Below are 40,776 nucleotides of genomic sequence, written 5' to 3' on the forward strand. Positions count from 1 at the left end.
GCGCGGAGAGGTGTATACGAGCCCGGGACCGGGCAGGGGAACGGAGGGGACGGGGGCCGCGGCCTGCCGCGCCGGCTCCGACACCGGCACGTTGTCCGGGAACCGATGGCCGCAGCCGCGGCAGAACCTGGCTTCCACGGGATTCTGCTGCCCGCACCGATCGCAAATCTTCATGAGCGTTCTCCTTCTCTGTTTCCCCACCATTGTAAAGGGCATGATTCGCGAAATTCCGACGTTCCATCCACGAAACCCCCTGAAGCTATCCCCTGGTTAGCAGGGTGCGGGGCACGCCCGTGTTCCGTCTGCCCGGTAGGATGCGAAGCAGGAAACCGGGCGTCCGAAGTCGGACGGGACGGTTCCGGACGAGTCGTCATCGATCAAGGGGGCCGGTCATGGGCGTGAAGGTGGAACCACCGCTGCTGGAGGGGTATGACTTCATACGCCGGCTGGGCGCGGGCGGCACGGCAGCCGTGTTCCTCTACCACCAGCGGGTGCCGAACCGTCTGGTCGCCGTGAAGATCAACGAGGCGCCGCTCGCCGACCGCAACAGCCGCAACCGCTTCCGTTCCGAGGCCAACTTCATGGCGCAGCTCTCCGAGCATCCGTACATCCTGTCGATATACGACGCCGGCATCACGCCCGGCGGGCGCGGCTACATGGTGCTCGAATACGCGCGCGGCGGCAGCTACAAGGATCTTTCACGCTCGAACCAGCTTCCCGTGGACCAGGTGCTGACCGTGGGCATCGACCTGGCGAGCGCCCTGTTCACCGCGCACAAGCGTGGCATCATCCACCGCGACATCAAGCCCAGCAACGTGCTGATCTCCACGCAGGGCCTGCCGGTGATCGCCGATTTCGGCATCTCCTCGACGATCTACACGACGCGCGGCGCGAAGGGGTTCTCGATCCCATGGGCGCCGCCCGAGGTGCTCACCGGGCGTTCCGGCGGCTCCGAGGCCACCGACATCTATTCCCTTGGCGCCACGCTGTATGCGATGCTGGTGGGCCATTCCCCGTTCGAATACGGGTACAAGGTGAAGGACAACCACGAACTCGCCCAGGTGATAGTGGACGAGGACCTTCCCCGCATCCGCAGGGCGGACGTGCCCAAGGAGTTCGAGAAGGTGCTGCGGCGGGCAATGAACAAGAACCCGGACGCTCGGTATTATTCCATGCTTGAATTCGCGCGCGATATGCAGAGGGTGCAGCAGCAGTGCTACGGACATCAGACCCCGGTGACGGTGGAGGAGATACCGCCGTATCTGCCGCAGGAGCGTCGCCGGGGACGCCAGGCCGCGACCGGGGACGGCGGGGCGCGTCCGCAGGCCCAGGCCACTTGGGCGAGACCGGCCGCCGTCGGTGTCGCGATCGCGGCCGCGGTGGCTGCCGTGGCCGCGCTGATGGCGTTCGTGGTCATGCCGCGCATGGACACCGCGCACGACGGCGGCGGATCGCAGGTGGTGGGCGACGATGCGAGAGGGCTGGACTCGCACGACGACCCGTCCTCCGGTCTGGGGGCGACCTCGAACGGCGATGTGCCGTCCCCGACCGGCCTGACCGGCACATTGCAGGGCGACACCGCCACGTTCACATGGACGAATCCCGACCCCCGGGACGGCGACCGGTACGCATGGAACAAGGTTGGGGCGGACTCCGCGTCGTCGCTGGTGGACAAGCCGACGGTGAACATCGGAGGCGTCACCGACGAACAGGTGTGCATCCAGGTGAGCATCGTGCGCGCCGACCGGCAGATGTCCACCACCCCCGCCACCGCCTGCGCGGTGCGCAAATAGCTTTTACGACGCGCGTCGTACCATGGAAGGCGTACCCATAGGAGAGCACAGGCAGGGGGAGGCCGTGAACGGCAGCGAAGAGAGGCATCCGGGCATTCGCGCCCGTCTGGCACGTCTGCGCGGCGTCATGCCCACCAGACGCAGCCGTTGGATCATGCCGGTCATCGCCCTCGTGCTGATGCTCGGCGTGGTCGTGGGCGCCGTCATCATCAGCTCCATCACCCGTCAGCATGTGCAGCTGGACAACGGCACCGTATGGATCACCTCGCTACGGAACCAGAAGGCCGCACGGTTCAACGTGAAGCTGCAGGAGGCCGATGCGGCGGTGTCGTCGTCCGCCCAACGGTTCGACGTCGACCAATCCGGCGACAGCACGGTGCTCAACGAAGGCGGTCGCGCCCTGGGCATCAAGGCGTCCACCGTCGGCGTGGACGGGCAGACCGACCTCAAGGGCGAGACGACATCGGCGATCGGCGGAGGCACCATCGCGTTCCTCAACACGAAAAGCGGCGACGTATGGGTAGGCGAGGCGGATGCGGTCGACGGCGTCTCCCCCACCACGGCCAAACCGGTCATGAGTCTGGGGCAGGGCGGCAAAATCGCCGTGGACAAGGACGGCGTCGTCTACGGATACCGCCCGTCGGACGCCATGGTGCTGACGTTGTCCAATCCGCGGGGCTCGAACCCCCGCGAATACGGGTCGCTCAACAACGGCGGCGAGCTCGCCGCCGACGACTTCACCGTGGTCGGAGGCCGGCCCATGGTCGTATCCGACGCCACGCTGTCGTTCAAGGGCGGCTCCGTGACCCTGCCGACCACCGGCAGGGTCACGCTGCAGCGGCCGCCGGTGGACGGCCGCCAGGACGGCTCCTGGGTGGCGGCCGCGACGACCGCGGGACTGGTCGTCGTCGACCTCGACCATGGGAACGCCCGCCCCGTCACGCTCAAATCCGGAGGAAACGGCGACCCGGCACGGCCGGTGTCGTCGTCGGGATGCATCTACGCGGCATGGAGCCAGAGCGCCAACAACTTCATCAAGGCATGCGGAGCCCCGAAGGACGGCCGCCTCGCCGACCAGCCGGACTTCGCGACGCTGAAGGAGGTCTCCGAGACCTCTCAGCTCACGTTCCGCACCAACCACCGTCTGGTCGTGCTCAACGACGTGGCGAACGGCAACGTCTGGAACCCGGACGATTCCACCGACGTCATCAAACTGCAGTGGAACCAAATCCAGACCGAGAAGACGACGACCACGGAGGAAAGCCAGAACACCGCCGACACCCATGAGAACTTCGCCGAGAAATGCTCGGCGACGTCCGGCTCCATCAAGGCGGTGGACGACACGTTCGGCGTACGCGCCGGCGGCGAGGAGATCCTCGACGTGCTGCGCAACGACGAGCAGACCGACTGCTCCGTGCTGCACATCGACAAGGTGGAGGCCCCCGGGGGCGACGCCTCCGTGGCACCCGTCTACGACGGCAGGTATCTGCAGCTCGACGCGACGAACGCCCACGCGGGCACGATCCGGTTCTCATACTCCATATCCGACGGCCGCGAACAGACATCCTCGGCCACGGTGACGCTGAATGTCACCGGAAGCAACGACGACAAGGCCCCCAGACAGAACGACGTCCCGCCCGAATACCAGGTGGAGCAGGGCGCCTCCTACACGGCGAACGCGCTGGCGAGCTTCACCGACGCCGACGGCGACCCCATGACGCTGGTCTCGGCCACACCCACGAACTCGGACCAGGTCATGGTCTCCACGCGGGCCGACGGCCAGCTCGTGTTCAACACCGGATCGCAGGCATCCGGCCGCGTGGGCGTGCAGGTGATGGTGTCCGACGGCGAAAAGACCGGCAAGGGCATGGTGTATTTCTCGGTGAGGCCGGCGAACACGCTCACCGCCGTCATCGACCCCATCGTGAAACAGGCGCAGCCGAACAAAAGCACCACCGTGTCGCTCAAACCGTACGTGCACGGCACCTCGGCGCAGCCGGCGCAGCTTTCGGCAGTCACCCAGCCGGCGAACGCCTCCACCGCAGCGAACAACGAGGACATGTCGTTCACGTTCAAGGCGGCCAACCCCGGCACCTACTACGTGCCGTACACCATCACGCAGGGCACGCAGCCGACCACCGGCCTGGCCCGCATCGAGGTGAGGGGCGCCGACGGCAAGGACGCCAAGCCGGTGGCCGCCAACGACGTGGCGCTGCTCGGCGCCGACAACACCGCCATCGTGGAGCCCTTGGCCAACGACGTCGACCCGCTGGGGGGCGTGCTGGCCATCAACTCGGTGAGCGCCCCCGGGGACTCGGGCATCAAGACCGGCATCGTGGGCCACAAACGCGTATACCTCACCGCACGGCAGGTGCCGACCAAGCCGGTGTCCGTAAGCTACACCGTGGCCAACGCGCAGGGCCAGAGCCAGGGACGCATCGTGCTGCAGCCCCCCGCTCTCGCCACGCAGAACAACGCCCCGAAGGCGGGCAACATCAACGTCCAGGTGCGTGCCGGCGGCATCGTCACCGTGCCGGTGCTCGACCACGTCACCTACGCCGACGGCACGACCGTGAAGCTCAGGACCGGGTTGCAGTACGACAGGAAGACGTTCCGGGGGCTGGTGTTCGTCTCCGAGAACAACGTGCGCTACCAGGCGGCCGACACGCAGGGCGTCTATCCGGTGACGTACACGGTGCAGGACAATCTCGGCAACACCGCGTCCGGCACCATCACCATCACCGTGCACAAGAAGGACGCGGCGAGCAAGCCCGCCCCCACACCGGCCGACGTGGAGGCCCAGGTCGCCGCCGGGCAGAAGGTGAGGATACCCATCACGCTCACCGGCATCGACGTGGACGGCGACGGCGACACCCTGAACGGTCTGGGCAACACGGCGCCGAAACTGGGACGCATCACCGAGACCGGCGCCGACTATCTGGTCTACGAGGCGTATGCGGACTCCGCCGGCACCGACACGTTCAGCTACGCCGTTGAGGACTGGACCGGCCAGCGCGCGCAGGCGCAGATCCGCGTGGGCGTGTTCAGGTCCAGCTCCGACTCGGGCGTGTACGCACGTGACGACACCCTGTCCATCCGCCCGAACACCAAGGTGGACGTTCCCGTGCTCATCAACGACATCTCCGGCGACTCCGACAGCCTGGAACTCGACGGGAAACTCGACATGCAGGGCGTCAAGGACGCCAGGGTGCGCAACAACATGATCGAACTCACCGCGCCGTCGAACGCGGGCACGGCCTACGTGATGTACACGGCGAAGACGAAGGCGGGGCTGTCCGACACCGGCACGCTGACGGTCAACGTCTCCGACAAGGCCCCCATCTCGCCTCCTACGGCATACGACTACAAGGTGCCCGCGGCGGCCACCATCGACAAGAAGACCGTCGACGTGGACGTGAGGGACTGGATGGCGAACCCGTCCGGAACGTTCGACGACCTCAGGGTGGACGTGCATCCCAGCGCGGGCGACCATGCGCACCGCAAGGGCGGGGCCGGTTCCACCGTCATCGCCGTGGACCTGACCGACGAGGCCCGCGCCGTGCCGTACACGGTGACGAACACGAAATACGACATCACCTCCACGGCGTTCATCCAGGTGCCCGCCTACGGCGTGTTCCCGCCGACGCTTCGCCCCAAGGCGCCGAAGCTGCAGGTGCACGCCCGGGAGACCATCGAGATCGACATCGCCGACTACGTGCGCGTGGGCGCGGGCAAGACCGCAAGCGTGGAATCCAAGGAGTCGGTGAGCGCCACCAAGTCCGACGGCGGCGACCTCTACATCAGCGACACGAAGCTGAAGTTCACCGCGGCCAAGGACTACGCGGGTCCGGCCTCCATCACGTTCACCGCGGTGGACGGCAAAAAGGGCAAGGACCGCAACGCCATCATCAATTCGGCGGTGCTCACGCTTCCCATCACGGTGATAGGCCGCCAGGTGCCGCCGCCCACGTTCTCCGCGCCGACCATCGACGTGGTGCCCGGCGACGCGAAGAAGACCATCTCGCTGCGCGAGCTCACCCACGCCCCCGACGGCGCATACGAGGACGAGAAGACGTACACGTACTCGACCGGCGGCAGCGCAAGCCCCGTGGAGGCGTCGCTCTCGTCCGACGGCGCCCTCACCGTCAGTGCGCCGAAGGACGCCAGGCCCGGCACCACGGTGACCCTGCCCATCACCATCACATACGCGAACGGCAAGGTGAACGCGGGCGTCACGCTGCGCGTCACCCGGACCAACCAGCCGCTCGCCCGGGTGGCGGGGCAGGCGATCCGCGCGAAGGCCGGCACGCCCGAACACGTGAACGTCCTCGACGGCGCATACAACCCGTTCCCCGACACGCCGCTGACGGTCATCGGCGCGACGACCGACGACGCATCCAGAATCGCCGTAAGCTACACGGCGGGCGGCGACCTGACCATCACCCCCGCCTCCAACATCGGCGCCTCCACGAACAAGGTGGTCGTCACCGTACAGGACGGCACGAAGGACGCCTCGCGCAACGTCACCGCCATCGTCACGGTGTCCATCGTCGACAAGCCGAACCCGCCACTGCTCTCCCCCGTGGCGGGCACGCCGGCCGACGGCTCGGTGAACCTGGCATGGACGCCCGGCGCTGCCAACGGCGCACCGATCACCGAATACGAGGTCGACTACGACGACCGCAGGGTCGCCTGCGGCGCGAACACCACCTGCCAGATCACCGGACTGACCAACGGCCGGGAGTACGCGTTCACCGTACGCGCCATGAACGAGGTCGGCTGGTCCGATCCCTCGAACACCGTCAAGGGCATGCCCGACAAGGTCCCCGACGCCCCCGCCGAAATCGGCGTGAAGGGCGACTACAAGAAGGTGCTGGTCGGGTGGACGACGCCTGACTATGTGGGGTCCGCACCGGACAAGTACACGGTGACCATCACCGGCGCGGGCGGCTCGCAGACCCAGACCGTCACCGGACAGACGGCCACGTTCACCGTGGACAACTCCGCCGGAGGCAAGGCGTTCACCGCACGCGTGCGCGCACACAACCGCGCCGGCGACGGCATCGAAGGCACCAGCATCAACAACGACGCACCATGGGGAGACATCGACGCACCATCGGTGACCATCAGGCAGACGGACCCCACGACCGTCGCCGGCACCGTGACGCTGGGCGACCTGCACGGCGCGGGCTGCTCCAGCATCACCCTGAGCACCGGCGGAAGCGTGCCATGCTCGTCCGACGGATCATTCACCGTCTCCATAGACCGGAACGACTACTTCAAGCCGATGAGCGTCACCGCCACCGTCGAACCGGAGAAGACCGGAGGTGGCCCCGCCAAGGCCACGTCGAACGAAATCAAACCCACCTACGACATCCGAAGGCCCGACCTGAGCGTCTCCGGCAGCGGCAACGGCGACTGCAAAGCCATCTGGCACGGCACCGGGACGTATGACGACATCGTCGTCACATTCGGAGGTGAACGCGTCAGCGGCGGCTCCGCCACCAAACATGTGGGGGAATGGCAGAGATGCCCATCCGCCACCGCATACCAGACGCTGAACGGCGCCAAAGGACCGTCCGTCACGGCCGAGGACCGCAACTACGTCTACAAGGTTCCTCCCAGGATCGGTGAATCGTTCTCGCTGTCATGGAACGCCAAGGACCGCAACACCATTGACGTGAACCACGCGAGCGACATCCAACGATGGGGGCAGAACGCCACCTACGTGCTCACGGTCAACGACCACGTCGTGGAGGGATGGACCCCCGATGTGAGGTCCATCAAGGCCTCGGTCGTCGGCATGGAGTCGGCCACGAAGCCGGAACCGCCGTCGGGCGGCGACTCCGAAAGCGGGAACGGATCCGAAGGCGGCGAATCCGAAGGAAGCGAATCCGAAGGAAGCGACGAGTCCGGAAGCGTCGGCGAGACGACGCCGGACGTCCGTTGGTCGCTGAAGGTCACACTGAACAACGACGCCAACTACACGGACGACGCCGACGGCATCCTGACGGGCGACGGCCGCGCACTGCCGACGAAGACGACATCGATGCAGTCGGCGTATATGGAACGCAACCAGTCATCACCGGACGTCATCATGCAGGCCGCCTCGCGGCGACTGTACTGAACGGGCGACCGCACCGGACACAGGACGACACACGGACAACCAAAGGAGCGATATGAGCCAGAACACCAACGGCAGGAAGCCGGCGCCGAACGGCGGCAAGGGACCGGAAAAGCACGACGACTCCACCGTCTTGTCGGACTCCACCGTCTTGTCGGACTCGACGGTGCTGTCCGACAAGACACGACTGTCGGATTCCACGGTGTTGTCCGACTCGACCGTGTTGTCCGAATCAAAGCGCCCGGGCGGCACGGCCCACGCGACGCCGAAGAAGAAAGGCACCGCCGCGCAATCCCCGGCCAAGCCGTCCCTTCCCCGCCGTCCGGGCACGGCGGACGGCGGCAAGAAGCAGGCACCGGCCACGAACAAGCCCAGACTGCCGAAGAAGACCACGGAGGCGAAACCGGCCCCGCATGCGACCGCCCCCGGACCGAACCCGGACCGGCGTCCCAAGACCCGGCCCGCATCTGGCCGATCCGACAACTCGATGCTGCCGAAGCCCGAACCCGACATCGCGCGCTTCACCACGGTGTTCGGCGCCATCGTCGGCAACATCGCACAGGTGATCCTCGGCAAGGAGACCACGATCCGACAGTGCGTCGCAGCGCTGATCGCCGGGGGGCACGTGCTGCTGGAGGACAATCCCGGCACCGGCAAGACGCAGCTGGCGAGAGGCCTCGCCAATTCCATAGACGCGCCGTTCAAACGCATCCAGTTCACGCCGGACCTGCTGCCGAGCGACGTGGTCGGCGTGACGTTCTACGACCAGAAGACCGGCGAGTTCACGTTCCGCAACGGACCCGTCTTCGCGTCGACCGTATTGGCCGACGAGATCAACCGTGCCTCGCCGAAGACGCAGTCCGCACTGCTGGAGGTCATGGAGGAGCAGAAGGTCACAGTGGACGGCGTCACCTATCCGGTGCCGCAGCCGTTCATCGTCATCGCCACGCAGAACCCCATCGAGCAGCTCGGCACCTACAAGCTGCCGGAGGCGCAGCTCGACCGCTTCCTCATCAAGACGTCGTTGGGCGACCCCGGCCACGAGGCCAGTCTGCGCATCCTTCACGAGGCCAACGTGCGCGACCGCGCGCAGACGGTGAGTCCCGTGACCGACGCCGGGGAGATCCTCGAACTGCGCGGCCTCGCCGAGAACGTGCACGTCGACGAAGCCATCGAGGAGTACATCGTGCGCCTTATGGAGGCCACCCGCCACAACGACAGGGTGCTGGTGGGCGCCTCCATGCGCGGCGCGCTGGCGCTGATCCGTCTGGCCCGTGTATGGGCCGCCGCGGACGGCCGCGGATACGTGGTGCCCGACGACGTGAAGGACCTGACCTCCGTCGTGCTGGCCCACCGCATCATCCTCACCCCCGAGGCCACCTTCGCGGGCGCGACCGCCGACGGCGTCATCACCGACATCCTCGCCGACGTGGTGGCCCCCACCATCGGCGCCTGACGCCGCACTCGCATTCCAAGGAACGTGGACTCATGGCTCGACAAACGGCATTGCATCAGCGGACTGGCGCGCCCCGTCGCCGCCCCCCGGCAGGACGCTCCCGGAGACGCGGCGGCGGTCGACTACTCCGGGACGGCTCCGCCCGAGGACCGCTCCGCTTCCTCATGTCATACGTCTCCCCGTTGGGATGGACGGTGCTGGGGCTCACCATCGTCTGCGCTGCGGCCTTCGCGTTCGTGCGCTGGCACGAACTGCTGGTCATGGCGGTGACGGGAGCGGTGATGCTGGCCGCCGCAGTCACGATGTCGTTGGGCAACACCGGGTTCTCGGCGGCGCTGTCGGTACCGAGCCGTCATCTGACCGTCGGCGACGTCGTGCCGGTGGACGTCGCCATCACGAACCCCGGCAGGACGCCGACCGTGCACGCGCGCGGCGATCTGTCGCTAGGCTCCATGCACGAGGGCTTTTCCATCCCCGCGCTGGCACCGAAACAGGAGAAGCACACGAGCGTGGAGTTCGCCACGATATCCCGCGCCGTGCTGCCGGTCGGCCCCCTGCGCATCCGCAAGGGCGACCCGTTCGGCCTGATTCGCCATGAGAAGACGCTCGCCAGCCGCATCAACGTGTTCATCCATCCGAAGATCACACGGCTCAAGACGTTGAACGCCGGCGTCCAACGCGACCTCGAAGGCCAGCCGAGCGGCGACATCGTCGACGACGACCTCGATTTCTACGGTCTGCGCGAATACCAGCCGGGCGACGACATGCGCAACGTGCATTGGCTGTCGACCGCAAAATCGGGCGGGCTCATGATCCGCCAGTACGAAGCCACCCGCAAGACCACCACGGCATTGGGAATCGGCGTCAATCCCAACGACTACATCAACGCCGAGGAGTTCGAGCTCGCCGTCTCCATCCACGCATCGATCGGCGTGCAGTGCACGCTGCAGGGACGCCGGATGCGCGTGCTCGTCGGCGACGACGCCACCGACCCGGCGCGGTCCATGGAATTCCTTGACGAATGCAGCGGCATACTGCCGGACGAGGAGGAGAATCCGAATCTCGCCGTACCGGCGCTCACCCACTGCCCGGACGCCTCGCTCTACTGCTTCACCGTGGGCAGCATGAAAAGCCCGGAGGTAATCAAGCGCATGGTGCTGCCGTTGCCGAAAAGCGCGACCTGCCTGGTGCTGGTCGCCGATCTGGGGGCGCAACGCGCCATCCAACGGTTCGAGGACTTCACGATGGCCACCATCGGCGAACTCGATGACCTTCCTTTGGTGATGGGGGCATTGGCATGACGGATTCACAGTTCGAATCGTTGCACACCGCATCCGGGATCTCCGACCTCACCGGAACAGGAACAGGCACCGGAACAGGCACCTGGGCGAAATCCACGCACTCGGCCATCTGGATCACCCGCGGCCTCAAGGGCGGCGAGCGCAACGCCCTGATGGACGCGCATTCGCTCGCGTCGCACGCCGTGAGCCTGACGGTCATGCTGGCCGCGAACCTGCTGGCGTCAGCGAACCTCATCGACGTCTACGGCTCGCCGATGGCATGGGCCGCGACCGCCGTGCCGGCCGCCGTCCTGGGAGCGCTCATCGCGTTCGCCGGCGTGCGGACCATGCTGCGCCTGTGGTGGCAGCTGGTGTTCCTGCTTGCCGCGCAGTTCATCATCGGCCCGGTGATCGCCTTGCCTAGAACCACGATCGCGCATGTCATTCCCGGTCCGGATACCCTTGCCGAAGGCGTCTCCGCCACGTTCGGCTCATTCAAGTACCTGATCTCCATCGACCCCGCCGTGGGAACCGGTGGAGGCGACCTGATGGCGTTGTGGACGATAGTGCTGTGGTCGGGCTTCCTTTCCGGCGTGTTCGCCATCGCCCGCAAGCCGCTGTCATCCGTGCTTTCGACGGTGGCGGTCGGCGCGAGCTTCGCCGTCTGTGCTGCGCTCGGCACGCACACCGGCGTGCAGCCGGTGGCCGTTGGCATCGCCCTGTTCCTGCTGCTGGTCGTCTGGCTGAGCTGGCGTCTGGGGATGCTGGAGCTGAATCGCTTCATCTCCGCGGGAGTCATCATCGTATTGGCAGCGGCGTTGGCGTTCGGCTCCTCGCTGGTCGTGGCCCAGCATCGCGAGGTGCTGCGCGACAGGTACGAGCCGCCATTGAGCCCCTACAACTATTCGAGTCCGTTAAGCGGCCTGCGCGCCTATGTGAAGGACCATAAGAAGGACACGCTGCTGAGCGTGAAGGACCTTCCCGCCGCCACTCCGGTGCGGCTGGCCGTCATGGACAGGTTCGACGGCGCGGTATGGAACCTGTCCGATTCGTCGCAGGCCGCGGGATCGTCCGATTACCGTCGTGTGGGCCGGACGATCGGCGACGAGGCCCGTGCAAGGACATCCGGCGACAGGTTCACGGCCACGTTCACCGTGCATAAGGGGCTCGCGGACGTGTGGCTTCCCACGGCCGGCGTCGCCACGTCCGTGGGATTGTCCGGCGAGGACGCCCAGTCGTTCTATTACAACACCGACACGAACTCCGGCATGCTGACCACGCGCACTCGCGCCGGCATGACGTATACGGAGCATGGCATCGCGCCGCGCACACCCTCGACCGGGCAGATCGATGATTCCCGGGCGGCCGTCGTGGAGCAGCCCCAGGCCGAGGACGTGCCCGATTCGGTGGGCAAGCTCGCCACGTCGTTCGCCGGCGGCAGCACCGACGGCGGCGCCGCGGCCCGTCGCCTTGCCGACAGGCTCAGGGAGAATGGCTGGTTCTCGCATGGCCTCAAGGGCGACTACCCGTCCCTTCCCGGGCACGGCTCGTACCGCGTGGACAAGCTGCTCGCCGGAAAATCCATGGTGGGCGACAGCGAACAGTACGCCTCGGCCATGGCGTTGATGGCCCGCGATCTAGGCCTGCCGTCGCGCGTGGTGCTCGGATTCATCCCCAAGGACAAGGACGGCGAGATCTCCGAAGACCGTACGAAGACGGCCAAGGACGGCACGACGACCATCGACTTCACCGGCAACGACATCGAGGCCTGGGTGGAGGTCAAGCTCGACGGTTACGGATGGGTCGCATTCCATCCGACGCCGAAGGAGACGAAGGTCCCCAACAAGAACCAGAACCTCACGCCGCCGAACCCGCAGAAGCTGGTCCGACAGCCCCCCGTGCCCCTGCAGGACCCGTTGCGCGACGAGAACCAGACCAAGGGCCAATCGAAGCTGGACGGCAGCGAAGCGGACGACTCCTCCTCGTCGCTGCTGCTGGGCAGGGTGTTGGCGACCATCGGCAAGGTGGCGTTGTACGGAAGCCCCGTCTGGGCGCTGGCGATCATCGTCGGCGCGATCCTCGCCATCAAGGCCGCCGCATTGTCCCGGGCGCGGAGGAACGGCAGCCCGGCCATGCGCATCGCCCAGGGATGGCGGCAGATCTGCGTATTGGCCGAACAGAGCGGTGCCACCGTCTCGGGCACGCGCCGCGACCAGAGCCGCATGATGGCCCGGCAGCTCGCCCTGCCGCAGTCCACGCTGGAGGCGTTGGGCAAGCAGGCCGATTACGCGGCGTTCTCGGGAACGACGATCGACGAGGCATCCGCGGCCGCATACTGGAATACGGTCGATCAGGTACGACGGGCGATCATGCGCGGATTGCCGCGAAATCGTGCCATCCGCACTAGACTTTCATTGCGGGGCGTGTTCTCCGACCCGGTGAGCGCCAGACCGTCCTCGGCAACCTCATCGTCCTCGGCGAAGTCCTCGTCGGCGGCGATGTCCGCCGGCAACGTTGTGAGCGCTTCCGCTAACCGAATATTGCTATGGTTGAATGCGGTCAAGGAACGACTGCGTTCCCGCACATCGTCGCGGACGACCGACCGCAGCACGAAAGGATGACATGACCGACATGCATATCAGTGCCGCCCTACGCACCGACATAGGGCGCAAACGCCGCATCAATCAGGATTGCGGCCTGGCCGGTCATGGCCTGTTCCTCGTCTGCGACGGCATGGGCGGCGGCGTGGCCGGGCAGGAGGCCAGCCGACGCACACTGACCCGTTTCTCCGCGCTCGCCGACCAGGTGGGCCGCAACCGGAAAACCATCGACGCCACGTTCGAAACGGCCCAGCAGGACGCCCTCGCCCTTGGCGAGGAGTACGGCGGTATCGCCGGCACCACCGCCACCGGCCTGATCCTGGCCGACACCATGGCGCTGCTCCCCCATTACGACGATCTTGCCGGCGACGAGGACCAGTCGCAGACGCTGTGGCACACCGATGACGACGGCAACGCCTGGTACGTGGTCAACGTGGGCGACTCCCGCACCTATCATCTCGACCGCCGCGGCGACAACCACGGCTGGGAGGCCGGCTCGCTCGTACAGATCACGCGCGACCATTCCCGACGCCAGGAGATCATCGACGTCGGCGCCATGCTGCCCGAACTCGCCGAACAGATGGTGCCGCGCAACATCATCACCCAATGCGTGGGTTCGCCGGACGGCATCGAACCCGACTATTTCCGCGCCGACCTGACCGGACGGTTCATCGTCTGCTCGGACGGCCTGCATTCCGAGGTCGACGACGAGACCATCGCCATGATCGCCGCCGCCCACGAGACCCCGCAGGACGCCGTCACGGCGTTGGTCGACGCCGCGCTCGCCAGCGGCGGCAGCGACAACGTCACCGTCATCGTGATCGATGTGACCGTGGCGGACGAGGACCTCGCCGGACTGCCGCAATGGTCGTATGTGAAGATCGCCCGTGACGAGGACCTCGCCGACATCGGCGAATCGACTTTGGACACACTGAGAACTGTAACCGCCCGGAACATCGCCGGGCCGAAGGAAAGTGAGTGATTATGGTTGATTATGATGCCGCCGTGGCGGCCGTCCAGGATCCGAACGCCGATCCGGTGCTGCTGGCGAAAATCGCCTATGAGAACCCGGATTTCGGCGCGAACGTCGCGGCGAACGACCGCGCCTACCCAGGACTGCTGCGCTGGATCGCAGAGTTCGGCGACGACCGCGCCAAGGAGCAGGCCCGCCTCCGCGGCTACGTGGCCGACGGCACGCCCGCGAATCATGGCGAGGATGTGACGGAGCCCGTGGTGGCCGAACAGGCCGCGCAACCGGCGCAGACAGCGCAGGCAGTACAGCCCGAATCGCAGCAGGCGGCTGAATCGCAGCAGGCAGCCTTCGCACAGGCCCAGCCGCAACAGCAGCCCGCCGTGGCGCAGCAGCCGGTTGCGACCAACCAGTACGGCTTCACGGTGGCGCAGGCGCTCGATCCGAACACCGATCAGATCACCATCGCGCAGATCGCCCAGTACGCACCCGAACTGCGCGTCTACCTGGCGCAGAATCCGAACACCTACCCGGAACTGCTCAACTGGCTGGCTCAGCTCAACGACCCGCAGATCAACGCCGCCCTCGCACAGCGCGGCTGACCGCGGCATCCGGCGCGCGCCGGCGCCTATATCGCCCGGGGGGCCCTGCCGGTACAGCAGCGTCAGGGACCCACGAATCGTTCCGGCGCGTGTTCACGGCCGGTCTTCCACTGCGACGTTGCAACTTGCCGTCACGGCACCTTGTTTGTCGTCACTGTGCCTTGTTTGTCGTCACTGCGCCTTGTCGAGGGAGAAGAACTGGTCGCCGATGCGCACGGTGCACGGCACGCTCACCTGCACGGGCGTTCCCTTGACGACCTGCGACTCCTCCCCATCGACGATGAGGAACGTGCCGTTGAGGGAGCCATAGTCCTCCAGCCACAGATTGCCGTCCTTATCGAAGCTGACGGCGGCATGGTTGCGGGAGATGGTTCGCGTCGGGTCGGCGAGTTTGATGGAGGTGGCGCCTTCGGGCAGGTTCCGGCTGGGCTTGCGGCCGAGCAACGTGCTTTTCTCCAGGATCACGGTCTGCCCGGTCGCCTCGTTGTGCAGCTCGTAACGATGCTCCGGCTCCTTGGTGAAGGACGAGGAGAGCACGGTGCTGTCCCAATCCTCGTCGTCATCATCGGACGCCGACGTGGTTGTGACGGTGTCCGTGGTCGTGGCGGACTGTGCCGCGGTCATGGCGGTGTCCGCGGCGACGTTCCGGCCAAGGTCCATGGGCGCGGCAGCCGCCACGTCGAAGGCGCTCGGACCGCTTTCGGCGGGCGTCTGACCGGCCGGGGCGTCTTGGGTCGCCTGAACGGCCCTGGATGCCGAGGCCTCCTGGACGGCCTGTCCGGCGGGAACGGCGTCGTCCCCCACGGGACGCCTGCTCCCGTCCGTCTGCGCGGTGTCGGGGGCGTCCGTGGCCGCGGAGGCGTCCGACATAACGGTATTGTCATCGTCGTACCAGCCGAATTCCGGCGGCGGCGGATATGGAATGTGAGAAGTCATATTTCATTCCTACCACATACGGTGAAGAATCTTCCGCCGTTTCTTGCCCATCGTCGTTCCGATCGACGATTCCCCTGCGTGCGCATGATGACGTCTTCCTGCATGGCTGCGTCTTCCCGCACGACGGGGTAGGCTCGTATTCATTATGACGAACGAACCCAAGCAGAACGGCGACATCACGAACGACGCCATCATGAACGACGACATCACGGATGGAACGCGCAGGACGTTGGCCGACGCGATCGCCATGTCGACGTCGATCACGGCGGCCGAAACAACGCTGGACGCCCTACCGTCGATCGACGAACGACGTCTCCCCCTGACGGCGAGGATCTACGGCGCATTGTGTCTGATGGTGGGATTGGTGACGTTGCCGATGCTGGTCCTGGTGATCGTCGACACCGTCGACGGACTCGACATGACGGACATCCGGCCGACGCTGACGTTCATCCTGTCCTGCGTCCATGCGGCGGTGCTGGTGGCCAACAGCGCCGCGCTCATCGTGTTCGGCGTGCTGCTGGTGCGCAATAGACGGCGATATGCGGCCCGATGGGCGTATGCGCTGATCCCGTTGACGCTGCTGGAGGGACTGTCCAACCTGGAGCTGTATGGTCTGGGACCGTCGCTGCTGCCGTCGTTCGCGCAGCTGGTCCTGCTGGTGGTCATATCCGTCGTCGCCGATCCGACGTTGCGGGACGAACGACGTATCCAGCGTGCGTTGCGTCGTCTCGACGAACGGGACCGTCTTGAGGCCGAGGCGAAGATCGGCATGGTCGGTCGCGACCTGTCCGGGCGTGGATACATCGCCTTGGATTTCTTCAACCTGTTCTGGGTGTTCGTCGTGGCCTGTGTGGTGGGATTGGGCATCGAGACCGTCTACCATTTCGTCATGTACCACGGCGAATGGCAGGACAGGGCCGGTCTGCTGTACGGGCCGTTCTCCCCCATCTACGGATTCGGCGCCGTGCTGCTCACCGTATTGCTCAACCGGCTGTGGGACAGCAATCCGCTGCTGATCTTCATCGCCAGCGCGATCATCGGGGGATCGTTCGAGTTCGCGGTCAGCTGGTTCATGGAGACGGCGTTCGGTATCACCGCATGGGATTACACGGGGCAATGGCTGTCGGTGGACGGCCGTACCAGCGGCAGATACATGCTGATGTGGGGGCTGCTCGGATTGGTCTGGGTGAGGCTCGCGCTGCCGAGGCTGCTGAAGCTCATCAACAGGATCCCCTGGCAATGGCGGTATTCGCTGACGGTCGCCGTGTTCGTGCTGCTGTTCGTCGACGGCGTGATGACGCTGATGGCGCTGGACTGCTGGTATTCGCGTGCAGCCGGACTGCAACCCGGATCGCCGGTGGAGTTGTTCTTCCAGCGGCATTACGGGGACGAGTACATGCGGCAACGATTCCAGACGATGACGATGAATCCATCGCTGACCGGGCGTATGTAGCCGGATACATGTAGTGACCGGCCGCATGTAGTCAACGGTTCGTGATCCCGCCCCTCCCCCTCTCGAACGAAACGGGCCGGTCATGCCATGGATCCGTGAGAATTCCGTGATCCATGGGATGACCGGCCCGTATTGTCGTGCGACTATCGGCTACTTGATGCTGCCGTCGTCGTCGGATCCGTCATTGTCATCGGCCGGTAGGTTGCCGAGGTCGATGCCGTGGCCGGCGTCGGCGTCGTGGCCGTCACCGGTTTCGTGGCCGGCGTCGGTTTCGGAGTCGCCGCCGAGGTCGTTGAGGAAGTCGTCGGGGTTGAAGTCGTCTCCGAGGCTCAGGTCGCCGAAGTCGATGTTGGAGAAGTCCACATCGTTCAGGTCGGCGTCGGTGAGGTCGTTGAGATTGGTCCCGTCGTCATCACTCAGGCCGAAGCTCGGGTAGATGGTGTCGCGGATGGCCTTGTCGGGCTCCACCTTGGCGTTGCGGTAGCGGGCGAGGCCCGTGCCGGCGGGGATCAGCTTGCCGATGATCACGTTCTCCTTGAGACCCTTGAGGTCGTCGACCTTCTGGTTCAGGGCGGCTTCGGTGAGCACGCGCGTGGTCTCCTGGAAGGAGGCCGCGGACAGCCACGAGTCGGTGGCCAGCGAGGCCTTCGTGATGCCCATGAGCTCCGGACGGCCGGTGGCGGGCTTCTTGCCGGCCTTGACGGCGGCCTTGTTGATCTCCTTGAAGCGGGACTTGTCCACGAGCTCGCCCGGCAGCAGTTCGGTGTCGCCGGAGTCGAGCACGGTGTAGCGGCGCAGCATCTGGTGGACGATGACCTCGATGTGCTTGTCGTGGATGTCCACACCCTGGGAGCGGTACACGGTGTGCACCTCCTCCACGATGTTGATCTGCGCGGCGCGGGCGCCCATGATGCGCAGGATCTGCTTCGGGTCCACGGAGCCTTCGTACAGCTTGGTGCCGCGCTTGATGTGCTCGCCGTCCTTCACGAGCAGCGGCACGCGCTTGGTCACCTTGTAGGTGAACTGGTCCACCTTGTTGCCGTCCTGGTCGCGGGCCTCGGGATCGTCCGGGGTCAGGATGACCTGGCGGCCGGTCTCGTTGTCCTCCACCTTCACGGTGCCGTCGTATTCGGCGATCATGGCCTCGCCCTTCGGCTTGCGGGCTTCGAAAAGCTCGGTCACACGGGGAAGACCCTGGGTGATGTCGGAGGCGGCGGCCACGCCACCGGAGTGGAAGGAGCGCAGCGTCAGCTGGGTGCCCGGCTCGCCGATGGACTGGGCCGCGACGATGCCGACGGCCTCGCCGACGTCCACGAGCTTGTTGGTGGCCATGGACCAGCCGTAGCACTTGGCGCACACGCCGCGCTTGGATTCGCAGGTGAGCACGGAGCGGGCCTTGACCTCCTCCACGCCGTGGGCGACGAGGTCGTTGAGCACGTCCATGGACAGGGCGTCGTCACGCTTGTACAGCACGGTCTTGCCGTCGGCCGGGTCGATGACGTCGGCGGCGAGCAGGCGGGAGTACGGACCGCCGTCGGCAGCGGAGACGAGCACGAGGTTGCCGTCGTCGTCTCGTTCTGCCACCTTGATGGGCAGGCCCATCTTGGTGCCGCAGTCCTCCTCACGCACGATGACGTCCTGGGAGACGTCGACGAGACGACGGGTCAGGTAGCCCGACTCGGCGGTCTTCAGTGCGGTATCGGCCAGACCCTTGCGGGCGCCGTGCTGGGAGATGAAGTACTCCAGCACGGTCAGACCGTCACGGTAGTTGGACTTCACCGGTCGGGGGATGATCTCGCCCTTCGGGTTGGCCACGAGGCCACGGATGCCGGCGATCTGGTTGATCTGCATCATGTTGCCTCGTGCACCGGAACGCACGATGATGGAGAGGTTGTTCTGCGGGTCGAAGCTCTTCTCCACGGCCTTGGACACGTTGTCGGTGCACTCGTTCCACAGGTCGATGAGCTCCTGGCGACGCTCGGCCTCGGTGAGCATACCCATGCTGTACTTGCCGTTGATCTTGTGGGCCTCCTCCTCGGCGTCGTCGACGAGCGAGTCGAGTTCCGGAGGCTCGATGACGTCGGAGAACGCGAAGGTGACGCCGGACCACGGCGCGCGGGTGAAGCCCATGTCCTTCAGGGCGTCCAGCGAGGCCGCGACCTGCTGGGTGGAGTAGCGGGACGCGATGTCGTCGACGATCTTGCCCAGCTGCTTCTTGCCCACCTGGTAGTTGACGAACGGGTAGTCCACCGGCAGGGTGCTGTTGAACTGGATGCGGCCGTAGCTGGTGGCGAACAGCACGGAGCCGTCGGAGAAACGCTCCTCCCTGGCCACGTCGTCCTCGCCCTCGCGGGGGTCGACGACCTTGACCTCACGAGGCTCCCAATCCTTCGGCAGCACGAAGTCGGCGGGCATGCGGATGAGCACCTCGGCCTGCAGGTCGATCTCGTGCAGGTCGAGCGCCATGCGGCATTCGTCCAGCGAGGAGAACACACGGCCCTGGCCCTTGGCGCCGTCAAGCACCGTGGACAGGTAGTAGAGGCCGAGGATCATGTCCTGGGACGGCATGGTCACGGTGTGGCCGTCGGCGGGCTTGAGGATGTTGTCGGACGCCATCATCAGCGAGCGGGCCTCGGCCTGGGCCTCGGCGCTCAGCGGCAGGTGGACGGCCATCTGGTCGCCGTCGAAGTCGGCGTTGAACGCGGCGCAGGCGAGCGGCGGCAGGTGGATGGCCTTGCCCTCCACGAGGATCGGCTCGAAGGCCTGGATGCCCAGACGGTGCAGCGTAGGCGCACGGTTGAGCAGCACGGGATGCTCGGAGATGACCTCCTCAAGCACGCCCCACACCTCGGAGTCGCCGCGGTCAACGAGACGCTTGGCGCTCTTCATGTTCTGCGCGTAGTTGAGGTCCACGAGACGCTTGATGACGAACGGCTTGAACAGCTCAAGCGCCATCGGCTTCGGCAGGCCGCACTGGTGCATCCTGAGGGACGGGCCGACGACGATCACGGAACGGCCGGAGTAGTCGACTCGCTTACCGAGCAGGTTCTGACGGAAACGGCCCTGCTTGCCCTTGAGCATGTCGGAAAGCGACTTGAGCGGGCGGTTGGACGCGCCGGTGACCGGACGGCCGCGGCGGCCGTTGTCGAACAGGGAGTCGACGGCCTCCTGAAGCATGCGCTTCTCGTTGTTGAGCATGATCTCCGGGGCGCCGAGGTCCAGCAGTCGCTGGAGTCGGTTGTTGCGGTTGATCACGCGACGGTAGAGGTCGTTGAGGTCGGAGGTCGCGAAGCGGCCGCCGTCGAGCTGCACCATCGGGCGCAGGTCCGGCGGGATGACCGGGATCACGTCAAGCACCATGGCCTCGGGGCTGTTGCCGGTGGAGATGAAGGCGTTGATGACCTTCAGACGCTTGAGGGCGCGGGCCTTGCGCTGGCCCTGCTTGGTGGTGGCGATGACGTTGCGCAGGTTCTCGGCTTCGGCCTTGAGGTCGAAGTCGTGCAGACGCTTCTTGATGGCCTCGGCGCCCATGCAGCCGTCGAAGTAGTCGCCGTAGTCGTCGACCATCTCGCGCCACAGGTCCACATCGCCCTCCATGTCGCCGGGCTTGAGGCTCTGGAAGCGGTCCCATACGGCGGTGTGACGGGCGATCTCGTCGTTGTAGCGCTTGCGGATGGACTTCAGATCGCGTTCGGCACCGTTCTTGAGCTTGGTCTTGGCCGTGGAGGAGGCCTCACCGGTGGACTCAAGGTCGGAGAGGTCCTCCTCAAGCTTGACCGCGCGCTCGTGGATGGCGTTGTCGCGCGCCTTCTCCAGGTTCTGGATGCGCAGGTCGAACTCGTCCTGCAGGTCGGGCATGTCCTTGTGGCGCTGTTCCTCGTCCACGCTCGTCACCATGTAGGCGGCGAAGTAGATGACCTTCTCCAGATACTTCGGCGGGATGTCGAGAAGGTAGCCGAGACGGCTCGGCACGCCCTTGAAGAACCAGATGTGGGTGACGGGGGCGGCCAGCTCGATGTGGCCCATGCGCTCGCGGCGCACGCGGGACTTGGTCACCTCGACGCCGCATCGCTCGCACACGATGCCCTTGAAGCGCACGCGCTTGTACTTGCCGCAGGCGCACTCCCAGTCGCGGGTCGGTCCGAAGATCTGCTCGCCGAACAGACCGTCCTTCTCCGGCTTCAGGGTACGGTAGTTGATGGTCTCGGGCTTCTTGACCTCGCCGTAGCTCCAGTTGCGGATGTCCTCGGCGGTGGCCAGGCCGATCCTCAGTTTGTCAAATGCATTAACGTCCAGCACTCTATGTCCTGTCTGTCGAAAAATTTTACTGCTTCACGTGGGTTGCGTCCGACGGCATGGCACGGGTCGATCGATGCCGTGCCGTCGGACGTGTGCTAGTGGCCGGAGAGCCGTCAGCGGTACTGCGGCTCCTCGGAGTCGGCGGGGGCGCTGGCACCGGCCTCGGGGCGGGCGCCGATGTTGAAGCCCAAATCGTCCGCGGCGGAGACCGGGTCGTCGTCCTCCTCCTTCATGTCGATGGCCACGCCCTCGGCGTTGAGCACCTCGACATTCAGGGACAGGGACTGCATTTCCTTGAGCAGAACCTTGAAGGATTCCGGAATGCCTGCGGACGGCAGGTTGTCGCCCTTCACGATGGCGCCATAGACACGCACGCGGCCGTCGACGTCATCGGACTTGATGGTCATCATCTCGTGCAGCGTGTAGGCGGCGCCATAGGCCTCAAGGGCCCACACCTCCATCTCGCCGAATCGCTGGCCACCGAACTGGGCCTTGCCGCCCAGCGGCTGCTGGGTGATCATCGAGTACGGGCCGGTGGAGCGGGCGTGGATCTTGTCGTCCACGAGGTGGTGCAGCTTCAGCATGTACATGTAGCCCACGGAGATCGGCTTGCCGAACGGCTCGCCGGTACGGCCGTCGAACAGCACGGCCTTGCCGTCGTCGCCGACGAGCTTGTCGCCGTCGCGGTTCGGCAGCGTGGTCTTCAGCAAGCCGTTGATGGCGTCCTGATGCACGCCATCGAACACCGGGGTGGCGACCGGGGTGTTCGGATCGGCCTTCTCGGCACCGGCGGGGATGTGCTTCTTCCACTCGGCCTCAAGGTTCGGGTCGATGTTGATGTCCCATCCGGCGTGGGCGATCCAGCCGAGGTGCAGTTCGAGCACCTGGCCGAGGTTCATTCGGGACGGCACGCCCAGCGGGTTGAGCATGATGTCGACCGGGGTGCCGTCGGCGAGGAACGGCATGTCCTCCTCCGGCAGGATGCGGGAGATGCAGCCCTTGTTGCCGTGACGGCCGGCCATCTTGTCGCCCACGGTGATCTTGCGGTGCTGTGCGATGTACACGCGGATCATGTGGTTCACGCCGGTGGGCAGCTCGTCGCCGTCCTCCTCGGCGTCCTCCTTGGTGATCTCCTTGACGGCGATGACCGTGCCGGTCTCGCCGTGGGGCACGCGCAGGGAGGTGTCGCGCACCTCGCGGGACTTCTCGCCGAAGATGGCGCGCAGCAGTCGCTCCTCCGGGGTCAGCTCGGTCTCGCCCTTCGGCGTGACCTTGCCGACGAGGATGTCGCCGGCCTCGACCTCGGCGCCGATGCGGACGATGCCGCGCTCGTCGAGGTTGCTTACCGCGTCCTCGCTCACGTTCGGCAGGTCACGGGTGATCTCCTCGGCACCCAGCTTGGTCTCACGGGCGTCGATCTCATACTCCTCGATGTGGATGGAGCTGAGGGTGTCGTCCTGCACGAGACGCTGGGAGATGATGATGGCGTCCTCGTAGTTGTAGCCGTTCCACGGCATGAAGGCGACCAGCAGGTTCTTGCCCAGGGCCATCTCGCCCTTCTCGGTGGCGGGGCCATCGGCCAGCACGGAGCCCTTCTCCACACGCTCGCCCTCGTGGATGAGCGGCACCTGGTTGTAGCAGGTGGTCTGGTTGGAGCGCTGGAACTTGGCCAGCTTGTAGGAGCTGGTGGTGCCGTCGTCGTTCATCACGCGAATCATGTCGGCGGAGCAGTAGGTCACCACGCCGTCCTTCTCGGCGAGCACGACGTCGCCGGAGTCGACCGCGGCGCGCCATTCGCCGCCGGTGCCCACGAGCGGACGCTCGGACTTGATGAGCGGCACGGCCTGACGCTGCATGTTGGCGCCCATCAGGGCTCGGTGGCCCTCGTCGTGTTCGAGGAACGGAATCAGCGAGGCGCCGACGGAGACCATCTGACGCGGGGAGACGTCCATGTAGTCCACGGAGCTGACCGGGACGTCGACCGCCTCTTCCTCATTGGCCCTGGCCAGGGCGTCGTCATGGACGAAACGGCCCTCGTCGTCGAGCTCCTGGTTGGCCTGGGCAATGACGTGGTCGTTCTCCTGATCGGCCGTCATGTAGACGACGTCATTGGTGACCCGGCCGTCAACGACCTTGCGGTACGGCGTCTCGATGAAGCCGAACGGGTTGACGCGGCCGAAGGTGGCGAGCGAGCCGATCAGACCGATGTTCGGGCCTTCGGGGGACTCGATCGGGCACATGCGGCCGAAGTGGGACGGGTGCACGTCTCGCACGTCCATGGAGGCGCGGTCGCGCGACAGGCCGCCGGGGCCCAACGCGGAGAGACGACGCTTGTTGGTGATGCCGGCCAGCGGGTTGTTCTGGTCCATGAACTGCGACAGCTGGGACGTTCCGAAGAACTCCTTGATCGTCGCGGCCACGGGACGGATGTTCAGCAGGGACTGCGGCGTGATGGCCTCGGCGTCCTGCGTGGTCATGCGCTCGCGCACCACGCGCTCCATGCGGGACAGGCCGGTGCGCAGCTGGTTCTGGATCAGCTCGCCGACCTGACGGATGCGGCGGTTGCCGAAGTGGTCGATGTCGTCGGTCTCGACGCGCAGCTCGATGTCCTCGCCGTCGCGCTTGCCGGCGAACTTGTCCTTGCCCTCGTGGAGCGTCATCAGGTACTTCAGCGTGGCGACGATGTCCTCAAGCTTGAGGCTGCGGTCGTTCACATCGCCTTCGAGGCCCAGCTTGCGGTTGATCTTGTAGCGGCCGACGCGAGCCAGATCGTAGCGCTTGTTGTTGAAGTAGAAGGATTCGAGCAGGTTCTTGCCGGCCTCGGGGGTGGCGGTGTCGCCCGGGCGGATGCGGCGGTACAGCTCGGTGAGGGCGTGGTTGCGAATCTCCTCGTCGTTCGGGCGCTGGTCGATCAGCGGCTTGCCGTTGGAGTCCTTCGGGGTGATGGCGTCCATTTCCTTGGCGAGGGCGTCGCGCATCAACGGGTAGCCTTCGAAGGCCTCGTTGATCTCGCGCTCGGTCATGCCGATGGCCTCAAGGAAGATGACGGCGGACTGCTTGCGCTTGCGGTCCACACGCACGCCGAGCACATCGCGCTTGTCAATCTCGAACTCAAGCCACGCACCGCGGCTCGGGATGATCTTCGCACCGAAGACCTCCTTGTCGCTGGAGCGGTCGCGGCTGCGGTCGAAGTACACGCCCGGGGAGCGCACGAGCTGGGAGACGATGACTCGCTCGGTTCCGCCGATGACGAACGTGCCGTGCGGGGTCTGCAGCGGGAAGTCGCCCATGAACACGGTCTGCGACTTGATCTCCCCGGTGTCGTTGTTGCAGAACTCGGCGTTCACGTACAGCGGCGCGGAATAGGTGTAGTCCTTCTCCTTGCACTCCTGCACGGTGTGGCGGGGCTCTTCGAAGTAGGGGTTGGAGAACGTCAGGCTCATGGTCTGGGCGAAGTTCTCGATCGGGGAGATCTCGCTGAAGACCTCGTCGAGACCGGAGGTGTGGGGCACGGTGTTGGTGCCGTTGGCCTCGTCCTCCTCGACGCGCTTCCTCCAGCGTTCGTTGCCGATGAGCCAGTCGAAGCTATCGGTCTGCACGCCCAGCAGGTACGGGACGTCGATGGGCTCCTTGATGGAACCGAAGTTCACGCGGTTCGAGGCCTTGTGCAGCTCGATGTCATGCTCATCGGCGCGAGCATAGGTTTTAGTGGTGCTTGCTTGTGTGTTTTCGGCAGCCAAGATGGGATGGTCCTTCTCGTTCGCTGTTATTCCATACGTCAGGGAACAGCTGCCGCGGAACTACAATCTTCGCGGGCGGTTCCCCCAGTTTGATGCATGCCCGCTATATGACACACGTCACTAATCAGCAAATCAGATTAGCACATTCGCGCGTGTCGCGCAAGCTGACACGTATACTTCTTGGACTTTCCCATCCCACGCCCGGCTTCGGAACCCTGAACGGAACCGCCGACCGGGACGGCGAGATCACGCCGTACAATCATGGGAAGGGGACAGCATGACCGAACGCACTTCAGGAACACCATCCACGACCGCATCATCCAAAACGACGCCATCCACGACGGACGCGCCCCGGCGACGCATGACCGCATACGAGCAGATGGATTCCCGTCCGCTGACGGGCCATCAGAAAAGCCTCATCGGCCTCGTCGTCCTTGGCAACATCGCGGAGTTCTTCGACATGTTCCTCGTGGGATTCGTCGTCTCCCTGCTCACCGACGCATGGCGACTGACCGGCATGGAGGCGGGCGTCATCCTCGCCTGCTCCGGCCTGGGCACCGTGATCGGCTCGATCATGTGGGGGCGCCTTGCCGACAGGTTCGGCCGTCGTCACGCATTCCAATGGTGCGTCGTCTGCTTCGTGGCGTTCACCATCCTCTCCGTCTTCCTCCCCGACCGCGCATGGATGCCGCTCGCCATCCTGCGCGTCGGCGTCGGCATCGGCGTGGGAGGACTCAACATCACCTCCATCCCATATGTGCAGGAGTTCGTGCCCGCACGGCACCGCGGCCTGCTCTCCGGACTCGCCTCCGTGTTCATCCCCCTCGGACTGCTGCTCGGCTCCGTGGCCCAGGGCGTCGTGGGAGAGAACTGGCGGGCGCTTCTCGCACTCGGCGCCGCCCCCGCACTGCTGCTGCTCTGGCTGCGGACCGTGCCCGAATCCCCGCGCTTCCACCAGTCCCAAGGCCAGGACGGCGAGGCGCGCGCGGCGCTCGCATGGGCCATGGAGATCCCGGCGGACGAAGTCGGCGACCTGCCCGGCGTCGTCTCCGGGACCGTCCGCGGCGAACGGCGATCCGCCTATGCCGCACTGTTCGGAAACCACCTGCGTTCCCTGGCCATCGTCTCCATCGGCTCGTTCTGCTTCATCATGGGCGGATTCGCCATCCAATCCTGGGGCCAGACCCTGCTGAAGGACGCCTTCGGCTTCCCCACCCGGACGGTCGCCTACCTGTTCATGGGCGTGTCCGTCGCCGACTGCATCGGCCGCTTCGCCTCCGCCTGGCTCGCCGACATGATCGGCCGCCGTCTGACCATGTTCGTCTTCGGCATGATCGGAGCCGCCGGCTGTTTCCACGCCGCGATCTTCCATGACTCAGGCTGGCAGTTCTACATCGCCGTGCTCGTCATCATGACGTTCGCGGACGGCGTGTTCGGCATCCTCAACGCCTTCGGCGGCGAACAGTTCCCGAACAACGTGCGCTCCACCGGACTGGGACTGGGCTACGGCATCGGCGCCACCGCGAAAATCGTCGGCCCCGCGCTGATGGGCGCGCTCGTCGGCGGGGACTTCGTCTCCCAGAACATCGACATCGCCGTCATCACCACGGCGTTCACCTTCTTCGGCGCATGTCTGGTCGTCGGAGCGATCATCTATCTTTTCGCCAAGGAGACCAGGGGGCGGGATCTCGAAAGCCTGTAGAGACGCCCCTCAATGCCGCCACGGACGCCCCATACGCATCGTAATACGTGAAATCACCGGAAACCCGCATGACCTCCCGCGGCCTTCGGCGGTAAGGTACGCAATGGCGGGCGCGTCGCCCGCATCGCACGAAACGATCGGAGGCACGAGCATGGGGCTTATCGCGGCGATGCAGGGGTTCTGCGTCATCGGCATCATCATTCTCATCGGCTATATCGCGGCACGGTTCCATATCGGCGGCCCGACCGCGCAGATGGTGCTCAACCGGTTCAGCTACTTCGTCTCCACGCCATGCCTGATGTTCGCGATCCTGTCGAAGGAGCATCTGTCCGACGTGTTCAAGCCATCGATAGCCGTGGCCATCGCGTGCGCGGTGATCACCGGCGCGGTGTTCCTCGCCCTCAACGCCTCGGTCTTCCACCTCAAACCGACCGACGCCACCATCGGTGTGCTCGATTCCATGTATATGAACGCGAACAACATCGGACTGCCCATCGCCACATATATTCTTGGTAATCCGGCGGCGGTCACGCCGATCGTACTCATCCAGCAGGTGCTGTTCACGCCGGCCGCCCTCACCTCGCTGGATCTGGCATCCAGCGGCCGCGTGAGCGCGAAGGCCATCGCCTCCCAGCCGCTGCGGCAGCCCATACTCATCGGCGTGACGATCGGCATCGTCGTGTCCGCAATCAGTGATGCGGTCGGGTGGTTCGTGGTGCCGAGCTACATCTACGACCCGATCAATATCGTCGGCAACTCCGCGGTGCCGCTGATTCTCATGGCGTTCGGCATGTCGCTGCATGGTTCAAAACCGCTGGGAAGGGGATCGAACCGTGCGGCCACCGTCACCGCCGCGCTGCTGAAGAACGCGGTCATGCCGGCGATCGCGTTCGCCATCGCCCGCACCATGGGCTTCCAGGGGCATGACCTGTACGCATGCGTGGTGCTCGCCGCCCTGCCCACGGCGCAGAACGTCTACAACTACGCCGCCCGATACGATGCCGGCACCATGATCGCGCGCGACGGCATCCTACTGAGCACCTTGTCGTCACCGATCTTCATCTTCGCCATCGCAGCCCTGCTCGGCTGATCGCCAGCCGTCAGCATCGCGACAGGCCGGTCACGCCGACGACATCACGAACGACTAGGAATACAACCATGAGCAAGAACCCCGATACGAATGCGAGTCCGACGGCCGACCATGCCGCCATGCGCGCCCCCGTCCGTCCGGTGCACGACATCCCGCCGCTGAGCGGCTACTCCCGTTCGGTCATCGACCGTCTGGGATTGCAGGCGCATCCGGAGGGCGGATGGTATGTGCGCGACTGGCAGTCCCCGTCTTCGGCCCCGTCCGACCTCACCGACGCGACGCGACCCGGTGTCTCCACCGTAGTCGGCAACCGGCCGCTCGCATCGCTGATCTACTTCCTGCTGCCGCAAGGCGATTACAGCGACTGGCATCGGGTGGATGCCGACGAGCTATGGCTATGGCACGGACCGGGCACCGTGACGCTTGAGCTGGCGGGCGACGGGAACGAGCCGGATCCCAGGGCTGTCCGACGCATCACATTGGGGGAAGGGCTGCGTACGGCGACACTCCCCGTCTCGGTGACGGGCCACGCGATCGTGCCGGCGGGCATCTGGCAGCGAACCATCCCCGGGAATGAAGACGCACTGGTCTCCTGCGTGGTCTCCCCCGGATTCACCTTCAACGGCTTCACACTCGCGGACCGCGCCCGCTGACAACCGCGGGGACGGCACAATAGCAGACGCGGCACCAGCACAAATCCGCTCCGAAGGAGGCTGCCCAAGACCGAGGCCATCCACGGCAAGACCTCGACACGACACAGTCCTGGCTTCCGCAACGTCAACGGCTGCATCGTCCGAAGCCGGATGCACTTCAGCGGGTCCAGCCGTGCCATCCGAATCCAGCCATGACGCATCGCTCGCACTCCGGAAAGCAAAGGGCCATCAATCTTCGTTTTGGGAGTGTTTTCCCGCACCCTGCAGAGACCAATCCTCACTTTTGGAGTGCCGTATCCGGCAATCCCCGGATACGATCACTGCAATTCCAACGGCCATATCCGGCGTCGCAGAATCGTAACACTCCCAAAATAAAGATTGATATCCGCAAAGCCGTAGATGTACTCCCAAAACGGAGATAGCCGCCTCACTTCCCCTGCAACGTGCCGTAGCGCCACCGTCGGCCATCGGCCACCCACTCGATCGGATGATGCACAAGCCCAATACGCTTCCCCGAAACCTGTTCGATGCGTGCGGCCACCCGCTCGGCAAGCCTTCTACGCGATTCCTCGTCCTTAAGATCCTCGTAGAACACCGTGATCACTATCCATCCCCATAGCTCCAGCTCCTCACGACGCCGACTGTCGTCCTTCCACTGGTATCGATGATGCTCCCCGTCGTACTCAATCGCTATTTTCCATTGCGGATACGCCATGTCGAGGTAATAGAACCCCTTGCCATCCCCTCGGGGAACCGGCACATTCACCTCGGGTACCGGAAGGCTCCAGCAGGTTATCGCGTTGCGTGTGCGCGTCTCATAGGAGGAATCGGTTCCCTCCCGGGCAAGGCGCAACGCCTGACGGCATCGGCGCACCCCCTTGAATCTCCCGCCTTCCTCCAGTTCGCGGGAGAGGTGCTCAAGTGTAAGACGTTTCAACCGCCCGTCGCGTCTCATCAGATTGTCGGTAAGCACCACGAGCTCGTCCAAAGGAAGGAATGCGGCGTAGTGCATCCATACGTCCGGTAGAGCCACGCAGCGGAATCGCCGTTCCACAAGCGTCACGCCGAATCCACGGGCGTAATGGTGGAATCGCACGCCATCCAGGTTGTACCGCTCGGCGGGGTTCCGGACCGCCGCGTGGCATATATCCTTGTTCAGCACCGAATCCCTGGGCGGTTCCACCGATTGCAGCTCCAGCGAGGTGCATAAATCGAACACCAGCTCGTTGCGGGTCCGCTCCATCGCCTCGGAGCAGACCCGCATTCTCCGGTGTTTCGCATCGGTCAGTTCGCGTAATGCCTTGGATCCATCGCTCATGGCCCCACGCTATGCGTCCCATAAACCGCGGTGCAACCCACAGGGACAATGTGGACAACCGGAGCCCCCATCCCCACGATGAGACGAAAGGCCGGCAACCATGACGCAAGCCGGCCGCCCCGGCATTGTTACGACCGCGTGTAGCCATGTCAGAAACCGGTAACATACGCCGGGCGTATGATGACGGCAGCCGAACAAGAACGTCGTATGCACCACGGTCCAACCGATATCGGCGGCAGGCCCTCCAACGACGGCATCCACGACGAGACAGGGGAGGAACGATATGTCAGGCAGAACGCCATACGTATTCAACATCCAGCACTTCTCCACGCACGACGGCCCGGGCGTACGCACAACGATCTTCTTCAAGGGCTGCCCGCTGCGCTGCGAATGGTGCCATAATCCCGAAAGCCAGCTGTTCACACCCGAGACCATGACCGGCAAGGACGGCAAGATCGAACGGGTCGGCAGGCAATACACCATCGACGAACTCGTCGACGACGTGCTCAAGGACCACATGATCTACGACCAGTCGGGCGGCGGGGTCACGCTTTCCGGCGGCGAGGTGCTGGCCATGGACCACGACTACATCATGGAGCTCGTGCGCCGTCTCGACGAGCAGGAGATCAGCATCGGCATCGACACATGCGGGGTCGCCGCCTCCAGAACCGTAGAGGAGATGTGCGACTACGCCGACTTCTTCCTCTACGACCTCAAATTCATCGACGACGACCTGCACAAACGCTATACCGGCGGCTCGAACCATCTGGTATTGAAGAACCTCCGGATCCTCGCCAAGAACAACGCGCGCATATTCCTGCGTCTCATCATGCTGCCCGGCATCAACACCGACAAGGACATGATCGAACGCACCATGCTGTGGCTGCGTGCGAACCACATCCCCGTCGAGCAGGTGGACATCCTCCCCTACCACAAGTACGGCATGGACAAGTACGCCAAGCTCGGACGCAAGGCCATCTACTTCGACGTGCCCTCGGACGAGCAGATGCAGGAGGTCAAGGCCGAGATAGAGAAGTTCTACGACAACGTGACCATCGGCGGATAGCGCCCACGAGGACGGTCGGACGGGTAGACGATGGCAACACGGGCGGCGTGGTTTTGGCCGCCGTCCGTGCCATAATCGGCACCGAAGCCGATCGTCGTGTTGCAGGCCTGTTACATCGGTCGCGACACGCATAACACGACGGCGCTACGATAGCCGCAATGCAACGCAAACCGGAGGGAGGCATGGCGATGAACGATTTCACTGACGGCGTCTTCACGATCGACGCCGCATTCGATTCGCCGCTCTCCGCGTCCGCCCGCGTTCTCGGCCTCATGGACGGCTGCATGCGCTCGCGCAAGCGCAGCCAGGGCCATCCCGGCGCACGAAGCGGCGCGGAAACCATTCTCAAATAACCGTCAGGCGCATAGAGGCGCCCGGCATCCGGCGACCAGCCGATTTTCACCTCAGCGAAGGCGACGCCCCGCCGATCACGGCCGGACCGGTTCCCCGTTCCGTCGAACGGCATCGTCATCCCGCACGAGCGGCATAGCCGACCCGAACGAACGACGGTACGCCGTCCCTTTCCTACATACCCATACCTATATCCATATCTTCAATATCCGCAATCTCAGGGGGATTCACCAATCATGACCACCGCAACCATCACACCGACCGGCGTCGACACCGGCATCAACTGGGACGAGAAGCGCGGCTCCACCATGCGCACCAAGCGCCTGCGCGAGCTGAGCGAGACCACGCATCCGAGCATCTCGCTCGAACGCGCACTCATCGAGACCGAAGTGTACAAGCAGTACGAAGGCAAGGTTCCCACGCCGGTGCTGCGCGGCATCTTCTTCAAGACTCTGATGGAGAAGCGCACGCTGTATCTGGGCGACGATGAGCTGATCGTCGGCGAGAAGGGCGTGGGCCCGCAGTCCGCGCCGACCTTCCCGGAACTGTGCTGCCACAGCCTTGAGGATCTCGACAACATGAACAACCGCGAGCATGTCTCCTTCTCGGTGACCGAGGAGCAGAAGGAAATCCAGCGCGACGTGATCATCCCGTTCTGGCAGGATCGCGCCTCGATGACCAAGATGATGAACATGCTGCCCGAGGAATGGCATCTGCTGTTCGAAGGCGGCATGTACACCGAGTTCATGGCCCAGCGCGGCCCGGGTCACACCGTGGCCGACGGCAAGATCTACAAGGCCGGCTACGCGGACTTCATGAAGCGCATCGACGACGAGCTCGCCGCCATCGACTACAACAACGACATGGACGCCGAGCACAAGCAGTCCGAGCTGCAGGCCATGCATCTGGTGTGCGAGGGCATGATCGTCCTCGGCCAGCGCTACGCCGCCCTGGCACGAGAGAAGGCCGCCGAATGCGACGATCCGGTGCGCCGTGAGGAGCTCGAACAGCTCGCCGAGGTGTGCGACCGCGTGCCCGCCCACGCGCCGCGCACCTTCCGCGAGGCGATTCAGATGTACTGGTTCACCCACATCGGCGTCACCTCGGAGATGAACAACTGGGACGCCTACTCCCCCGGCAAGTTCGACCAGCATCTTGAGCCGTTCTACAACCGTGAGGTGGCCGCCGGCACGCTCACCCGCGAGCAGGCCCGCGAATACCTGGAGTGCCTGTGGGTGAAGTTCAACAACCAGCCGGCCCCGCCGAAGGTGGGCATCACGCTGAAGGAGTCCGCCACCTACACCGACTTCTGCAACTTCAACACCGGCGCACTGCGCCCGGACGGCACCTGCGGCGTGAGCGACGTGAGCTACCTGATCCTTGAGGTCATGGACGAGATGAAGCTGCTGCAGCCGAGCTCGAACGTGCAGATCAGCCGCAAGACCCCGGAGCACTTCCTGCACGAGGCCGTGAAGATCAGCCGCAAGGGCTGGGGACAGCCGGCGTTCTACAACTCCGACGCCATCATCCAGGAACTGCTGAACATGGGCAAGTCGCTCGACGACGCCCGCGAGGCCGGCATCGCCTCCGGCTGCGTGGAGACCGGCACCGCCGGCAAGGAGGCCTATGTGCTCACCGGCTACCTGAACGTGCCGAAGGTGCTGGAGCTGGTGATGTACCGCGGTTACGACCACTACACCGGCAAGAAGATCGGCCTCGATTGCGGCGATCCGCGCGACTTCACGAGCTTTGACGAGCTCTACGCCGCGTTCGAGAAGGAGCTGAAGTACGTCACCGACATCAAGGTGGCCGGCAACAACCTCATCGAGCGGCTGTTCATGGACACGCTGCCCGTGCCGCTGCTGTCGGTGATCACCGACGACTGCATCGCCAAGGCCAAGAACTACAACTGCGGCGGCGCCCGATACAACACGAGCTACATCCAGTGCGTGGGCATGGGCACCGTCACCGACTCGCTCACCGTGTTCAAGAAGCAGGTCTTCGAAGACAAGCGCTTCTCCATGGATGAGGTGCTCGCCGCCTGCGAGGCCGACTTCAAGGGCTACGACGACATGTTCGACCAGGTGTTCAACCACACCCCGAAGTACGGCAACGACGACGACTACGCCGACGACGTGCTGCGCGAGGTCTCCGAGTCGCTGCAGAAGATCGTGGCGGGCCGCCCGACCCCGAAGGGCTCCAAGACCATCGTGGAGTTCCTGCCGACCACCTGCCACGTGTACTTCGGCCAGACGATGATCGCCTCCCCGAACGGACGCCACGAGCACATCGCACTGCCCGACGGAATCGCGCCGGAAAAGGGCGCGGACATCAACGGGCCGACCGCCGTGATCCGCTCCGCCGCCAAGATGGACCAGCTCAAGACCGGCGGTGCGCTGCTCAACCAGAAGTTCACGCCGCAGGTGGTGGCCGGCAAGAAGGGCATTCTCGGAATGAGCGCCCTGATTCGCAGCTACTTCGCGATGGACGGCCATCACATCCAGTTCAACGTGATCGACCGCGCCACGCTGATCGACGCGCAGAAGCATCCGGAGCAGTACAAGGATCTGATTGTCCGCGTGGCCGGTTACTCCGACTACTTCAACAACCTAGACAAGGCCCTGCAGGACGAGATCATCGCCCGCACCGAGCAGAGTCTGTGACATCCTCCGAATAGCGAAGAAAGGTCCTTGGATTCGTACGAATCCAAGGACCTTTCCGTTCCGGGTCCGACCTCCAACGCCTTCATCAGCCAGACCACGGATCCCAGCGGTAATCCCAGCGGCCGCGGCCCTCCCCGCCGTGTCGAGGCGTCATTGGAACCGCACGCCGCGGATATCGCTTTCGGACCGGTCACCCGCACGGGGAACCGGCATCACACCAGGAACCCTTCGGGATAGATGTCGGTGGAGTCGATCTCGAAGGTGCTGACGCCGGTGATGAACGCCTTGCCGGTGATCTGCGGCACAATCGCCTCGTGGCCGGCAACCGTGGTGCGCGAAGCCGGGCACCCGATGAACTTCGAACCGGTGATCGACTCGAACACGGCACTGTCGCCGATCTCCATCTCGCCATGCGCCACCAACGTGGCCAGCTTGGCGCTCGTACCGGTGCCGCAGGGGGAACGATCCACCTGCCGGCCGCCGAACACCACGCCGTTGCGGTAATGTCCGGTCGCGGCGTCGACCTGACCGAACTCCACCAAATCCACGCCGTGAATGTCGACCAGCGGATGCCGCACGTCGAGCTGTTCGCGTGCGGAGCGCAGGATCGCCATGCCGATGTCGGCGATCTCCTGCGAATGAGCGGCCTCGATGTCGTAGCCGAGGCCGAGCGAGTCGAAGTCCACGAGCGCGAAGAAACTGCCGCCGAACGATATGGTGGCCTTGACGTCGTGCACGGGGATGCCCGGCTCGTCCACGTGGATGGTCACGTCGTCCATGGCGACGAACGCGGGCACGTTGGTGAGCGTGGCGTTCTTCACCTCGTGGCCGCGCACGTGTACGGTCACGGTGATGAGCCCGGCGGGCGTGTCGAGATGCACGTCGATGTCGTCGTCGGCGATGGCGGCGAACGACGGGTATCGGCCGGTCACGAGGCCGGATTCGACGGCGAACGTGGAGACGCCGATCGAACCATGCCCGCACATGTTGAGGTATCCGCCCGAATCGGTGAATACGGCCCCGAGGTCGGCGTCGGGCCGCGTGGGCTTGAACAGAATCGCGCCGAACATGTCGCGGTGCCCGCGTGGCTCCAGCATGAGGATCTTGCGGATGCCGTCGTATTCGTTGATGAGCTTGTCGCGCACAGCGATGGCGCTGGGCTCGGCGTCGAGCGCGGACAGCCCGCCGACGAGTATGCGCGTGGGCTCGCCCTGCGTATGCGATTCCACGGTGGTCAGCCGTGGACTGGAGGCGAACATCGCATCGTCGAGGACGGCCTTCGCCGCCGCCAGCGTCTTGGTGTGGAAAGTGGACGGAACCTGTATCATGCCGGCAACGTTCATCATGCATCTCCTCGGTTCGGCGCCTGATTACGCCTGCGGAGGATCGAAGCCGGCCGAGCCCGCGACCGTGGGCGGCGCTACAGGTGCCGCACGAAGCGGTCGAGCACTTCGGCGACGATCCGGGTGGGCTCCCCCACCAGCGGCTGCGAGCCCTGATGCAGGCACCAGTCGTACAGCATCGATCGTTCCGCCATCGCATACAGGCGGACAATGTCATGCGTGGAATAGTCCCGTGTGATCTCGCCCCTGTCCTGGCCGCGTGCGAAAAGCCTGCGGTGGATGGCGAAATAGAAGCGGTCCTGATTCACCAGTGACCGGTCTCCACGCTCGTTGAGCTGCGACGCCAGCTGGGCGCCGAGCAGTTCGACCGGCACATGCCGTTCGATCCAGCCGAACATCTGCACGTTGAGATAATGGACCTGTTCGACCACCGATCCGTCGGGGTCGAGTTCGGTGTCCATCTCGCGGTATTTCTCGTCGAACACGTCGCTCAGGGTTCCCAACAGCGCGGATTTGCCTTGGAAATGATGGTAGAACGTGCCTTTGGCGATTCCCGCCTTGGCGATGATGTCATCGATGGTGGTCTTCTCGTAGCCTTTTTCCTTGAAAAGGTCCCAGGAAGCGTCGATGATGCTGCCTCGTGCGTCTCGTGCCATGGACAGGTCCCGCCTTTCGCCCCGTGTTCCGTCATGGAGCCGTTACGTAGATGTGACTCCATCATAGAACCGTATCGTTTGGACGTGTCCCGCCGCCTTGCACGGATGCGACCGGATCGGTCATGCGGATTGGTTTGCTTGTCCGATCGGGCGTCCGCGGCGCCCATGCGTCCGACCGTCCCCGATTCATACGACCGACGTATCATGCGGCGGGGCGACGGTCATGCGACGTACGCCCCGCCGTCGATGGACGGTCCGGACTACCGGACTGCTTAACGATCGGACGGTCCGGACTACCGGACGGATCAGACGTTGTGGCGGTATTCGTACGGCAACGCCTTCATCTGACCGAAGTGGTCGAACTCCTCCATCGCGTTGAGGGTGTCCTTGAGGATTCCCATCTGCATGGTCGGGTTGTTGGGCTCGCCGGCGTTGGACCCGATCGGCACGAGCGGAGCGGTGATGCGCGGCGCGCCCTGCTGGCGGGCGATCGGGGGCAGGGCCGCGATGATGCAGGTGCTCATGCCGGCCTCCTCGCAGCATCGCAACACGAGTGTGCAGGAGCGGTGGCAGGTGCCGCAGCCGCCGGTGGCGAGCACGATGTCGGCGCCTTCGGCCTTGAGCTTCCTGGCGATTTCGGGGCCGGTGACGTGTTCGAACTTGTCGACGTTGCCGCCACCGCCCATGAAGCCGAAGAAGGTGGGGACGAGCGAGCCTATGAATCCCTCCTTGACGAGTTCGCGCAGGCGGTCGATGGGCAGCATGGCGTTGACGTCCTTGTTGATGTCGGAGTTGTCGAATCCGCCGTGGGTGACCATGAGCTGGTCGGACGGGGTGTCGCTGGGGATCTCGCGGTAGCTCCAGTCGCCGGCGGTGTTGAACGGCGTCTGGTCCTTCTTGTGGATGCCGCCGGAGGTGATGAACGCGACCTTGCATTCGCTCAGCGGCTTGGTGAGCGGGGTCCAGACGGGCTTGGGCGTCCATGGCACGTAGATTTCGGACTTGAGTCCCTTGGCTGTCGTCAGCTTGAATGCGGTAGGCATGATGTGCTCCTTTGATTCGTGAATGACGTTGGTGATTGCGTGGATGTGGGTGTGGGTGTTGCGCGATGCCGTGTCGGTCGGCGTCGTACGGACGCGTGGTCAGATGACGTTGACGTAGCTGAGGTAGAACTCGCATTCCTCACCCACCGCGAGCGGCTTGTCGGTGTAGACCAGCCGCAATGGCAGCGAGAGCACGCCCATGCGCCCGTTGACGCCGATTCGCACGCCGACCTCGGTGACTTCCTTGATGACCCCTTTGAGCAGGAGCGGTTTGAGTTCCACCTGCATGACGTCTCCTTCATCGTGTGTTTGGATGGGCTACTTGACGAGCTGCTTGTTGGCCTCGATGACCGACTCGTCCCACTTGTGCTCCGGCGGTTCGATCGGGATGCCGGCCATCTTGGTCTTGAGCATCAGGATCGCGCGATCGGCGTCCTCCGGGGTGGTGGTGTTGTCGGCGAGGATCTCGTTCTCGAAGCCCTCCGGGTCCTTGTTGAGCTCGATCATGGCGTCCATGTACTTGTTGCCGACGACCAGCTGTCCCTGGTAGGCGGCGAAGGTGACGCCCACGACCGGCACGCCGCGCGAGCCGATGGCGGCGATGTTCTCGGAGAAGTCGATGTGGTTGTTGCCGAAGCCTTCGGTGGTGACGATCGCCCCGTCGACCTCCATGGCCTCGATGAGTGCGCCGAGCCGTTCGGAGACGAAGGTCTTCTCGTCGTTGACCTGCGGCGATCCGATGAACACCACGCCGGTCAGGTCGAGCTCCTCGTCGGTCTGCAGGGCCTCGACCATGGGCTCGCGGAAGAAGTGGCGGGTGATCTCCTTGGTGGCGGGCCCGATGCAGGCAAGCGCGTGGATGCCGCCGTCGAGCACCTCGTTGGGGCTGAGCACCACGGGCACGTTGCCGAGGTCGACGTTCTTCTGGCCGCCCTTGACGCCGCAGGGTTCGGTCGGCACGAGCAGGTTGTCGTGCATGGCGCCCTGACCCATGATCTCCTTGACGAGCACCACGCGGGGCCTGCCGGCGCGGCGGACGTCCCTGAACGTCTCCTCCTTGACGGGCTCGACGCCGTCGAGCTTCTTGATGGCCTCGCGGCAGGCGTGCACGATCACGTCGGCGGCGCTGTGGGCTGCGAACGGTCCGCGGCGCTCCATGCCGGTGCCTTCCTGGATCTTCACGTCCACACGGATCATGATGTCGTCTTCGTCGGGGCAACCGGGTCGTCCGTAACGGATCTTCTCGTCCATGTAGCCTTCGCACGAGCCGAATTCGTGCACCTGCACGCCGGCCTCATCCATGCCGGTGAGGACGAAGACCGCGCCGGAGAGCACGTTGGTCACACCTTCGCCGAGCTTGCCCTCGGCCTTGGCGGCGATGGGGATGACGTCCATGATGGTGTTGGAGTAGACGTGGCGTTCGGACGGTTCGATGATCTTCATCTCGACGTCCTTGACCAGCGGATCGGCCTTCTTGGCGGCCTCGACGAGGGATTCGTCGATGGTGAGCACGCCGCCCTCGTACGATGTGGCGTCGCCGAGCTCGACCTTGGTGACCGGATAGTCCTTCTTGACGAGGGTGCGCATGACCTTGTCGGCGGGCGCGGGCTCCTCGGCCGGGGACGGAACCGGCGCCGCGGCGCAGGCCGGCGGCACCGGCGTTCCGGCGACGGGTGCGCCGCCTGCCGGGAAGACGAGGTCGAGGCCTTCGGCCCTGTCGAGGTGCAGGGGCACGTCGCCGTCGGACGCGGGCGCCGCCGGGGCGGCCGGCCCGGCGCAGCAGGAGCACGGCTCCTCGACGCCGTCCTCGGGCCCCTCCGCTTCGTCGACGGGTTCCGCGGCCGGGGTCTCCTTCACGCCGTCGAGCAGTTCGGGGGTGAGCTGGGTGAGCGCCTCGCCGTCGTTGACGAGCGTGGCGCCGAGCGCCTGCTGGATGGTGAGTCCGCCCTCCTTGAGGGTCATGAGGTTGGAGTCGACGAGGTCGGGGAAGATCGTGGGGTCCTCGAAGTCGGCGGCGCTCAGCACGGTGCCGGCGGGTCGGCGGCAGCACAGCACCGCCGGATCGTTGAGATGCGCTTCGAGCGTTTCCTTGGAGAGCGACATTTCTGGTTCCTTTCCCTGGGTTGTTGATGATGGTACGTTGTGGAAGCTATGGTCACGCGGCCTTGACGGTCTTGCGGAAGGCGCGGATGATGGGTTCGTCGCCGGCCCTCATGAAGGCGTCGGTGGCGTGGTGAACGCGCATGCCGAGCTTGGGGGCCACCTGCATCACCGTGTTGGAGCAGTCGGTGCAGTGGGAGATCAGCACGCTTTCGGCCCCTTCCTTCTTCAGGGCGATGATGTTCTGCGCCTGGCCGGGGCAGATGCCGGGGTTGCGGCATTTGAGCCGGCCGTTGGGCAGCCGGCAGGCGTTCTTGCACAGGCGCACGTCCACGAGCGGTGCGCCCTTGGCCTTGACGATGGCCCGGAGACGGTCCTCGCCGGCGCCGCATGCGCACACGATGATGCCCATGGGACCGGGGTCGGGAATCTCCGGTCCGGCGATGATGATGCCGCCGCAGGTCTCCGACACGGTGTCGTCGAGCGAGCCGAGATGCCCCATATACGGGCCGCCGATCATGATCTGCTCGTCGGCCGTGGGCTCGTGCACGTGAAGCGCGGCCAGCACCTCGCGCACGGTGACGCCGATCGGCACGTCGTAGACGACGATGCTGACGTCGTCGTCGAAGCCGCTGCCTTCGATGTGTCCGGCGACGGTGAGGTCCTTGGTGGTGACGGCCAGGTTCCCGATGACGGCGTCGTGCACGCGCATCAGCGACTCGACGTTCATGACGACGGCGCCGGCCGCGCTGGGGATGGCGTCGGGTGGCAGCAGCGTGCCGAGCACGTCGCGCACGATGGCGCGTTCGTCGCCGGCCGGGTAGCGGTCCTTGAGGAAGGCGATCTCGATGTCCGGGTCGACGTCGAAGCCGTATTCGCCGGACGCCGCCTCGTCCAATGCCGCCTGGAGCGAACGCACGGCCGTGATGTTCTTCGGCTTGATCGCCACGATGCCTCGTTCGGCGCCGACCTCCCGCATGGCTATGGTCAGTCCGGAGAGCACCTTGGCGGCGTCGGTCTCAAGACGGGCGGTGTTGTGTTCGAGCAGCGGCTCGCATTCGGCCGCGTTGGCGATGACCGTTGCGCAGCCTTTGCCGAACTTGAGTTTCTTGAACGTGGGGAATCCGGCGCCACCCATGCCGACAAGTCCGGACTCCTCGATTTTTTCGAGCGGCGTAGCGTCGGCGTCGGCTATCTTCCGGACCGGCACCTCGGCGAACAGTTCCGCGGATCGAATGACGTGATGCTGTCGTGCTGTCATGAGACCCACCCCTTTCTTTCTTGCCGTCCACGTTTCCGGAACCAATTCATATATTCGTTGTTCTAGAACGTGTTCTATTTATAAAGTATAGCTATCCGTGTTACACGCCATATTTTCGGCTCTTCGGGTGTTTGTGTGGGTGTGGATCACTGGTCCGGCCTGCTGGTTATTGGCGTCCGGGGAGTTGTAGGTCGAGTCCTCCGCATTTGAGCATGACGAGGCTGATGAGGTTGTCGAGGTTGCGGTAGCCGTAGCCGATCTTGATGGTGGTCTTGAT

The 40,776-nt window shown here is 64.9% G+C and carries 25 protein-coding genes; 14 read left to right on the top strand and 11 right to left on the bottom strand.

Annotated elements, in window-relative coordinates:
* Nucleotides 1-216 (bottom strand): zinc-ribbon domain-containing protein (locus DF200_RS11325; RefSeq protein WP_369126287.1); only part of this gene is annotated, 216 nt, incomplete at its 3' end.
* A gap of 176 nt (nt 217-392) precedes the next feature.
* On the opposite strand from DF200_RS11325, the gene DF200_RS07330 reads away from it, so the two are divergent.
* The 7 genes from DF200_RS07330 (at nt 393) to DF200_RS07360 (ending at nt 14,825) form a co-directional block, all read left to right on the top strand.
* Nucleotides 393-1,793, top strand: coding sequence for a serine/threonine-protein kinase (locus DF200_RS07330; RefSeq protein ID WP_109137631.1), 1,401 nt, complete (start codon nt 393-395; stop codon nt 1,791-1,793).
* Nucleotides 1,794-1,920: 127 nt separating this feature from the next.
* Complete coding sequence (locus tag DF200_RS07335) at nt 1,921-7,920, top strand: Ig-like domain-containing protein (RefSeq protein ID WP_109137649.1); 6,000 nt, start codon at nt 1,921-1,923, stop codon at nt 7,918-7,920.
* Nucleotides 7,921-7,972: 52 nt separating this feature from the next.
* Nucleotides 7,973-9,373, top strand: a complete 1,401-nt coding sequence (locus DF200_RS07340; RefSeq protein WP_109137632.1) for an AAA family ATPase — start codon at nt 7,973-7,975, stop codon at nt 9,371-9,373.
* A 32-nt stretch (nt 9,374-9,405) separates the two neighbouring features.
* On the top strand, nt 9,406-10,674 hold the full coding sequence (locus DF200_RS07345; RefSeq protein ID WP_109137633.1) for a DUF58 domain-containing protein: 1,269 nt from the start codon (nt 9,406-9,408) through the stop codon (nt 10,672-10,674).
* Nucleotides 10,671-13,274, top strand: coding sequence for a transglutaminase TgpA family protein (locus tag DF200_RS07350; protein ID WP_109137634.1), 2,604 nt, complete (start codon nt 10,671-10,673; stop codon nt 13,272-13,274). Before DF200_RS07345 ends, DF200_RS07350 begins: the two co-directional genes overlap by 4 nt.
* A 1-nt stretch (nt 13,275) precedes the next feature.
* Nucleotides 13,276-14,235, top strand: a complete 960-nt coding sequence (locus DF200_RS07355; protein ID WP_109137635.1) for a PP2C family protein-serine/threonine phosphatase — start codon at nt 13,276-13,278, stop codon at nt 14,233-14,235.
* Between the two features lie 2 nt (nt 14,236-14,237).
* Entirely contained in the window at nt 14,238-14,825 is a 588-nt protein-coding gene (locus tag DF200_RS07360) for a variant leucine-rich repeat-containing protein (protein WP_170112495.1), read from the top strand.
* Nucleotides 14,826-14,996: 171 nt separating this feature from the next.
* Here the strand turns inward: DF200_RS07360 and DF200_RS11360 are convergent, their stop codons facing one another.
* A complete protein-coding gene (locus DF200_RS11360; protein WP_439098321.1) occupies nt 14,997-15,761 on the bottom strand; it encodes an FHA domain-containing protein in 765 nt (254 codons plus the stop codon).
* Between the two features lie 193 nt (nt 15,762-15,954).
* Here DF200_RS11360 and DF200_RS07370 point away from each other — a divergent pair, with 193 nt between their 5' ends.
* Nucleotides 15,955-17,214, top strand: a complete 1,260-nt coding sequence (locus tag DF200_RS07370) for a putative ABC transporter permease (RefSeq protein ID WP_109137652.1) — start codon at nt 15,955-15,957, stop codon at nt 17,212-17,214.
* 150 nt (nt 17,215-17,364) lie between these two features.
* Here the strand turns inward: DF200_RS07370 and DF200_RS07375 are convergent, their stop codons facing one another.
* Nucleotides 17,365-21,513, bottom strand: a complete 4,149-nt coding sequence (locus DF200_RS07375) for a DNA-directed RNA polymerase subunit beta' (RefSeq protein WP_109137636.1) — start codon at nt 21,511-21,513, stop codon at nt 17,365-17,367.
* Nucleotides 21,514-21,626: 113 nt separating this feature from the next.
* A complete protein-coding gene (rpoB, locus tag DF200_RS07380; protein WP_109137637.1) occupies nt 21,627-25,253 on the bottom strand; it encodes a DNA-directed RNA polymerase subunit beta in 3,627 nt (1,208 codons plus the stop codon).
* Nucleotides 25,254-25,530: 277 nt separating this feature from the next.
* On the opposite strand from rpoB, the gene DF200_RS07385 reads away from it, so the two are divergent.
* The 3 genes from DF200_RS07385 (at nt 25,531) to DF200_RS07395 (ending at nt 28,698) form a co-directional block, all read left to right on the top strand.
* Nucleotides 25,531-26,955 (top strand): MFS transporter, encoded by a 1,425-nt coding sequence (locus tag DF200_RS07385; RefSeq protein WP_206603426.1) that lies wholly within the window; start codon nt 25,531-25,533, stop codon nt 26,953-26,955.
* 151 nt (nt 26,956-27,106) lie between these two features.
* Nucleotides 27,107-28,045, top strand: coding sequence for an AEC family transporter (locus tag DF200_RS07390; RefSeq protein WP_170112496.1), 939 nt, complete (start codon nt 27,107-27,109; stop codon nt 28,043-28,045).
* 119 nt (nt 28,046-28,164) lie between these two features.
* Nucleotides 28,165-28,698: a cupin domain-containing protein gene (locus tag DF200_RS07395; protein ID WP_109137654.1), complete on the top strand. Its 534-nt coding sequence runs from the start codon at nt 28,165-28,167 to the stop codon at nt 28,696-28,698.
* 427 nt (nt 28,699-29,125) lie between these two features.
* On the opposite strand, the gene DF200_RS07400 is transcribed toward DF200_RS07395, so the two are convergent.
* A complete protein-coding gene (locus DF200_RS07400; protein WP_109137639.1) occupies nt 29,126-30,016 on the bottom strand; it encodes a DUF559 domain-containing protein in 891 nt (296 codons plus the stop codon).
* Between the two features lie 283 nt (nt 30,017-30,299).
* Here DF200_RS07400 and DF200_RS07405 point away from each other — a divergent pair, with 283 nt between their 5' ends.
* The 3 genes from DF200_RS07405 (at nt 30,300) to hypD (ending at nt 34,096) form a co-directional block, all read left to right on the top strand.
* Nucleotides 30,300-31,082: a glycyl-radical enzyme activating protein gene (locus tag DF200_RS07405; protein WP_109137640.1), complete on the top strand. Its 783-nt coding sequence runs from the start codon at nt 30,300-30,302 to the stop codon at nt 31,080-31,082.
* A 188-nt stretch (nt 31,083-31,270) separates the two neighbouring features.
* Complete coding sequence (locus tag DF200_RS10820) at nt 31,271-31,435, top strand: hypothetical protein (protein ID WP_158275807.1); 165 nt, start codon at nt 31,271-31,273, stop codon at nt 31,433-31,435.
* A 234-nt stretch (nt 31,436-31,669) separates the two neighbouring features.
* Nucleotides 31,670-34,096, top strand: coding sequence for a trans-4-hydroxy-L-proline dehydratase (gene hypD / locus DF200_RS07415; protein WP_109137642.1), 2,427 nt, complete (start codon nt 31,670-31,672; stop codon nt 34,094-34,096).
* A 212-nt stretch (nt 34,097-34,308) separates the two neighbouring features.
* On the opposite strand, the gene DF200_RS07420 is transcribed toward hypD, so the two are convergent.
* From DF200_RS07420 to DF200_RS07445, 6 genes are all read right to left on the bottom strand, one after another.
* On the bottom strand, nt 34,309-35,442 hold the full coding sequence (locus tag DF200_RS07420; RefSeq protein ID WP_109137643.1) for a proline racemase family protein: 1,134 nt from the start codon (nt 35,440-35,442) through the stop codon (nt 34,309-34,311).
* A gap of 74 nt (nt 35,443-35,516) precedes the next feature.
* Nucleotides 35,517-36,095 carry a TetR/AcrR family transcriptional regulator gene (locus DF200_RS07425; RefSeq protein WP_109137644.1) on the bottom strand — a complete coding sequence of 193 codons (579 nt, stop codon included), beginning with the start codon at nt 36,093-36,095 and terminating at the stop codon, nt 35,517-35,519.
* Between the two features lie 305 nt (nt 36,096-36,400).
* Nucleotides 36,401-37,138, bottom strand: a complete 738-nt coding sequence (prdB, locus tag DF200_RS07430; protein ID WP_109137645.1) for a D-proline reductase (dithiol) protein PrdB — start codon at nt 37,136-37,138, stop codon at nt 36,401-36,403.
* Nucleotides 37,139-37,237: 99 nt separating this feature from the next.
* The gene (locus tag DF200_RS07435) at nt 37,238-37,426 is read right to left on the bottom strand and encodes a CBO2463/CBO2479 domain-containing protein (RefSeq protein WP_109137646.1); all 189 of its coding nucleotides are present in this window, start codon (nt 37,424-37,426) and stop codon (nt 37,238-37,240) included.
* Between the two features lie 30 nt (nt 37,427-37,456).
* Nucleotides 37,457-39,241, bottom strand: a complete 1,785-nt coding sequence (prdA, locus tag DF200_RS07440; protein WP_109137647.1) for a D-proline reductase (dithiol) proprotein PrdA — start codon at nt 39,239-39,241, stop codon at nt 37,457-37,459.
* 52 nt (nt 39,242-39,293) lie between these two features.
* Nucleotides 39,294-40,499 (bottom strand): proline reductase-associated electron transfer protein PrdC, encoded by a 1,206-nt coding sequence (locus DF200_RS07445; protein WP_109137648.1) that lies wholly within the window; start codon nt 40,497-40,499, stop codon nt 39,294-39,296.
* Nucleotides 40,500-40,776 lie beyond the last annotated feature (277 nt).

Origin of the sequence: Bifidobacterium catulorum (assembly GCF_003129925.1) — a bacterium.
GTDB classification, from domain to species: Bacteria; Actinomycetota; Actinomycetes; order Actinomycetales; family Bifidobacteriaceae; genus Galliscardovia; species Galliscardovia catulorum.

Bases quoted from the DNA above. Each gene is read 5' to 3' on its own strand.
- DF200_RS07330 (WP_109137631.1), top strand. From the start codon at position 393: ATGGGCGTGAAGGTGGAACCACCGCTGCTGGAGGGGTATGACTTCATA.
- DF200_RS07335 (WP_109137649.1), top strand. From the start codon at position 1,921: ATGCCCACCAGACGCAGCCGTTGGATCATGCCGGTCATCGCCCTCGTG.
- DF200_RS07340 (WP_109137632.1), top strand. From the start codon at position 7,973: ATGAGCCAGAACACCAACGGCAGGAAGCCGGCGCCGAACGGCGGCAAG.
- DF200_RS07345 (WP_109137633.1), top strand. From the start codon at position 9,406: ATGGCTCGACAAACGGCATTGCATCAGCGGACTGGCGCGCCCCGTCGC.
- DF200_RS07350 (WP_109137634.1), top strand. From the start codon at position 10,671: ATGACGGATTCACAGTTCGAATCGTTGCACACCGCATCCGGGATCTCC.
- DF200_RS07355 (WP_109137635.1), top strand. From the start codon at position 13,276: ATGACCGACATGCATATCAGTGCCGCCCTACGCACCGACATAGGGCGC.
- DF200_RS07360 (WP_170112495.1), top strand. From the start codon at position 14,238: ATGGTTGATTATGATGCCGCCGTGGCGGCCGTCCAGGATCCGAACGCC.
- DF200_RS11360 (WP_439098321.1), bottom strand. From the start codon at position 15,761: ATGACTTCTCACATTCCATATCCGCCGCCGCCGGAATTCGGCTGGTAC.
- DF200_RS07370 (WP_109137652.1), top strand. From the start codon at position 15,955: ATGAACGACGACATCACGGATGGAACGCGCAGGACGTTGGCCGACGCG.
- DF200_RS07385 (WP_206603426.1), top strand. From the start codon at position 25,531: ATGACCGAACGCACTTCAGGAACACCATCCACGACCGCATCATCCAAA.
- DF200_RS07390 (WP_170112496.1), top strand. From the start codon at position 27,107: ATGGGGCTTATCGCGGCGATGCAGGGGTTCTGCGTCATCGGCATCATC.
- DF200_RS07395 (WP_109137654.1), top strand. From the start codon at position 28,165: ATGCGCGCCCCCGTCCGTCCGGTGCACGACATCCCGCCGCTGAGCGGC.
- DF200_RS07400 (WP_109137639.1), bottom strand. From the start codon at position 30,016: ATGAGCGATGGATCCAAGGCATTACGCGAACTGACCGATGCGAAACAC.
- DF200_RS07405 (WP_109137640.1), top strand. From the start codon at position 30,300: ATGTCAGGCAGAACGCCATACGTATTCAACATCCAGCACTTCTCCACG.
- DF200_RS10820 (WP_158275807.1), top strand. From the start codon at position 31,271: ATGAACGATTTCACTGACGGCGTCTTCACGATCGACGCCGCATTCGAT.
- hypD (WP_109137642.1), top strand. From the start codon at position 31,670: ATGACCACCGCAACCATCACACCGACCGGCGTCGACACCGGCATCAAC.
- DF200_RS07420 (WP_109137643.1), bottom strand. From the start codon at position 35,442: ATGATGAACGTTGCCGGCATGATACAGGTTCCGTCCACTTTCCACACC.
- DF200_RS07425 (WP_109137644.1), bottom strand. From the start codon at position 36,095: ATGGCACGAGACGCACGAGGCAGCATCATCGACGCTTCCTGGGACCTT.
- prdB (WP_109137645.1), bottom strand. From the start codon at position 37,138: ATGCCTACCGCATTCAAGCTGACGACAGCCAAGGGACTCAAGTCCGAA.
- DF200_RS07435 (WP_109137646.1), bottom strand. From the start codon at position 37,426: ATGCAGGTGGAACTCAAACCGCTCCTGCTCAAAGGGGTCATCAAGGAA.
- prdA (WP_109137647.1), bottom strand. From the start codon at position 39,241: ATGTCGCTCTCCAAGGAAACGCTCGAAGCGCATCTCAACGATCCGGCG.
- DF200_RS07445 (WP_109137648.1), bottom strand. From the start codon at position 40,499: ATGACAGCACGACAGCATCACGTCATTCGATCCGCGGAACTGTTCGCC.